Source organism: Neisseria sp. P0019.S002, from assembly GCF_051957155.1.
Taxonomy (GTDB): domain Bacteria; phylum Pseudomonadota; class Gammaproteobacteria; order Burkholderiales; family Neisseriaceae; genus Neisseria; species Neisseria perflava.
Genome location: NZ_JBQCWS010000001.1, coordinates 287609 through 345279, shown reverse-complemented (window position 1 = coordinate 345279; position 57671 = coordinate 287609). Strand labels below are relative to the sequence as shown.

Genomic DNA, 57671 nt, shown 5'->3' with positions numbered 1-57671 from the left:
TCTTATCTTTTTCAAAATATTTTTTCCCTGAGCCGAAGAGAAAAAACGGTTGGTTACATCGACTTCTTCTTGTGTAAATACTTTCTGTACGGCACGCTTTTCTTCATCCAACCATTGTTTTTTCAACTCAGGGCGGCTCAAATCGTCTTGCATGTTTTTCATATAACGGCTGATGACCGCCTTCATCTGCGGTTTTTGAGCTTTGGGCGTCATCGTTAACAAGCGTTCATTGTCCTCTTTATTCACCATCTCCAAAGAACGTTGCACTTTCTCGCTATAATTACTGCCTATCCCTTGAATCTCCAACCATTTCATTGCAGATTCATCACTTGGTTTAGCAGCCAGGCTTTGAGTGGATACAAATAAAGCTGCGCAAGTGACCAACAAATATTTTAACTTCATGATTTACTCCTATCGCGTAGTTTGAAGATCATCTTTAAAACATCTGTGAAACATCTATAAGCATTTAGATTGAAACATTCGCGGATACAAACGCCGCCAAGTCCGGCTCAATTATCGCATAAACAGGCAAGACCCACACATGATTCAGGCCGTGGCCGTCTGAAAACTTGACCGCATCTTTCTCCGTAATAATGACCGTGTCCGCATTGGGCAAGTCTGCTACTGCGATGTCGGCATGGTCAGGCAGTGCGACGGTTTGGTTCAAAGTAATGCCCATATTCCGCAGCGAATCGAAAAAACGCTCCGGCTTGGCGATACCGGCAACGGCGGCGACAGTTTGATTTCCCAAACCCGCCAAATCCAATTTTTCAGACGGCCTGTTCAAACAGTAAATCTGCCCTGTTTCAATATGGCTGGCAAACATATTTTCAGACGGCCTGAATACCATATCTGCTTGCCCGCCGCTGACAACAACTGCATCAACGGAAGCCAACCGAGACAAAGGTTCGCGCAAGCTGCCGTTGGGCAGTAAATCCAAATCCGTGCGCCCCGTATCTGCCACCGGGAATACGGCAATTTCCATATCGCGTTGCAAAGCATAATGTTGCAAGCCGTCGTCAGCCACAATCAATTCAAGCTCCGGATGCGCTGCAAGCAATGCCCTGCCTGCTTCTACACGACTGCTGCCTACCGCCGTCGGCGCACCGGTTTGGCGAAACAGCAATAAAGGCTCATCGCCTGCATCTGCCGCGCTACTGACTGTATTCAATACATGAACCGCCTTACTCTTGCGCCCGTAACCTCGGCTGATGATGCCGACCTTAACGCCCTTTTCCTGCAAACCCGACACCAGCGCGGCAACAATCGGCGTTTTCCCTGTTCCTCCTGCATGAATATTGCCGACCACCACCACAGGCACTGGCAATTTTTCGCTTTTCAGACGGCCTGAAACAAAATCATCGCGCCGTTTCGCCGCAATTTTGGCAAACAGCTTGGACAATGGTTTTAACAGCAAAGACAAAAACGGATTGGGGGATTGCCAATGGCGTTCAATGATTTGGTGGAGTTTGGGCATACGCACGGCTTTTGAAGCGAAAATCAAACGATAATATAACACAAGCCTGCCCAGACAAGGCCGTCTGAACATGCGGCTTTGATAATATTAAAACAAAGGGCGCAAGTTTCATGAAAACGAATACAACGAATCGCTCTAAAACCCTTATAATTCAGCTTTCCCAAATTTTTCCTGTTTCGCAATGTCCGAACTTTTCGCGCCCTCCTCCATTTCCGTATCCGAACTCAACGCCATTGCCAAAGCCTTGCTGGAAGACCATCTTGCTGGTTTGTGGATTGCGGGTGAAGTATCCAACCTGACCCGTGCCGCCAGCGGACATTATTATTTCTCGCTCAAAGACAGCCGCGCGCAGGTGCGTTGCGCGATGTTTAAGGGTGCGGCCATGCGCTTGGCGAAGCCTTTGAAAGAAGGCGACCATATCGAAGTATCGGGAAAAATCAGTATTTATGAAGCGCGGGGCGAATTTCAGATTACTGTGAATGAGGTGCGACTCAAAGGCTTGGGGCAGCTTTACGAAGCCTACGAACGGCTGAAGGCGCAGTTGCAGGCGGAAGGCGCGTTTGCGGCGGAACGCAAGAAACCTTTGCCCGCCCGGGCGCAATGTATCGGCATCGTAACCAGTCTGGCGGCGGCGGCTTTACGCGATGTCGTGACCACCTTGAAACGCCGCGCGCCCGAAATTCCCGTCATCGTTTATCCGACTGCCGTTCAGGGCGCGGGCAGCGAGTTTCAGATTGCCCAAGCGATCAAAACCGCCTCGCAACGCGCCGAATGCGATGTGTTGATTGTCTGTCGCGGCGGCGGCAGCATTGAAGACTTGTGGGCGTTTAACGAAGAACCGGTCGTGCGCGCCATCGAAGCCTGCGCGATTCCCGTCGTCAGCGGTGTGGGACACGAAACCGATTTCACGCTTGCCGATTTCGTCGCCGACGTACGCGCGCCCACACCGACCGGCGCGGCGGAACTGGTCAGCCCCAACCGCCAAGAATCGTTACACCGCCTCGCCCAAGCCAAAGGTCGTCTGAAAACCGTTTTGGAACAACGCTATTTTGATGCTAGCCAAAAGCTCGACTGGCTCGCGCGGCAAATCCGCCACCCGCGCCAAAAACTCGACGAACAGCGCACTTACATCCACAAACTGGCGCAAACCCTGTCCTACTCGATGACGCAAAACGTCCGCGCCCACACCGCCCGTTTCGAACGCCAAACCCAAGCCCTGCAACATTTCCGCCCCGATATTTCCGTTTACCGGCAAGACATCGACCGCTTTCAGACGACCTTGTCGCACGCCTTCCGCCAACTGCTCGCCCAGCGCCGCCAAAGCCTGACCGCCCAAACCGCCCTGCTCGAAGCCGTATCGCCGCAGCAGATTCTGGAGCGCGGCTTCTCCGTCGTCAAAAACACACACGGACAAGTCATCCGCAACGCCGACGCGCTGAAACAAGGGCAGAAACTGCACATCACTTTTGCCGACGGCGAAACCGACGTGCGCGTGACCAAAGAGCAGGCGCAGGGCGAGTTGTTTGACTGACGCAATAAAGGCCGTCTGAAACTTTATGCGATTGAAGTGAAACTATGTTTGCCTGTTAAAAATCCTTAACCTGCCAATGCGGTATAATGCCTCATCTGCACACGCAGCATATACGGAAACATTATGGACAACTCACAAAATACAGAAAATCCGATTCCTCCGCGTAACTCCATCCGCAAAAACAGCATTTACCTGCTGCCTAATTCCTTTACCATCGCCGCACTGTTTTGCGCCTTCTTCGCCATTACCCAGTCCATGCACGGACGTTATGAAACGGCGGCGATTGCAGTTTTCCTTTCCATGCTGCTCGACGGCATGGACGGACGCGTTGCGCGGCTGACCAACAGCCAAAGCGCGTTCGGCGAACAGCTCGACAGCCTTGCCGATATGGTCAGTTTCGGCGTGGCGCCTGCCCTGATTGCCTACAAATGGCAACTTTGGCAGTTTGGCAAAATCGGCTATTCCGTCGCCTTTATCTACTGCGCCTGCGCCGCCCTGCGTTTGGCACTGTTCAACACGCTTATCGGCAAAGTCGATAAACGCTGGTTTATCGGCGTGCCCAGCCCGACCGCCGCTGCGTTGATTGTCGGCCTGATTTGGGTCAACCACAGCGTTGAACGCTTCCCCAACGTGCATTGGTGGGCATTGGGTATCACCCTGTTTGCCGGCATTTCCATGATTGTGCAGATTCCGTTTTGGAGCTTCAAAGAAATCAATATCCGCCGCCAAGTGCCGTTTATGGGCATGGTATTGGCCGTATTGATTTTGCTTTTGATTAATTGGGAACCTTCGCTCGTCCTCTTCTTGTTTTTCTTCGGTTACAGCCTGTCCGGTTATGTGATGGCAGTCATCCGTTGGTTTAAAAAACGCCATAAAACACACAAACACGACAAGGCCGTCTGAAATGTGGTCTTGGGACATCATCCTTGCCCTGCTCGCCGTCGGCAGCGCGGCGGGCTTTATTGCCGGACTATTCGGCGTAGGCGGCGGTACGTTGATTGTTCCCGTTGTCTTATGGGCATTGCAACTGCAAGGCATAGGCAGCCACCCCTATGCCCAGCATCTTGCCATCGGCACTTCCTTTGCCGTCATGGTATTTACCACCTTCTCCAGTATGTACGCCCAACATAAAAAGCACGCCATCGATTGGGCGACCGTCCGCCGAATGACGCCGGGCATGATACTCGGCGTACTCCTCGGCGCGGCAACGGCAAAATATATGCCGACGCTGGCTTTGCAGGTTTTCTTTATTGCATTTCTTGCCTTTATCGCACTCAAAACCCTACTCGATTCCAGACCCACACCTTCACGCACCCTGCCCTCCCTCCCCGGCCTGACAGCCGTGGGCACGCTTTTTGGTGCGGCTTCAAGCTGGGTCGGTATCGGTGGCGGTTCTTTATCCGTTCCATTTCTGCTGTATTGCAACTTTCCGGCACACCGCGCCATCGGCACATCTTCAGGTCTGGCATGGCCGATTGCAGTTGCCGGCACCATCGGCTATTTTGCCAACGGTTTGCATATTGCCAACCTGCCTGAAGGCGCGGCAGGCTTTATCTATCTTCCGGCCGTTGCCATATTGAGCGTTGCCACCATCCTCTTTGCTCCACTTGGCGTAAAGACGGCGCACAAGCTGCCCGCCCGAAAACTCAAAATCGCCTTCGGTATTATGTTGCTGCTGATTGCCGCCAAGATGGCTTGGAATTTGATACATTAAATCTTTCTTGTGAAAAGGCCGTCTGAAAATCTTTCAGACGGCCTTTTTAATTGCAAAACAACAAATTTTTACCTTACCCGATTTGCCCCATTGCAAATACAGCTAAGCGCCATATCGCCCATCCTGCCACCAACAATCCGGCGCACAAACGAACCATGCGTTTTTGCAGAAAGGTTTTCAACTGCGCTGCAAATATGCCCATCGCGAGCAGGTTCGGCAATGTCCCCAATGCAAACGCCAGCATATACAGCCCACCATGCAAAGCATTGCCGCTGCCCAAAGCATACAAAGACGCGCTGTACACCAAACCGCAAGGCAGCCAGCCCCAAAGCACGCCCACGCCGAAACAGGCAGGCACTGATTTAATCGGCAGCAATTTGTTCAGCAAAGGATTCAGGCGTTTCCAGATCGGTTTGCCGATGCCTTCGATTTTGGTTGCAGCAGTTGAAATACCGGCAAGATACAGACCAAGCAAAAGCAGCAAGATATTGGCGGCAATATACAAACCGTTTTGAACCGCGCGCGTATCGTCCAAGGAAATGCCGACCTGCCCGACCAAGCCGACCAATAGACCAATGACGACATAGCTGCTGATGCGCCCCAAGTTCAACAATACAATCAGCCCGATTCGGTTTAAATGTGGCGGCAGCTGCAAAGCAAATGCGCTGCTCAATCCGCCGCACATACCGACACAATGCGTTCCGCCAAAAAAGCCGAGCAGAAAAAGAGTAAGAAATGTGATTTCTTGATTCATGGTTTTTAATGATTCAAACGAATGGATGAGGCCGTCTGAAACTTTTCAGACGGCCCTAAGAATGCAGGACAGGCTTTTCCGCCCACCCTCTTCACGCTTTAGAAAAGCAATTAACTGCGCGCGCGTACGTCAAATGCCTGACGCAAACCTTCGCCGATCATGACCAGCAAAAGCAGCATTACCGTCAGCGTAGCAACGGCAGACAGACCGATCCACCACGCGTCCAAGTTGTCTTTGCCTTGCGCCAACAACTCGCCCAAACTTGCCTGTGAGGCAGGTACGCCCAAGCCCAAGAAGTCCAAACTGGTCAGGGCGAGTACCGCACCGGAAATACGGAAAGGCAGGAAGGCCAATACCGGCGTCAAGCTGTTGGGCAGGATATGGCGCCACATGATTTCACGGTTGCCCACGCCCATCGCGCGCGCCGCCAAAACGTAATCGGTCTGACGGTTTTTCAAAAACTCGGCGCGGACATAGTCGGACAAGCCCATCCAGCCGAAAAGCGACAGCAACACCAGCAAAATCAACAGCCCCGGATTAAAGAACGAAGACAGGATAATCAAGAGGTACAGCTCCGGCATACCGCCCCAAACCTCGATAAAACGCTGCATCAGAAGGTCGGTTTTACCGCCGAAATAACCCTGCACCGCGCCTGCAACCACGCCGATTACGGTAGTCACCACAGTCAACACCAAGGCAAACAACAGCGAATCACGGAAACCGTAAACCAAGCGCGCCAACAGGTCGCGGCCGCGGTCGTCCGTTCCCAAGATATGCCGTTCGGACGGTTTGGCCGGATCGGGGGCCGTATCGAAATCGTTCAAGGTATCGGCATCGTAAGGATTGGGCAGATACAGTGCGAAATTGCCGTCTGAAGTAATGTTGTGGCGGATAAGCGGATCCAAATAATCCGCCGGCGTATCGAAATCGCCGCCAAATGTGGTTTCGTTATATTCGTTTACTAAGGGGAAGAAATACTCGCCCTGATAGCGTATCCACAAAGGTTTGTCGTTGCTCCACAAAGGCGCAAGCAAAGTGACGACAAACAAAACGGCCAAAATCCGCAAAGCCAACCAACCGCGCTTATGCTGCTTAAAGGCTTGCCAAGTAGGGTTTGAAGTAGATTTTTTCTTTTTCATGGTTCGAAACATTCTTTAATAATGGATTGAAGATATTTTCAGACGGCCTTATTTCTGTCCGCCAAAGTGAATGCGCGGATCGACCCACGAATAAGAAATATCCGACACCAATTTAGCCAACAACCCCATCAGCGTGAACACATACAGCGTACCCATTACGACAGGATAATCACGTTTCATCACTGCCTCGTAAGACAACAAACCCAATCCATCCAGCGAGAACAGCGTTTCAATCAACAGGCTTCCGGTAAAGAATGCGCCGATAAATGCGGCCGGGAAACCGGTAATCAAAGGAATCATGGCGTTGCGGAAAATATGTTTCCACAAAATCTGTTTCTCAGGCAAGCCCTTGGCTCGCGCGGTATAAACATATTGACGGCGGATTTCTTCAAGGAACACGTTTTTTGTCAATACGGTCATCACCGCCAAATTGCCTGCCACAGAAGCGGTAATCGGCAAGGCCATATGCCACAGATAATCTTTGACTTTACCGGCCCAAGAGAGCGTATCGAAATCATCGCCGACCAAACCGCCCTGCGGAAACCAGGCAAAAAAGCTGCCGCCGCCAAACAACACCAGCAACACCAAACCCAATACAAACGGCGGTACGGTATAGCCGACCAAAATGATCATGCCCGTAATCGTATCGAAACGGCTGCCATCCCTAACCGCCTTGGCAATACCCAACGGAATACATATCAAATAAGTCAGGAAAAACGTCCACAAACCCAAACTCATCGATACCGGCATTTTTTCTTTCACCAATTCAAACACAGTTTGGTGATGGAAAAAGCTCTCGCCCAAATCGAAACGGGCGAATTTCCATACCATATCGGCAAAACGCGTCAAAGGCGGCTTGTCGAAACCGTATAAAGCATTCAGCGCGGCCAAATCCTCCGCACTGATACGGTTGCCGTTTTTGGCCAAAGTTCCGGGCATACTGTGTCCCGCCGTCTCGCCGCCAACCGCGCCCTGCGTCAGCTGCTGAACCATCTGCTCCACCGGGCCGCCGGGAACAAACTGAATCACGGCGAAGGTAATCGCCAAAATCCCCAACAACGTGGGAATCAAAAGGAGCAAACGATGAAAGATATAACGCCACATGGTTAAGTGTTCCTCTATTTTTTGATTTGAAGGCCGTCTGAAACCGCTGACTTCAGACGGCATATAGTAACGGATTAATAAGCGTTTGGCCGATGATTTACTTCTCCAACGCCTCCTGCAGTTTCTTCTCAATCAAATCCGCGTCAAACGATTTGGCAATCAGCTCAAAGCGGGAATCGCGGCGCCATGAAACTTGGTTTGCACCCCATTGACCGTCCACCCAGTTCAGCCATACCCATGTACCGAGCACTTGAAACACGCCTTTGGCACGCACGAGGCCGTCTGTAAATTTAGGCAGGTCGTTAAAGAAATCAGTCAGTTTTTCGCCGTCGAAATCACGCCCGGCAGGGAAAGTGAAACCTTGAGACTGGAAGCCCATGGTGTTGTCAGGCAGGGCTTTGAGGCGGTAGCGTGATTTTTCGACCACGGGAATATCAAGCCACTGGATGTCGAGTTGCGCATTTTGGACTTCAACCACTTTGGATTTGGGCGGGAACAGCTTGGCCGCTTTATCATGAAATTCGGCCAGTTGCTCCGGCGTGCACAAGTCGGTTTTGCTGGCAACCAATACGTCGCAAATGCCGATTTGGTCTTTATACAAAGCTTGTTGCGCGTAATCGGGATTAATGAATTGGCGCGGATCGACAACGGTAAAGACCGCGCCGATTTCCAACATACTGTCGAGCGGTTTGGCTTTCAGTTCGTCGATAACGCTGGCAGCGTGCGCCAGGCCGCTGGCTTCAATCATCAAGCGGTCGGGTTGGGCATCGCGCAGCATCTTTTGTACGGTCGTACCCATTTGCGCGCCGGCAGTACAGCACAAACAGCCGCCGGCGATTTCAGCTACGGGAATACCGTTGTCGCTCAAGACGGCGCCGTCAATGCCGATTTCGCCAAATTCGTTGACGATGATGACCCATTTTTCATTCGGGTCTTTTTGCGCCATCAGACTTTTGAGTGCAGTGGTTTTGCCTGTTCCGAGGAAGCCTGAAATCAGGTGGACTTTAGTCTTTTTTACTTCTGACATTTTTTACAAATTCCTGTTAAAACAACATGTTCTTCTTTTAATGAGAAACCGGTTTCGGCCACGCCTGCACGCAATGCCGACCATTCTTGGCTCAAGGTCTGCTCATCCGCCGTACCGCATTCGGTGCAGACCAAAATAAACGCGCTGTGGTGCGCCTCTGTTTCTTCGTGGTCGTGGCAATGGTCGTTGCACTCGTGCTGCGCGTGGCTGCACAAAATATAGCCGTTGACCGCCGCCACTTTGTGCAAAACGCCCTGCTCCGCCCAAAAATCAAGGGCGCGGTAGGCCGTCGGCGGCGCAACCACGCCCTCGCTTTGCTGCTGCATCTGCGACAGAACGTTGTAGGCTTTAATCACACCGCTTTGTTTCAAAACAATATCAAGCACTTGCTCGCGCAAAGCGGTTACCTGCACACCATCGCGCTGCGCTTGTTCTAAGATTTTTTGTTTGATTGCGTTCATAACTGAAACAGCCTTTCAGACGGCCTTGTTAATAAAAAATTACATTATAACGTGTTTGTTCAATTTCAGATAACAAAGAGGCCGTCTGAAATGTTCAGACGGCCTGATGCCGATTACTTAAATCAAGATTTAATTTTTCCAAACAAAGACATACTTTGTTTTTCAAACGTTTCTGCCTTCACTGGAGCAGGCGCGTCACGGTAAACTTTCATGCCTGCAAAGGTCTGGGCAACCGGCATGATTTCGATGGAATTGACGTTCATCCGCGCAGGACGTTGATAGAGCCATAAAGCGGTATCGGCAATATCTTGCGGCTGGATAAACTCGACATTCTCATAAACCTCGGCCGCACGCTGATCGTCACCTTTGAAACGGACGTTGGAAAACTCGGTATCGCCGCACAAGCCCGGTTCGATATTGGTAATGCGGATGTTTTTGTCTGCCAATTCGGCGCGCAGGTTCATACTGAATTGGCGCACAAAAGCCTTGGTCGCGCCATAGACATTACTGCCTGAATAAGCATAACTGCCGGCAATCGAACCCAAATTGATGATGTAGCCCTGTTTGCGCGCTACCATTTGCGGCAAAATCTGGCGGGTCAGAAAAGTCAGGCCGATGATATTGGTTTGAATCATGGTTTCCCAATCGCCAAAATCGGCTTTATCAGCGGAATCCAGACCTAAAGCCAAACCGGCATTGTTGATCAGGCAATCAATTTCAGCTAAATGCTCGGGCAGACTGTTCAAAGCGTTTTGAATCGACTCCGTACGAGAAACATCCATTTCCAAAGGGTAAAACTGCTCGCCCAATTCCTCTGCCAACTGCTGCAATTTGTCTTCGCGCCGTGCCGCGCCAATGACATGATAGCCTGCCGCAACAAAAGTGCGGCACATTGCCGCGCCGAATCCTGCCGATGCCCCGGTAATCAAAATTGCCATATCGTTTCCTTTCTGTACTCGTTTCAGACTTGGGTTTAAGGTATGATAACGCCTTATCAGACGGCCTAAGCGTTTGGCCGGCTGATTTTAAATTTAACGATAATCATATCATCACAATAGGACACACTCCATATGAAAACCCGTTTTCTCCCTGTTGCTTTGGCAGCAGTGGCGCTTACCCTTTCCGCCTGCGGCGGCAGCGGTGCGCCTTCCCAGCCTAAAGGTCCGATTTCCGAAGACCGTACGGCCGCGTTCAAATCCATGATGCCCGAGTTTACCCGCATGGGCAAAATGGTCAAAGACGAAGAGCCTTACGACGTAGAAAAATTCAAACAAGCCGCCGCAACCTTCGCCGAAAACAGCAAAAAACCGTTCACCTTGTTTGAATCCGACCCTCAAGGCAACGGCCGCGCCCTGCCTGCCATCTGGACAGACACGGCAACCTTCAAAGCCGAAGAAGAAAAATTTGCCGCTGCGGTTGAAAAACTCAACGCCGCCGCCCAAACCGGCAAGCTGGAAGAAATCAAAGCCGCTTACGGCGAAACCGGTGCAACCTGTAAATCCTGCCACGACACATTCCGCGGTCCGGAATAGGCTTAAAACAATAAAGGCCGTCTGAAATATCATTTTCAGACGGCCTTTTCTTCAACTGACTTCGAATCTTTCTATATCAACTTTATATTTTGCATTTCATGTTTTTTTACCGGTTTCATTTGAAACCGACGGCTCAATTCACATAGCGCAATCAAATTTTCTTCTTCCGGCTGTTTAAATTCAATTAAATCTCCCTTCTTCTCAACCACCCAAATTCAAATTCAGACCTGCTTTATCTTTTCAGCCAGATTAATCATATGCGGGTGGATTATCTTCTAAAACAAAATTTTACTTTATTTTTTAATAAATAAAAACCATTATTAAAATATTTGTAAAGTTTAATAATATGTTATAAAGTAGCGGCTTCGTTTCTGAGGTAACTATCATGAATCCGAATTTCAAATTAAATCTACTAACATTATCTTTACTGGCTATAACCAGTATCGCACACGCAGAAGACGAGGTTTCAACTCAAGAGCTTGATGAAATTCAAGTCAAAGGCAAACACATTGCCAAAGAGAAAAAAGTTTTTACCGAAGGCCAAGCCAAAAGTTCGCGTGAACGCATTTATCAATCCAGCGAAAACATTGATACCATCGTTCGGAGCATGCCCGGCGTTTTTACCCAACAAGACAAGGGATCGGGGGTATTGGCGGTCAATATCCGTGGCGATAGCGGTTTGGGACGTGTCAATACGATGGTTGACGGCGTAACCCAAACCTTCTATTCCACTTCTGCCGATGCCGGACGCAGCGGCAGCTCCTCGCAATTCGGTACGGCACTGGATCCCAATTTTATTGCCGGCGTCGATGTAACCAAAGGCAGTTTCTCGGGTGCCAACGGCATCAATACCTTATCCGGTACAGCCAATTTCCGTACTTTACGAGTAGACGATGTGGTACACGGAAACAATACCTTCGGCCTCTTAACCAAAGGATTGACCGGCACAAACAGCACCAAAAGCAACTTTATGGCAACCGGAGCGGTACAAAAATGGTTTGACAGCGGTGCACGCCTTGGCGCGTTATATGGTTACAGCCACCGTAATGTCGAGCAAAACTATAAAGTGGGCGGCGGCGGTCAGCGTATCGGCAATTTTGGCGAAGAATATTTGGACCGTAAAAAACAAGAATATTTTGAAAGCAACTTATTAAAATTCGACCAGGAACAAAATCTCTGGGTTCGTGACTTTTCCAAGCGCAATGCGGTCGGTAAAAGCTATTGGGACTACCCTTTCTCCAAAAAATATAACGATCCTGAAGTTTTGCAAAGAGATTATGTCGATGACTTGGAAAGAAGCTGGAAAGAGAATTTGGCACCGCAATGGGACCTGACTCCAATCGACCCAACCAGCCTGCAACAACGCTCAAACAGCCATTTGGTCAAAGTAGAATACGAAAACGACAACAACAAGCTGGACCTTCAGCTTCGTACCATGAACAACCGTATCGGCAGCCGCAAAGTAGAAAACCGCAACTACCAAGCCAATTACAATTTAAACATTGGCGATTATGTCGATTTAAACGTATTGGCCGCCCATAATCTGGGAAAACAAAAATATCCGAAAAACTCACGTTTTTCAGGATGGGGACTGCTTGATTATTTGGAAACCAAAAACACAGCCAATCTTTTGGATATCAACAACAGCTTTTCTTTCAAACTTCCCCAAAAAACAGATTTAAAAGCTACTGTGGGTTTCAATTTCTTTAAAAACCAATACAGTAAAAACCGCTTTCCGGAAGAGCTGAGCCTGTTTTACGACGGCCCGGATCAAGATGCCGGCCTGTACAGCTTTTTAGGCCGCTTCAAAGGAGACAAAGGAATATTTCCCCAAAAATCAACGATATTGCAACCTTCAGGCCAGCAAAAATTCAATACGTTCTATTTTGATACTTCCTTGAAAAAAGGCATTTATCAATTGAATTACAGCGCCAATATGGTTAACTACCGCTACAAGGGCGAATATACCGACTACTTCAATACCCAAGAAGACTTTAAAAAAGCATTTGGAGAAGATTCCGAAATTTATAAACAGCATTGCACGCCAAGCTGCGACCTTTACGAACCGGTTTATACCAAATCCGGTAAAAAGCATGCGGTAAACCATTCGGTAGCATTAAACATCAATGTCAACGACTACTTTATGCCGTTTATCAGCTATTCGCGCACGCATAGAATGCCGAATATTCAAGAAATGTATTTTTCACAAATCGGCGACTCGGGCGTCAATACAGCCCTCAAGCCGGAACAGGCCAATACTTACCAAATAGGCTTCAATACCTTCAAAAAAGGGATTTTCAAGCCGGACGATGTATTGGGTTTCAAACTGGTCGCCTATCGCAGCAGGATCAACAACTATATCCACAATGTTTATGGCAAATGGTGGGATTTGGATAAAGCACCCAGCTGGGTAACCAGTACCGGCTTGCAATACTCCATCCAACATCGAAACTATGCCAAACCTGTCCATAAAAATGGTTTGGAAGTGGAAATGAACTATGATTTCGGCCGCTTTTTTACAACCCTGTCTTACGCCTATCAAAAAACCAACCAGCCGACCAATTATAGCGATGCCAGCGAATCGCCCCGCAACTCTTCTAAAGAAGACCAAATCAAACAAGGCTACGGCTTAAGCAAAATTTCCCGCCTGCCCCGAGATTACGGTCGGTTTGAATTAGGGTCCCGATGGTTGGGCAACAAATTGACCATCGGCGGCATTATGCGCTATTACGGCAAAAGTACACGGGCGACGACTGAGGAGGAATTTGTTGATGGTACAACCGGCGCCAATACCTACTCTTCACACCAAATGGGCAGAAGGGTGATCAAAAAAACAGAAAGCATCAACAGACAGCCGATGATTTTTGATTTCTATGCCAATTATGAACCGAAGAAAAACCTTATCCTTCGTTTCGACATTCAAAATGCGTTCAATAAACGCTATATCGACCCTTTGGATGCTGCAAACGATGCCGCAACCCAGCGCTATTTCAGCGTATTTGAAAGAAAAGGCGGTTTAGATGATGAGGAAGTCGAATGTGATGCCAACGGTTTATGCAATGGCAAATATGGCGGCACGACACGCTCCGTCTTGAACAACTACGCGCGCGGCAGGACTTTGCTGTTTACCATCAGTTATAAGTTCTAAACCTATCTATCAGTATTCTTAATATTTCACTGATTAAAAAGCCGACAAACACAATGTTTGCCGGCTTTTTTCAATATATTCTCAAAATTTTCTTCATCTATACACAACAAAAAACCTGCCCTTTCGGGCAGGTTTTCAATAATGACGGATTACAGGCCGCTCAGACGGGCAGTATCGTGTGCAATCATCAATTCTTCGTTGGTAGGAATCACAACGGCAACAGCTTTGCTGTCGGCAGTGGTGATCACACCAGCATTACCGAAGCGGGCTTTCAGGTTGGCTTCTTGGTCAATGTGCAGACCGAGGAAACCCAAGTAGCCCAATACACGTTCGCGGATGATGTCGGAGTTTTCGCCGATACCGCCGGTAAAGACCAATGCGTCCAAACCGCCTGCCGCTACTGTCATGCTGCCGATGTATTTAGCCAAGCGGTAGATGAACATTTCCAGGGCCAGTTTGGCACCCGGATGACCTTTGGCAGCTTCTTCTTCGATGGTACGGCAGTCGTTGGACAAACCGGAGATACCGAGCAGGCCGGATTTTTTGTTCAGCATTTCGGTAATTTGGGAAATGGTCATGTTGGCGTTTTCAGCCAAGAAACTGAAAACTGAAGGGTCGATATCGCCGCTGCGGGTACCCATTACCAAACCTTCCAGCGGAGTCAGGCCCATGCTGGTATCTTTACATTCGCCGTTGGCAACTGCCGCAATAGATGCACCGTTACCCAAGTGGGCAATAACCATGCGCAAATCTTTTTTGTCTTTACCGAGGAAACGGGCGGTTTCATCAGAAACGTAGCGGTAGCTGGTACCGTGCGCGCCGTAGCGACGCAAGCCGTATTTTTCATACAATTCATGTGGAACAGCGTAGGTGTAGGCATGTTCCGGCATGGTTTGGTGGAAGGCGGTGTCGAATACGACAACGTTAGGCAAACCTTTGAAAATGCTTTGTGCGGCACGCAGACCCAAGAGGTGCGCAGGGTTGTGCAGCGGAGCGAGCGGAATACATTTTTCGATGCCAGCGATAACTTCGTCGTCAACGAGGATGGATTCGCTGTACAACTCGCCGCCGCTGACGACGCGGTGACCGATGGCGCCGATGCGGCTGTCGAGACCGTGGGCTTTGAGTTCTTCCATCAGGGCTTCAACTGCGCCGGTGTGGTCGGGCTTGGCAGACAGGTCGACTTTGTGTTTTTCGCCGTTGAATTTGAAGGTGATGTAGGCATCAGGCAAATTGAGCTTTTCTGCCAGGCAGCTCAGCAATACTTCGCCGCTGTCGTTATCCAATACGGCACCTTTGAGGGAAGAGCTACCGCAGTTCAAAACCAAGATTAATTTTTGTGACATTTTTATGCTCCTTGAGGTTTCAGACGGCATTTTTTGTCGGGGCCTTACTGCTGCTCCGGCTATGTTGCACCCCTTGTGGGACGTAGTGGGTAGCGGTCTGAACAGATTAACAAAGTAAACGGCCCATTCTATCAAAAAATGTAATCGGCTGCTTGACTTAATATTTGATGTAAAATGGACGGAATTTTATTTTAGGCCGTCTGAAAAAATGACGGCGGTTTTGAAGATTTACCGATATGCATTATTTCAGTATCCACACTCAAGACGGCGAACACGCCGGATTTTTTATTATGTTGGCAGATGATGAGTCGCAAAATCCGCCGCAAAGCGGACGCTTCGCAATCAAGCTGCAAAGCGAAGATGCAGCCGAAGCGGCGGTATTGTCGCCTTTTGAGCAAACCGATATCCCGCAATACTGGCGCGTGGTTAAAGACCGTATCGAATTGTTTTTTGACGATAAAAATATCGGTGCGTTGCGCAACGAATACCTGACCATCAGCGGCAAAACCTTTATCCTGACCGATTTGACCGGAGCGATGTAATGGAAAGTATGTTTATCCTTGTCCCCATCAGCATTATTTTGGCCTTTATCATCGGCTGGTTTTTCTGGTGGTCGGGTAAAAACGGACAGTTTGACGACCTTGAAGGACCTGCGCACCGCATTTTGATGGACGACGATTCCACTGAAAAACTGATCGAAAAAGACGAAGACAAAGAATCCAAACAATGAGCCTTAAAAAAGACAATCTGAATTTCCACACGACCCGCCGTTTTGCGCCGCTCTTTGGGACGCAGTTTTTGGGCGCGTTGAACGATAATATGTTCAAAACCGCATTATTCGTGATGATCAGTTTTTACGGTTTGGGTAAAAACGACTTTCTGCCGCCCAGCCAAATGCTGAATTTGGGCGCAATGCTGTTTATTCTGCCCTACTTCCTGTTTTCCGCGCTGTCAGGACAGCTGAGCAACAAATTTGATAAAGCAGTTTTGGCGCGCTGGATCAAGCTGTTGGAAATCATCATCATGGCAGTGGCGGCGTATGGCTTCTACATCCAATCCGCGCCTTTGCTTTTAATCTGCCTGTTTTGCATGGGCACACAATCGACCTTGTTCGGCCCGCTGAAATACGCGATTTTGCCCGATTACCTCAACGACAAAGAGCTAATTATGGGCAACAGCCTGATTGAATCGGGTACGTTTATCGCCATTTTGCTCGGCCAGATTTTGGGCACGGCAGTCGCAGGCGTTCCGCCGTATATTGTCGGCGGTTTGGTGTTATTGGTCGCTATCGGCGGCACGATGACCAGCCTGTTTATGCCGTCTGTACCCGCTAAAATGCCGGACACAAAAATCGAATGGAACATCATCAAAGGCACGAATTCACTGATTCGTGAAGCGGCAGCCAATCGTCCCGTATTCACGTCCATCATCGGTATTTCATGGTTTTGGTTTATCGGCTCGGTTTATACCACCCAACTGCCGACGTTCACGCAAATCCATTTGGGCGGCAACGATAATGTGTTCAACCTGATGTTGGCGCTGTTCTCCATCGGTATCGCCATCGGCTCGGTATTATGCGCCAAACTCAGCCATGAACGCCTGATTTTGGGCTTAGTTACCATCGGCACTCTGGGGCTGACGGTCTGTGGATTATTGCTGGTGTGGCTGACCCAAGGCCAACGCTTTACCGAATTAAACGGCATTATTTGGTTTTTATCGCAAGCCCAAACGTATCCGATTATGCTCGTCATGTCGGCCATCGGCTTTTTCGGCGGCTTCTTCTCCGTACCGCTCTACACTTGGCTGCAAACTGCCAGCAGCGAAACCTTCCGCGCCCATGCCGTCGCTGCCAACAACATCATCAACGGCGTGTTTATGGTGTCGGCCGCCATTTTGAGCGCGGTTTTGCTGATGTTGTTTGACAGCATCACGCTGCTGTATTTGATTGTTGCCGTGGGTAATCTTCCGTTGATTGTTTACCTCATCAAACGGGAACCAAAATTTATCGGGGATTTGACCGCTTTATTGAAAATCAGCAAATAAGGCCGTCTGAAATATATCCCCACCATGCACATTTTCACTGTTCAATCGCGTGGACAGCTTGTGCATAAATCAGATTACTGTCTGATTTAAAATTAAAAAACACATCTGCCTAAATTTTAAGCACAACTTTACTCCCAAACAAAATGCACATTTTCCCCAAACAAGCGTGTGCAAAGGCTGTTAATAAGTAAGCTTAATAATTGATATTTCAAAATAAATTAATATTTGATTAATTTTTAGGCAGTTTATTAAAGGCCGTCTGAAACCTTTTTCAGACAGCCTGAGAGTATAATAACTACCTACCTAATAGTTCCCAAACGATATGATTTATCCATGGCATGAAACACAATGGCAACAGCTCGCCGCCCATTGGCAAAACCGTCCCAACACCTGGCTGTTTACCGGCAAAGAAAATACCGGCAAAACCAAGTTTGCCCGCTTTGTCGCGCAGGCATTGCTGTGCGAATCGCCCAAGTCCGGCCATGAACCCTGCGGCGAGTGCGCTTCGTGTCATTTGTTCAGCCAAAACACGCATCCCGACTTTTACGAACTCACGCCGGAAATGCCCGAAGGCGAGGCAACGGGGCGCAAACTCCTACAAATCAAAATCGATGCCGTGCGCGATATTGTGGAAAACATTTACCTGACTGCTGTCCGAGGCGGCCTGCGCGTGGTATTGGTACATCCAGCGGAAAGCATGAATACACAGGCGGCAAACGGTTTGTTAAAAGCTTTGGAAGAGCCGCCGCAACACGTTGTTTTCCTGCTCGTTACCCATGCACGAGACAAACTCCTGCCTACCATCAAAAGCCGTTGCCGCCAGATGGTGCTGCCCTCGCCTACCCATGAACAGGCTGCGGCATACTTGCGCCAACAGGGCGTGGAAAATGCCGAAGCCTTGTTGGCGTTTCACAGCGGCGCGCCTTTATTCACGCCGACTCCCGAATTGGACGCATTACGCGAAGAGTTGCTGACGCTGCTGGCTGCCCCGCGCCTGTTGGCCATACTCGACTACGCCGCCGCGTTCGACAAACAAAAACAACCGCTGGCCGTTTTCATCAACTGGTTGCAAAAGTGGCTGATGGATGTCGGCTTGGCACAACAAAGCATGGCGCCGCTTTATTATCCGCACCATACCCAAGCCCTGCTTCAGACGGCCTCTAAAACCGATTCACGCAAGCTGTTTGCCCTATTGGGCCGTCTGAACGCGCTCAACCCTTACGGATACCATACCTTGAGTGTTAAAATGCAGCTTGAGTATCTGCTTATCGAATATTTAGATTTTTGGCAAAACAAACTCTAACAGGTAATAAATGATGAATAAAAAAGACATTCCGGCGAAGATGTTGGCTTTGCAACTCAAAGACCCCAATCTGTTGTACAACTGCTATATGCCGTTTTTAGAACACGGGGGTCTGTTCGTACCGACCGATGACGTTTTCTCCCTAGGCGAAGACATCCTCTTGGCCGTAGAAATCGCCGACTACCCCAAACGCTTCCTGCCAACCAAAGTCGTTTGGATCAATCCGGCGCGCACTTCAGCCCACCGCCCCAAAGGCGTGGGTCTTGCATTCTCCGAACACGAAAGCTGCCTGCAGGCAAAAAACCTGATCGAAGCCGAGCTTGGTCCACGCCTGCGCAGCGACCGCACTACTTTTACCCTGTAATACCATGTATTTAATCGATTCACATTGCCATCTCAACTTTGACGGCTTAAAAGACCGCCTACCCGAAGTCTTTGCCAATATGGAAGCGCAAAGCATCAAACAGGCGCTTGCCATCAGCGTCAGCAAACAAAGTTTTGCCGAAGTCTTCGACATTGCTCAGGCAAACGACCACATTTACTGCACCATCGGCATACATCCCGACAGCCAAGAAGCAGAAGAATTTACCATTGCCGAAATGGTAGAAGCGGCCAAACATCCCAAAATCGTCGGTATCGGCGAAACCGGTTTGGACTATTACTGGTGCAAAGGCGATTTGTCATGGCAGCATCAACGCTTTGCCGACCATATCCAAGCCGCCAACGAAAGCGGCCTACCCGTTATCGTCCACACGCGCGATGCGGCCGAAGACACATTGCGGATTTTGAAAGAGTGCCACACTAATTCCGGCGTGATTCACTGCTTCTCTGAAGACGTCGCTTTTGCCAAAGCCGCTTTGGATTTGGGGTTATACATTTCCTTCTCCGGCATTGTGACGTTTAAAAACGCACCGCTGATACAGGAAGCCGCCAAATACGTCCCTGCCGATAGAATCTTGGTAGAAACCGATGCGCCTTTCCTCGCTCCGGTTCCCAAACGCGGCAAACAAAACGAACCTTCCTACGTCCGCTATACGGCCGAGTTCTTAGCCAATCTGCGTGGCGAGAGCTTGGAAACATTGGCACAAAACACCAGCGACAATTTCTATCGCCTGTTTAAGAAAGTACCCGATGGCCGTCTGAACAACGGTTAAGTCTAGAGCTTCTACCAGCGACTCTGCCAATCTGTCATCCGGGTTCTACGTCAAACATAGCAGTAAACTCGAAATGACCCGAGACAGAAACGCAATCGGCTTGCGCTATCTTCCGAACGGCAGACTTTTAAAGAATGGGAATATTCCCATCAACACAATAAATAAGTTTAAATTCAAAATATTGCTTTCCTAAGCCCAGCAAAGCTCAAGGCCGTCTGAAAGTATTTTCAGACGGCCTCTTGCTTATTTTACCGATAGGATGTAAAACCTATCCTTCGAAATAAACGGTTCATCAAAACCGTACATCAATCGACACAATATGGACACAAACTCCGAAATGCACACCCACCCTAATTTTTACGCTATGCTGACTGCAGCCTGCCAAAAAAACGGTAAAGGCACGGTCATTTTCAACGACAAAGAAAAAATCAGCTATTCCTCCCTCAAACGCGAAGTAGAAACCGTCGCCGCCTATCTACAACACCAAGGCATACAATATGGCGACAAGGTTGCCCTTGTCGTTTCCAACTCTCCCGAATTTATTGCCGCCTATTTCGCCATTACTTCCATCGGCGCGGTAGCCGTCCCACTCAACGTCTTTTTGAAAAGCGAAGAATTTTCCTACATCCTCAATGACTGCGGCGCACGCTTCATGTTCGCATCCGCGCCGTTGGCCAAAGAACTCAAAAACATCAAAGCCAAAACCAAAGTCAATAAAATCATCTGGATTGGCGAAACCAACGCCGCCAGTGGCGATGACAGCTATTTCGATGCCGCGCGTACATTCCCCGGCAAGCCGAATCTGAGCCTCCAGCCGTCCGTCAACGATTTGGCGCACATTATCTACACCTCCGGCACAACCGGCCATCCCAAAGGCGCATTAATCAGTTACAGCAACCTGTTTTCCAACCTTTCAGGCATCGAACAAATTTTCCAAATCTCGCAAAAAGACCGCTTCGTCGTCTTCTTGCCCATGTTCCACAGCTTTACGCTGACTGCCATGGTTTTGCTGCCGATATCTCAAGCCTGCTCGATTATTTTGGTCAAATCCGTCTTCCCATTCTCCAACGTGTTGAAACAGGTTTTGCTCAAACGCGCTACCATTTTCCTCGGCGTACCGGCTATTTACACTGCCATGAGCAAAGCCAAAATCCCTTGGTATTTCAGATGGTTCAATCGCGTCCGTCTGTTTATCAGCGGCGGCGCGCCTCTGGCCGGACAAACCATTGACGACTTCAAAGCCAAATTCCCACGTGCCAAATTGCTGGAAGGCTACGGCTTGAGCGAATGCTCGCCCGTTGTGGCCGTCAATACGCCCGAACGTCAAAAAACCGCCAGCGTCGGCGTCGCCCTGCCCGGCTTGACCGTGAAAGCCGTCGATGACGAATTGATCGAAGTGCCGCGCGGTGAAGTGGGCGAACTCATCATCAAAGGCGGCTCGGTTATGCAGGGCTACCTCAATATGCCTGACGCCACAGATGAAACCATCGTCAACGGTTGGCTGAAAACCGGCGACTTCGTCACCATAGACGAAGACGGCTTCATCTTCATCGTCGACCGCAAAAAAGACCTGATTATCTCCAAAGGCCAAAACGTCTATCCGCGCGAAATCGAAGAAGCCATCTACAAACTCGAAGCCGTGGAAGCCGCCGCCGTAATCGGCGTAAAAGACCAATACGCCGATGAAGAAATCATTGCCTTTATCCAACTCAAAGAAGGCATGAAACTGGAAGAAGCCGAAGTCCGCAGCCACCTGCGCGGCCTGTTGGCAAACTTTAAAATCCCCAAACAAATCATCTTCCAAGACGAGCTGCCGCGCAATGCGACCGGCAAAGTGTTAAAACGCAAACTCAAAGAACAGTTTCAAGACTAAACTGCTGTTTCAGACGGCCTCTTGATTCATGCAGGCCGTCTGAAAACCTGTCATCAACAAACTTTTCAGACGGCCACGACCATGACGACACCTATACTCGAAATCGAAAACCTAAACGGCTCCTTTCCGAGCAAGCAAGTCCTGCACGATATCAACTTGACCTTGCAACCCGGCCGCAAGCTGGCATTGGTCGGCGAGAGCGGCAGCGGCAAAACCGTATTGTCGCAAGGCATTATGCGCCTGAATCCGATGGTTACCTTTGAAGGCAGTCTGAAATATTGCGGAACCGATCTACTGACCCAGCCCGAACGTGCCCTGCAAAAACTGCGCGGCCGCGAAATCGGCATGGTGTTTCAAGAACCCATGACCGCCCTCAACCCCGTCATGCGCGTCGGCGAACAAATCGCCGAAGTCCTGTCCCTGCATTTGGGTTTGGATAAAAAACAGGCATGGGCGCGCGCTATCGAACTCCTGGACGAAACCGGCATCCACCAGCCCGAGCAAAAAGCCCAGGCTTATCCGTTCCAGCTTTCCGGCGGCCAACGCCAGCGTGCCATGATTGCCATGGCCGTATCCGCCCAGCCCAAGCTCCTGATTGCCGACGAACCGACCACCGCTTTGGACGTTGCCGTCCAAGCCCAAATCCTCGATCTTCTCTCACGCCTGCAGGAAGAACACGGCATGACTATGCTCTACATTACGCACGACTTAAACCTTGTGCGCCGTTTTGCCGATGATGTCGCCGTTATGCGTAATGGCCGCATTCTCGAAACCGGCAAAGCAGCCGAAGTCTTCGCCAATCCGCAGCACGAATACACCAAAATGCTGCTCAACGCCGGCACAACGCGCCGAGTGGCTCCATTGCCTGAAAACCCTGCCACCGTCCTTAAGGCCGAACAAATCGCCTTCTCCGTCAAAGAATCAGACGGCTGGTTTAAAAAACGCGACAAAACCATTCTTAACCCCGTTTCTTTCGATCTCAAATCGGGGGAAACATTGGGCATCATCGGCGAAAGTGGCTGCGGCAAAACCACGCTGGCCAAAGCCGTTATGCACCTTATCGATTCCGAAGGCAGCCTGAACATCAACGGCGAGCCATGGCGACATGAATTGCGCCGCGAAATCCAAATGGTGTTCCAAGACCCGTTCGGCGCATTCAATCCGCGCATGAACGTCTTTGATACCGTTTCCGAAGCCTTGCGCGTTCACGAGCCTAGTATGCCGCGCGAAGAAATGCGCCGCCGCGTTCAAGAAGTCCTCAAACAAGTCGGTCTGCCCGAAGACGCACTCGAACGCTATCCGCACGCATTCTCCGGCGGCCAGCGCCAACGCCTCGCCATCGCCCGCGCCATCATTGTCCGCCCGAAAATCCTCGTATTGGACGAACCAACCAGCGCGCTTGATGTCCAATGGCAACAACAAATCCTTGAATTGCTCAGCGGCCTGCAAAAAGAATACGGCCTCGCCTTCATCATCATCAGCCACGACCTCGCCGTCATCCGCGCCATTTCCCACCGTGTGATGGTGTTGAAAGACGGCAAAATCGTTGAAGAAGGCGAATGTGAAAACGTGTTTGCCAATCCAAGCAGCGACTACACGCGCCATTTGATTGCACACTCCGGCCACATGGTTCAAGAGGCCGTCTGAATCTTTAAAGATTACGATAGACGCATTTCAAAAAAACTATTACCGGGTGGCGGCACTTGAAATTTTCCCTGTCTGCCACTATTCTGAACAACATATTTATTAATCCCGATTTAGAAGGAAACAAACATGAGTAGCGAATTGATTATCCACGCCAGCGATGCCAGCTTCGAACAAGACGTTTTGAAATCCGACGTACCTGTACTGCTGGACTTTTGGGCACCATGGTGCGGCCCTTGCAAAATGATTGCCCCAATCTTGGACGACATCGCCTCCGAATTCCAAGGCCGTCTGAAAGTCGTTAAAATCAATATCGACGACAATGAAGTCACTCCTGCCAAATTCGGCGTTCGCGGCATCCCTACCCTGATGGTGTTCAAAAACGGCAAAAACGTTGCAACTAAAGTCGGCGCATTGGCTAAAGGCCAACTGACTGCATTCGTTGAAGCTTCTATCGCTTAAGGCTTTAAGCATATAAAAAGGCCGTCTGAAAACAATTTTCAGACGGCCTTTTTTGTATTCATTAAGCAGCCAATGGTTTCAAAATCAGGCTGGCATTTTCAGCCTTCACTTTAAACAGCAAATCAATATTCGGATGTTTGCCCGGATTGGCTTCGGCATCAGCAACATGCTCGGCAAACCATGCCAGGCCGCGTTCTGCCGCCGCTGCGTCAAGTTTACCATCAAACTCTTGCGCCAAAGCATGGTAAAGTTTGAGCGAGCCTTGTTTGCCGGGCGCATTGGGAATGTGATGAACCACATTGCCCTCTTTATCAAGAATATCCAAGCCGCTCAAATGGTCGATGGCAGGCATGGTGGCCAGATTATCTTGGAAGCTCATGATTGTCCTTTCTGATGTGGGTTTTAAAGCAAACCATATAACAAGGCCGTCTGAAAGTTTAGGTTTGACACTTTTCAGACGGCCTTAAACATTTCAATTAACGTGTACCGAAAATCTTATCGCCGGCATCGCCCAAGCCTGGGATGATGTAGCCGTGTTCGTTCAAGTGGCTGTCAAGCGCGGCAGTGTAGATGGTTACATCAGGATGCGCCTCGTTGACGGCTTTCACGCCTTCCGGCGCGGCAACCAATACCAATGCTTTGATGTTACGGCAACCTTTAGCTTTCAAAAGGTCGATGGTGGCAACCATAGAGCCGCCGGTCGCCAACATTGGGTCGATAATCAGCGCGGGACGTTCGTCCATGCTGTCGACAAATTTTTCAAAATAAGAAACCGGTTTCAAAGTTTCTTCATCGCGCTGCAAGCCGACAACGCTGATTTTGGCAGTCGGAATCAGGTCGAGTACGCCGTCGAGCATACCCAAACCGGCACGCAAAATCGGGACGACGGTCAGCGTTTTGCCTTTGATGCGGTCGCCTTCAATAGAGCCGCACCAGCCGTCAATAATATATTTTTCAATTTCAAAATCACGGCTGGCCTCATATGCCATCAGACGTGCCAACTCGGTGGTAAGCGTGCGGAATTTGTAAGTGCTGCAATCCGCTTCACGCATCAGCGTGAGTTTGTGGCGGACTAAAGGGTGGTTGATAACGGTAACGTTCATGTTGATTTTCCGAATTGCGTTGATGGAGGGGGATTATACTTTTTTTCGCATGGCGCGCAAAGTGCGTATTCATGCGAAAGGCCGTCTGAATCAGGGTTTCAGACGGCCTTTGTCAACAATTTTACATTACGGAATATTGTGGATAATTAAGCTTTCAGCAATTCTTGCAGTTCGCCGGCTTCGTACATTTCCATCAAAATGTCAGAGCCGCCGACAAATTCGCCGTTAACGTACAGTTGAGGAATGGTCGGCCAGTCGCTGTATTCTTTAATGCCTTGGCGTACAGCATCGTTTTCCAATACGTTGACGGTTACATAGTCGGTGCAACCTGCCGCATTCAGGATTTGTACGGCACGGGAAGAGAAGCCGCATTGCGGGAATTGCTTCGTGCCTTTCATGAACAATACGACGCGGTGGGTGGTTACGACTTCTTTGATTTGATCGTGGATAGAGGACATGGTGTGTTCCTTTTACTAAATCGGTTGTTCGGGGAAAATCAAATTTCCCGCCATTATACGCAAATTGATGAAGTTGAGGGGCGTTTATCAACGTCGGATCTGACCGTTGCCGTTGATGTAGAACTTGGTCGAAGTCAGCGCTTCCAAACCCATCGGGCCGCGGGCGTGCATTTTTTGGGTGGAAATCCCGATTTCCGCGCCCAATCCGAAAACAAAGCCGTCGGTAAACCGAGTGGATGCATTGACATAAACCGCCGCCGCATCAATGCTTTCTTGGAAAAACTCGGCATGGGCAATGCTTTGGGTCACAATCGCTTCCGAGTGATGCGTCGTATGGCCGTTAATCCAATCGACGGCTTCTTCCACTGTTTTCACTATTTTGACCGACATAATATAGTCAAGAAACTCGGTACTGTAATCTTCCTCGGTTGCCAAAACAGCATTTTTAAACATACGCAGTGCTTCCTGATCGGCTCTAAATTCGACCGGATGCACTTTGGCAACGGCTTCTTCCAGTTTGGGCAAAAACGCCTCCGCTATCTTTTCATGAACAACCAAAGATTCAGCGGCATTACACACGCTTGGGCGCTGCATTTTGGCATTCACGACGATATCGACCGCCATCTCCAAATCGGCACTGTCATCTACATAAATATGGCAATTACCGACTCCGGTTTCAATGACGGGAACTTTCGATTTCTCTTTCACCGTCTGAATCAAGCGCGCGCCGCCTCGCGGAATCAGCACATCAATATAATCGACTGCCTGCATCAATTCCTCGGCAGCAGCATGACTGGTATCTTCGACCAGCTGCACCACATCGGCATCCATTCCCGCTTTTACCAAAGTCTGCCTGATGACGGCAATCAATGCGGTATTTGAATAGATCGCGTCGCGACCTCCACGCAAAATAATGGCATTGCCGGTTTTAAAGGCCAGAGAGAACGCATCGACCGAAACATTCGGGCGGCTTTCAAAAATCATGGCAATCACGCCCAAAGGCACGCGTTTTTGAACAATCTTCAAGCCGTCCAGATTGGTATAACCGCGGACAACCTGCCCAATCGGGTCCTGCAAATCGGCAACCTGCTCAACACCTTCCGCAATGCCTTTGATGCGTTCATGATTCAAGCGCAGCCTGTCGAGCATAATGTCCGAAATGCCGTTTTCTTTTGCAGCGACCAAATCGCGGGCATTTTCCGCCAAAATCATCTCAGCCTGTTCAACCAAAGCCGCCGCAACCTGACGCAGCAGATTGTTTTTTTCCACGCTTCCCAAGCTGATTAACGTTTTACTGGCTTTTTGGGCATTCTTGCCCATCTGTTCGATATAGCTCATCAAACCTCCCTATTTCTCTTGTGCAAACCACGTTCCGATAGGCGCGCCATCTAAAACCTGAAGGATATCGCGCGGATTGGCGCTGTTCATCAACACCATCTGGCTGTGATGTTCAAACATCATCTGCGCGCTCTTAATCTTACTGAGCATGCCGCCCGTACCAAATTTACTGCCCGATCCGCCGGCAGAAGCAATAATTTCCTCGGTAATATCGGCAACATGGCTGCGCAGCTTGGCATCGGCGTGAACAGCCGGATTTTTATCAAACAAACCGTCAATGTCGGACAACATAATCAGCAAATCGGCTTTAACGATTTTCGCCACGACTGCCGACAACCGGTCGTTATCGCCAAATTTGGTCGCATGGTCCATCTCATCCACGCTGACCGCGTCGTTCTCATTGACAATAGGGATGACGCCGATGGAAAGCAGGGATTCAAAAGCATTGGTAACGTTTGCCAAACTTTCTGGATATTCGACCACATCACGCGTCAGCAGGATTTGCGATACCGTCATCCGATAATGGGAAAAAATCTGCGAATAAAGGCTCATCATGGCCACTTGGCCGACGCTGGAAACAGCCTGCTGCTGAGCCATTTCCGCCGGACGTTTTTCCATATTGAGGACATTCAGCCCAAAGCCCATCGCGCCGGAAGACACCAGCACAATTTCTTTGCCCTTACTGACCAAGCTGGAAATGACAAAAGCCAGTTGGTCGATTTTTGCCAAATTGATTTTGCCGTTTGGCAACACCAAAGAACTGGTTCCAATCTTAATGACAATGCGTTTTACTGCTTCAAAATCTCGTTTCATTATTCTCCTCTGCTTTCTATTTTTATGATTGCATGCGGCATTATTTCAGCCAAACGTATCTACATCATAACTGCGAAGCAATAGAAAATACAGACAAAATTAAAAAATGCCTCCTTTTAAAACCGTATTTTCAGCTTTTATTCGAATCCGTTAACAACAAAATAAAAGGCCGTCTGAAACCCTATTTCAGGTTTCAGACGGCCTTTTACCGATTATTGAAACTCTAGCCTGTCACGATAAATACAGACCGTTCCCTACAAAAGCTTATTGGTGTTCAGAAATAATTTTCAGCATTTGCGCCAATACTTTAGGATTGGCCGCAACGATGTCGCCGCTTTCCAACCAGCCTTCATTACCGGACATATCGGTAACGATACCGCCTGCTTCTTGGACAATCAATGCACCGGCGGCAATATCCCAAGGTTTGAGGTTGAACTCGAAGAAACCGTCCAAACGGCCGGCCGCAACGGCACACAAATCCAAAGAAGCCGCGCCTTCACGACGGCCGCCGGCGGTTTTTGACAAGAAATCTTTTAAAATTGCCAGATACTTGTCCATCATGCTTTGATCGACAACAGGGAAGCCGGTACCGATCAGGCAGCGGTTCAATTCGATGCGGTTGGAAACGCGGATGCGGCGGTCATTGAGCAACGCACCTTTGCCGCGGGAAGCCATGTATACATCGTTGCGCTCAGGTGCGTACACCAAAGCTTCTTGCAACACGCCTTTATGCAGGAGTGCCATAGAGATGGCGTATTGAGGATGGCCGTGGAGGAAGTTGGTTGTGCCGTCGAGCGGATCAATAATCCATTCGTACTCGGCGGTGGCTTTACCGTGGGAGCCGCCTTCTTCGCAAGTGATTTTGTGGTGAGGATAGGCTTCTTTGAGCGCTTCCACCAAAATCATCTCGGAACTGCGGTCAACATCGGAAACGAAGTCGTTGAATGCTTTGCTGTCTACTTTGACGGCATCCAGATTGCCGGCGGCGCGAATCATCATTTGCCCTGCTTTACGGGCGGCTTTGAAAGCGGTATTTAAAAACGGATTCATGGTTTTCTTCCTAATTCAGGTAAAATACGCCCTAATGCGCCGAACATGGCACATAAGAGGCTGTTAATCGTTTCCGATGCTGTTAAAGAACATTTCAGACGGCATGGAAAAAGGCCGTCTGAAAACAAAAAGATGGCGCATTATACCTGATTCCCGAACAAACAGAAAACAAAACATGACTTCCGAAAAACCCGCACTGCCCGCTTATCTGGACAACATCCGCATCATCCTCACGCGTACCAGCCATCCTGCCAATATCGGCTCCGCCGCGCGCGCCATGAAAACAATGGGCCTGCACAAATTGACCATCGTCGCCCCCAATCTGATGGCAACGCCGATGACGGAGAATCCGCCCGTGTTCGATCCGGAGCATCCGCAATCGTTTACATTACCGGAAGAAAGTTTCATCCTCGCTTCCGGCGCGGCAGACGTTTTGGAAAATGCTACCATTGTCGCTTCTTTGGACGAAGCCCTTGCCGACACCACCATCGCCTGCGCCCTGACCAGCCGCCGCCGAGAAATCACCGCGCCGCTGCAAACCCCGCGCGATTTGGTGCCCGAATTACTGCAGGCCGCCAACCGCGGCGAGAAAGTGGCACTGGTTTTCGGCAACGAAACTTTCGGCTTGAGCATCGAAGAAGTCCAAGCCTGCAACCGACTGATGACCATCAACGGCAATCCCGACTATTTCTCGCTCAACCTTGCCCAAGCCGTGCAGGTTGTGTGCTACGAAATCTTCAGCCAAACCGATTCGCCCATGACCCACCTGCAACAGGAAGACCACGCCGCAACCCACGAGCAAATCAAAGGCATGGTCGCTCACATGGAAAGCGTGATGAACGACATCGGCTTTTTCAACCGCCGCAACGGCGAGCGCCTGATGCGCCGTATGCAGAGCCTGTTCGGCCGCGCCAACACGCAAACCGAAGACATCGACATCCTGCGCGGTTTTTTCAATACCGTCAGCCACCGTATCCATAAAAAAGACTGATTGAGGCCGTCTGAAAACATTACAAGCTTTTTCAGACGGCATGACTGATATTCGGATAAGCATGAATTACGCCCTAGACGCATTATGGTGGAAACTCACCAGCCAACCTGTCCGCGACCTCGCCTCACTGCTGACTGCGCCGCCTTTGTGGCAAAGCGGTTGCGAATTGAGCGTGCGCGAACTATTGGGGAAACACGGTTTCCGTTACCTTTTGGCATTGGATGCCGATCCCGCGCCGCTGACGGATTACCTTGCCCAACGCGCCCCATTCGGACACCGTCTCGGCATTTATGCCGAAGAGTTGCTGGCTTTTTGGTTTGCCAACGCGCCGCACGCCAAACTGCATGCCTACAACCTGCCCGTTTTTTCAGACGGCCAAACTTTGGGGGCTGCGGATTTTGTCGTTTCCCTCAACCAACAGCCCTACCATATCGAGCTGGCGTGCAAATACTACGGCGGAGACCAAGTGCAAAACCTGCGCGGCCTCAATCCTAAAGACACGCTGACGGACAAAGCCGCCAAATTGGTACAGCAATCCCAGCTGCTGCATACGCCGCAAGGCAAAGCAACCTTAACCGCACAAGGTCTGCCGGAAAATCCACTTCCTGCTTCCATCGTGCGCGGCATCGGATTTTTTCCACAAGGTTTCAATGCTTTTGAGCCGCCACTTAACCCATACGGCTGGCGCGGCATCTATATACAAGACTGGGCGGAATATACGTTTGAACGCCAAGAAGCCCGCTACCATCTGCTCGACCGCATGGCCTACCTCGCCCCTGCGCGAGTTGCCGAAACTGAAACATTGAGCGAAACCGAAATCCGCCGTATCGACCAAGGCTTGATTGCCGTTTTGGAATTACGGCCGGACGGCTTTTGGCACGAAATCGAACGCATCATGAAGGCCGTCTGAAACCCTTTACTAACTTTAAGAGAAACCCATTACATTATGAACGCCGCACAACTCGACCATACTGCCAAAGTTTTGGCTGAAATGCTGACTTTCAAACAGCCTTCCGATGCTGTCCTCTCCGCCTATTTCCGCGAACACAAAAAGCTCGGCCGCCAAGACCGCCACGAAATCGCCGAAACCGCCTTTGCCGCGTTGCGACACTATCAAAAAATCAGTACCGCCCTGCGCCGTCCGCACGCGCAGCCGCGCAAAGCCGCTCTCGCCGCAATGGTTCTCGGCAGAAGTACCAACATCAGCCAAATCAAAGACCTGCTTGATGAAGAAGAAACAGAGTTCCTCGGCAATTTGAAAGCCCGTAAAACCGAGTTTTCAGACGGCCTGAATACCGCCGCAGAATTGCCGCAATGGCTGGTGGAACAACTGCAACGGCATTGGAGCGAAGAAGAAATCCTCGCCTTCGGCCGCAGCATCAACCAACCTGCCCCGCTCGACATCCGCGTTAATACTTTGAAAAGCAAACGAGATAAAGTATTGCCATTGTTGCAGGCTGAAAGTTCCGATGCAGAGGCAACGCCTTATTCGCCCTGGGGCATCCGCCTGAAAAACAAAATCGCGCTTAACAAACACGAACTGTTTTTGGACGGCACGCTGGAAGTCCAAGACGAAGGCAGCCAGCTGCTTGCCTTATTGGTGGGTGCAAAACGCGGCGAAATCATTGTCGATTTCTGTGCCGGCGCCGGCGGTAAAACCTTGGCTGTCGGCGCGCAAATGGCCAACAAAGGCAGAATCTACGCCTTCGACATCGCCGAAAAACGCCTTGCCAACCTCAAACCGCGCATGACCCGCGCCGGACTGACCAACATCCACCCCGAACGCATCAGCAGCGAACACGATACCCGTATTGCCCGACTGGCAGGCAAAGCCGACCGCGTGTTGGTGGACGCGCCCTGCTCCGGCTTAGGCACGCTGCGCCGCAATCCCGACCTCAAATACCGCCAATCCGCCGAGACCGTGGCCAACCTTTTGGAACAGCAACACAGCATCCTCGATGCCGCATCCAAACTGGTGAAACCGCAAGGCCGCTTGGTGTACGCCACTTGCAGCGTGTTACCGGAAGAAAACGAGCTGCAAGTCGAACGTTTTCTGTCCGAACATCCCGAATTTGAACTCGTCAACTGCGCCGAACTGCTGCAAAGCCTGAAGGTCGATTTGGATACCGGAAAATACCTGCGCCTCAACTCAGGAGAACACCAAACCGACGGCTTCTTTGCCGCTGTATTGCAACGCAAGGATTAAGGTTGAAAAAGGCCGTCTGAAATCCTTTCAGACGGCCTTTTTGATAGATTTTTTACATTAAAATCATTAGATACGATAGTCGCGCTTTGCAATAATATACTTTAAGGCATGTATCTCGACCTTTCATCAGAATATTGTGAAAAGCTGGAAAAAATGCTTTATGCTTTGTAAATGTATGTGTTCTCGTTCAAAATTCGCCCGGTCATGCCTCAGGCGATATCCGATACAGACAACGATAATATATAAATCATTTGGTTAAAAATCATGTCGCATATTTATTCTTCACCCACAAAGCCCCGTTTATTGTCATCAGCCGTTGCCCTCGCCTGTTGTCTGTTGCCGTTTCAGACGGCCTCTGCATACAGCCTGCAAGACATCCTCAGGGACGCTTTAATCAGCGACCCGATTGTGCGTGAAGCCAAAGCCACTCAAGAAGCTGCGCAAAGCACGACCAAAGCCACGCGTGCGCGCCATTATCCTGTCGTTACCCTGACCGGCACGAAAGTGCTGGCGCAACACAATAAATACAACAGCAACGACATGGATGACGGTATCGGCGTGCGCGGCAGCGTGAACATCTACTCATGGGGTGCGATTGAAGCCGCCGTCCGCCGCGACCGCAGCCGCGAAGAATACTATCAACACAAATACACCGAAAGCCAAGAGCAGCTGGGCAGCGATATCGGCCGCCTCTACCTGAGCGCATTGCGTGCAAAAGAAACCCTGATCCTCAACGAACAGACTTTGGCGCGCCACAACAACCTCTTAAAAGACTTGGACACCATCGTCAAATATGATGCCGGCCGCCGTTCTGAGCTGATTGAAGCGCGCGCGCGCCAACTACAAGTGGCAAACATCATTGCCCAACAACGCCGCACCATGGATTTGGCACTGAGCCGCCTGTCCCGCTATACCTCGCGCCAGCTGACTGCCAACGACTTGGAAGATCCGTTTAAAAACGACACGGCGAAATCCATCACTGAACGCTTCAACAATCCCAACCGCAACAATAATCCGTCCTATCAGGCGCAATTGGCCGAGCGCGACAGCGTCCGTGCCGATTTGGACGCCTCCAAAGCCGAACGCCTGCCTGCCCTCAATTTGGAAGGCAGTGCAACGCGCAACACCAGACAGCTTTATTTAAACGTTGCATGGAATGTGTTGGATATTGCCGCACGACACAATGTAGAGCGCAATGCCAAATCATTGATTGCCGCAGAAGCCAAGTCCGAACAAATCCTGCGCGACATGAACGAACGCGTTCAAACTTCCGCCATCGATATGCAGGAAAGCGAACAGCGTACCGCGCTGACGGCGCAACACATCGCCGCCCAAAAAGAAGTCATCAAAGTGTACGAATTGCAGTTTAAAATCGCCCGACGTACGCTGACCGACGTTTTGAGCGCATACAGCGAGTTATCCTCCATCGAACAGGATTACGTTGCCGCCCGCAACGATTTCCGTGATGCGGCGCTCGACTATTTAAATACCCAGGCCAAAATCTCCGCCTGGGTCGGTTTGGCACAAAAATAAAGCCATATCCGCCGGTTAAACCAAAAACATTACGCGAAAAAATATGAAAGCCATCATTGAACATATCGTTTTAGTGACCCGCCTTTTGGGTGCGCCCGTATCCGAAGCCGCTTTGTCCGCCGAAGTCGTGCGCGACAAAAAGCTCAAGGTCAACTATCACTCACTGGTCGAAGTCCTGCGCAGCCACGGCTTTGAAAACACCTTATCCAAACGCAATTTGGAAGACATCCCCTCGCTCGCCGTGCCGGTCATGATTATCCTGCACAACGAAGAGGCCGCGGTCATTACCAAAATCGAAGGCTCCGGCCAAGAGCGCAAATACCATATCCGCCAGGTTGACGGTTTGGAACAGGAACTCAGCCACGAGCAGCTTTCCGGCCTGTATTTAGGCTACTGCTGGTTTATCAAACCCAAAATGGCTACCGATATGCGCTCGGAGCTGCCTGAATACCATTTGCCCAAAGCATGGTTTTGGAAAGTCATTTGGCGTTTCCGCAGCTACTACTACCAAGTCATCTTGGCCACCATCATCATCAACTTCCTTGCACTCGTCAGCTCTCTGTATGTGATGAATGTGTACGACCGCGTGATTCCCAACCAAGCCTATGAAACCTTATGGGTATTGAGTATCGGCGTGGTATTGGCGATTTTGTTTGAGTTTGCCGCCAAGATGATCCGCGGCCACTTAACCGATATTGCCGGTAAGAAAGCCGACCTGATCATCAGCTCCGCTTTATTCCGCCGCGTGATGGCATTGCGTCTGGCAGACCGTCCCGCTTCTTCCGGTTCATACGCCAGCAACCTGCGCGAATTTGAAGCCGTGCGCGAGTTCATGACCAGTGCCAGCTTGTTGACTATTGTCGACTTGCCTTTCCTGTTGCTGTTTATCTTCGTGATTTCCATGGTCGGCGGCAAACTGGCACTCGTTCCCTTGACCATCATTCCGATTGTCGTGATTGTCGGTTTTGTCGTACAACGCCCACTCTCTCGCCACATCAACGAATCAATGAAAGAAGGTTCGCAACGCTCCGGCCTTGCCGTTGAAGCCATCGAAGGCATCGAAACCCTGAAAACCAACAACGCCACATCTTGGGCGCAACAACGTTGGGATGAATACACCGCCAAAACTTCTGCTTCTTCCATCAAAGTCAAGGACACCAGCAACTTCATGGTCAACTTCGCCGTTGCCATGCAGCAGCTCAATACTGTCTTTTTGGTCGTTGTCGGTACCTATCTAATTCATGCCGACAACCATGCGGAACGAATTACCATGGGTGCTTTGATTGCCTCCGTGATTCTGTCCGGCCGCGCCTTGGCGCCGTTGGCACAAATCGCTGGTTTGGCCACCCGCTTCCAACAGGCCAAACTTGCCCTCAAAGGCGTAAACGACATCGTTACCCGCCCTATCGAGCGCAATCCGGAACGCAAATACATTACTTTGGACAACGTTCAAGGCAGCATTACCTTTGAAAACGTATCGTTCAAATATCAAGCCGACAACAACAGCGCCGTCGAAGATTTGCGCCTGACCATCAAACCGGGTGAAAAAGTCGGTATTTTGGGTCGTATCGGCAGCGGTAAAAGCACCATGCTCAAACTGGCCAGCGGTCTGTACGACACTGAAAAAGGCAACGTTACCCTTGACGGCGTCGATATGCGCCAGCTTGACCCCAACTTCCTGCGCGATCAAGTCCTGCTGTTGAGCCAATCGCCACGCCTGTTCCTCGGCACATTGCGTGAAAACATGGACTTGGCGCGTACCGGCAGCTACTCTACCGACCAAGACTTACTGACTGCGCTCAACCGCTTCGGCCTCGACAAAATCATCCGCAACCATCCGCGCGGTTTGGATATGCCTCTGGGTGAAGACGGCTTAGGCTTGTCCGGCGGTCAAAAACAAATCATCGCTCTGGCGCGTATGACCTTGCGCAACCCGAAAGTCGTCTTGCTGGACGAGCCGACCACCAGCCTGGACCAAGCCACTGAGCGTATGGCACTCAATGCCATCGCCCAATGGGGTCGCAACCGCACCATGCTTTTGGTAACCCACCGTCCGCAAGTGCTGCAAATCGTCAACCGCATCATTGTGATGGACAATGGTAAAGTCGTAATGGACGGTCCGCGCGACCTGGTATTGCAAAAACTCATGCAAAACGAACAGGCCAAAGCAGCCAACGTCAAACAACAACAGCAACAAGCTGCCGCCGCCAAACAGCAACAACAAGCTGCCACAGCCCCTCAATCGGCAGCACAATAAAGCAAAAGGCCGTCTGAAACCTACTTACTCTTTCAGACGGCCTGCACTAATGGTTAAAATCCACCAAACACAATAAAGATACACGATTATGAGCCGCGAAAACAACGTCAAATCCAAAGACCTACACCTCATCAACGACCTCAATGCCGCCCTTCAAAAAGAAAAACACAGCGGCCAATTTTGGGTCATCATCCTATTCTTCCTTTTCCTGGTTGTCTTCGTCGTCTGGGCATACAACAGTCCTGTCGAAGAAGTGACCCGCGGCAACGGCAATATCATTCCCAGCAGCCGTGAGCAAGTCATCCAAAGCCTCGACCCCGGCATCGTAACCGAAATCATGGTTAAAGAAGGCGACATGGTCGAGAAAGATCAGATTCTGATGAAACTCGACGACACGCGCAGCTCCGCCGTTTTACGAGAAAGCGAAGCCAAAGTCGAAAACCTCGAAGCCACCGTTGCCCGACTTAAAGCCGAGGCCTACGGCACCAAGCTCTCCTTCCCTGACAGCGTGGGCCCTGAGCTTCGCCGTCGCGAAATCGCCGCCTACAAAGCACGCCGTCAAGCCATGACCGACGCCGTCAGCGGCCTCTCCCAAAGCAAGGCCGCGCTTGACCGCGAAATCGCCATTACCGCACCTATGGTTGCCGAAGGCGTGGTTTCCGAAGTCGAACTTTTAAGAATGCGCCGTGATTCTGCAGATTTGGCCACCCAAATCTCCGAACGCCGCAACCGCTACAAAGCCGATGCCAACAACGAACTCTTGCAAGCCGAATCCGAGCTGGCGCAATCCAAAGAAAACGTTGCCATGCGTGCCGACCCGGTTGAACGCTCGCAAATCCGCGCGCCTATGCGCGGCATCGTCAAAGGCATAAAAGTCACCACCATCGGCGGCGTTGTGAACGCAGGCGAAGACATCATGCAAATCGTCCCGGTTGACGACAAACTGCTGGTCGAAGCCTATATCCGTCCGCAAGACATCGCCTTTATCCGCGCAGGCCAACCTGCATTGGTTAAAGTCAGCGCCTACGACTACTCCATCTACGGCGGTTTGGAAGGCAAAGTTACCCTCGTTGGTGCCGATACCGTCAGCAACTCCATGCAAAACCGTGCCAACGACCTGAAACTCGACCCGAACCAAGTCTATTACCGTGTTCTCGTCCAAACCGAAAACAACTCCCTGAAAGACAAAAACGGCAAACCTATGCCGATTATTCCGGGCATGGTTGCAACGGTGGACATCAAAACCGGTGAAAAAACCATCTTCCAATACCTGATCAAACCGATTACGCGTATGAAACAAGCGTTGAGCGAACGCTAGATAAAACGATAAAAGGCCGTCTGAACGTTTTCAGACGGCCTTTGGTTTATGTTTTAAATGCCTGTTTATCCGGCAGATAAATTACTTCTCCTTAAAAATAGCTCCGACAAACGTCCTTTTCGGATTGCCGCGCTCAACTTGATAGAGTTGCGCGTGCTGCTCCTGCGCAAAATTTCCTACCTGTCCGGCATGATGCTCCGCCAACTTTTGCGCCAATAACATGACCGCCAATTTTTTATTGGCATGCTGGCTGCGTTCGCTCTCGACCCGCACGGAAATGCCGCTTTCTTTATGGGTAGCACGGACGGCGCTTTCGGTTTTATTGACGTGTTGCCCACCCTTACCGCCCGAACGGCAGGTTTGAAACTCGATTCCGTTTTCAGACGGCATTTCATACATCTGCGGCATATCGGGCAAGCGGAAAACGCCTATATACCAATTTTTGCGTGGATGTTTCGGGCGGACAGGGCTGGGGCATATCCATTGGAGCGTCCCCTGCCAAGTTTGTGCCAAACTTTCGGCTTGCTGCCCTTCCAATTTGAGCGTTGCCGACAAAATGCCGTGCTTATCGGCGGTTTCGGTAACAAGTTCGACATCAATGCCTTTGGCTTGGGCTTCGGCAAGCAGCTTGCCCAAGACGAAACGGGCAAATATACGGCACTCTGCCGGCCCTTGCGCGGTGGAAATTTGCAGATAAACCGCTGGTGTATTCTGTTTCATCTTTACGCTCCACACTCGCCACGGGTTTTATAAGTCAAAACAGGCTTAAACCGCGCGACCAATTCAATCAAACCTGCATTTTTCATGGCGGCAATAACGCTGTCGATGCTTTTATAAGCCTGCGGCGCTTCTTCAAAAATCAAGGCCTTATCCTGACAAACGACTACGCTGCCAAACTCGGTCTGACGCAGGCTGTCGGTAGTATATTTGTGCGACAGCCTGCCTTTGCATTCGCCGCGCTGCCACTTCCGACCTGCGCCGTGAGCCAAGGTATTCAACGAAATTTGGCAATCTTCGGCAGGTCGGACCAGATAGCTGTAATCGCCGCGCGAGCCGGGTATCATGACCAAGCCTTTATCGGTGGGCGTTGCGCCTTTTCGGTGCAGCCAACCGGTTGTGCCGTCAATCTCGGTTTGTTCCAAAAAATTATGATGGACATCGAGCAGGCATATTCCTTCTGCGCGCCAACGGTCGAGCATTCTGGCCGCAATCAGACGACGGTTAAGGCTGGCAAATTCAAGGGCTGTTTGGTGTTCGGCAAGGTAGGCTGCTGCCGCTTCGCCCCCTTCTGCCAAACCTTGATGCCCAAAGGCGGCAATATGGCGTTGCAAAATCTGCTGGCCCAATCCGCGCGAACCGCTATGCACCAACAGTTGCAGATGGTTTTCATCAAAATCGGGGGGAAGTAGATCGGCGCGATAAACGGTATCAACGGTTTGCAACTCGGCAAAATGGTTGCCGCCGCCAATCGTACCTACGGCAAGGCCGTCTGAAAATTGGCGCATATCAACAGCGTCGCCTAATAAATCGACCTGTTCGTCTTTGTCCAACGGCATATCGATATTGCCCAGCTGTTTGGCGAGTTTGGCCGGTTTGAGTTTGGCTGCGCGCAAATTGGTCTGCCAAAACGCCATGCCGCAACCGATGTCATTCCCAATCAGGGCAGGATAAAAATGACGTTCGCTGAAAAATGCCGCGCCAATCGGATAACCGCGCCCTGCGTGTAAATCCGGCATTCCAGCAACGCGTAACATATGCGGTAATCGGGCGGTGGTTTCGAGCTGTGCGACAGCGTTGCCTTCAATCCATGTATTTGAATCGGCAATAATTTGAATATGATGGGGATAGTTGCCCATGTGTTTATGCTTTCTTTAAAACGGATAGAAACCGACAACTGATGACAATAGGTATCCACCGTCTGCGAAATGTTCAGACGGCCTGGTTTCTAGCCGATAATCGTAGGGAAAGCAGCCCGAAGCGGGCGACATGGAATGCGAAAAGCGTTATCCGAAAATCAGACCGACGCTTGGGCTGCAAAGAATGTGATTGAGCGGATTGAAGTATTACGTGTCATGGCTTGCTCCTTTCTTTGCATGAAAATATTAAAAACGTTCGGATTATAGAGTGTTCATTTCCAATCATGCAAACTTACTGACATCAATCTGCCAATAATGTTGCATAAATGGCAACTATTGAGAACATAATTTAGGCCGTCTGAAAACTTTTCAGACGGCCTTTGATACCCAATAATCCTTACAAAACAACGGTCGGATAAGAGCCGACAACTTTCACGAAGGAAGCGCGTTCGCCCAGTAGCTGCAAGGCTTTTTGAACATTTTCATCGCTTTGGTGGCCTTCGATATCGATGAAGAACAGGTATTCCCACAAAACCGATTTGCTTGGGCGGCTTTCAAATTTGGTCATGGAAATGCCCAACTCGGTGAAGGGTTGCAACAAAGAAGTAACGGCACCGGCACGGTTGGGTGCGGAGACGACCAAAGAAGTTTTGTCGTTGCCGCTGCGGCCGGTTTCTTGATGGCCCATCACCAAGAAGCGCGTGGTGTTGTTCGGTTCGTCTTCGATACACTCGGCGGCAAAGCTCAACTGATAAATTTCCGCGGCGATACGTCCGGCAATGGCGGCCACATTCGGGCTATCTGATTCGGCAACCAAACGCGCTGCTTCTGCATTGCTGGCTACGGCGATACGTTCGGCATTGGGCAGGTTGCGGCCGAGCCAGTCGTTGCATTGCGCCAAGGCTTGGGCATGGGCGAAAACTTTGGTAATGCCGCCGATTTCGTGGCTGTCTTTACGCAGCAGATTGTGATGAATACGGACAACCACTTCGCCACAGGCTTTCAACGCAGTTACGGCCAGCAAGTCCAAAGTGCGCCCCACCGAGCCTTCTGTCGAATTTTCTACCGGCGCCACCAAATAATCGGCTTGGCGCGTTTCGACTTGTTTGAAGCAGTTGTCGATGGTGGTACACGCCATGGTATGTGCGGCGTGGCCGAAATGTTTGATGGCGGCTTGCTGGGTAAATGTTCCCTTCGGGCCTAAATAGGCAATCGTCAACGGACGCTCCACTGCCAAACATTCGCTCATAATCTCGCGAAACAGCCGGGTGACCGATTCATCCGGCAAAGGGCCTCGGTTCAAATCCTGAATCCGGCGCAAAACGGCCACTTCCCGCTCAGGACGGTACACCGCGCCTGTCCCTTTCAATTCGCCGATAGCATGCGCATGACTGGCGCGCTCGTTGAGCAAACGGAGGATTTCCGCATCGATGCTGTCAATGGCATTGCGGTGCGGCAATAATTGTTCGTCTATGGATAAAGGCATAAGCTGTCTCGCAATTTTGTGAGGGATATTTTCATTTTAACATTAAAGGCCGTCTGAATTCCGTTTTCAGACGGCCTCAACACTATCTTTATCTAACTTTATCGTCTATCAGGTTTGCAAACGCCGCCAATTCCATCATAATTAAGCCTTTTGAACGACAAGGCCTATTCCATGCACTCAAACGGACTGTACACCCGTTTTCTGCCCGATGAAGAAGCAACCCTGAAACTGGGTGAAGAATGGAGCAAGCAGCTTTCCGCTCCGCTGACCATCTATCTTGAAGGCGGGCTGGGTGCAGGCAAAACCACGCTGACACGCGGGATTTTGCGCGGACTGGGACATACGGGCGCAGTCAAAAGCCCGACTTACACCATTGTCGAATCTTATCCGCTGGATACATTCACCCTCCACCATTTCGACCTCTACCGCTTTACCATGCCCGAGGAATGGGAAGATGCCGGTTTGGACGAATTGTTTGCGCCCGATAGCATCTGCTTCATCGAATGGCCGCAGCAAGGCGGGGAATTCACGCCTCCGGCAGACATTACCATTACATTGACGTACACCGATAAGGGCAGAACCTGCACCTTTTCCGCCCACACAAACCAAGGCCGAAAAAGTTTAGAATCATGGTCAAATTAACTAGAAGACACATTCTCCGTCAAGGCACAGGACTGTTTCTCACCCTCACGCCCGTTGGTGCCGCATTGGCCAAACCGGCCTCTCCTGCGCAATTCCTTGCCGTCCGCATTTGGCCGGCGAACGCCTACACACGCGTTACCCTTGAGAGCAACCACTCGATGAAATACCAACATTTTATGTTGGACAACCCCAGCCGGTTGGTCGTGGATATTCAAGGAGCGGAAATCAACAGCGTCCTGCAAGGCATTTCCAGCAAAGTGCTGTCTAACGATCCCTTTATCCGCAGCATTCGTGCCGGTCAAAATACGCCCAATACCGTGCGTATCGTCATCGACCTCAAACAAAGCACCCATCCGCAAGTCTTTGCGCTCGCCCCCGTCGGCAACTTCAGAAACCGCTTGGTTATCGACCTCTATCCGCACGGCGCAGATGCCAACGACCCGATGATGGCCTTGCTCAACGGCAATATTCCCAAACAACGTCAAAATACCAATATCGCATACGACACCCCTGCCCCTAAAAACAATCGCGGCAGCGGCGGAAACCGCCGTCCCGTGATTATGATCGACCCCGGTCACGGTGGCGAAGACCCCGGCGCAATCGGCCCGAGCGGTCTCAAAGAAAAAAACGTCGTACTCTCCATCGCACGCGAAACCAAAAAACACCTCGAAGCCTTGGGTTACAACGTATTTATGACGCGCAACGAAGACATCTTTATCCCATTGGGCGTACGCGTTGCCAAAGGCCGTGCGCGCAATGCCGACGTATTCGTATCCATCCACGCCGATGCCTTTACCAGCCCGTCCGCTCGCGGTACCGGCGTATATATGCTCAATACCAAAGGCGCAACCAGCTCGGCGGCAAAATTCCTTGCCCAAACCCAAAACAACGCCGATGCCATCGGCGGCGTACAAACCAGCGGCAACCCCAATGTCGACAACGCCATTTTGGACATGACCCAAACCGCGACCCTGCGCGACAGCCGCAAGCTCGGCCATTCTGTCCTGACCGAATTGGGCAGACTCAACCAATTACACAAAGGCCGCGTTGACGAAGCTAACTTTGCCGTCCTCCGCGCGCCGGATGTTCCGTCCATTTTGGTGGAAACCGCCTTCCTCTCTAACCCTACCGAAGAGCGGCTGCTCGGCAGCGAATCCTTCCGCCAACAATGCGCCCAAGCCATTGCCACCGGTATTCAAAAATACATCAATACCGCCGTTTTACGACGCAGTTAATGGCTTAATAAAACAAAGGCCGTCTGAAAATTTTTCAGACGGCCTTATCTTTTCAAGCAATCTATTTAACCGCACTTCCCTACCGCTGTCGGATACACCGATACTTTTGTCTGCGTCAATGCAAACAGGTTTTCCAACTGCATTTGCGCCTGACGGTTGGCATGTTCCAAAATCTCAGCCTTGCACGCGCTTTGCAATACCTGCCGTTTCGCCTCTTCCTGCACCGTCTTAAATACCGACTTATCCATAGGCAGCAAATTAAACGAGCCGGTCTGAATATCGTACACTTCGATATTTTCCAAATCCACGCTCAAGATTTCCACCGCCGGCAGGCTGATTAAGACCTTGTCGTCCACAATATTGACATTGTCCGCGCCTAATTTGTCCAAATCCAAACCGGCCAACACCTTACCGCGCACAATAAAAATACCGCTTTGCGAATCCTGCCACAGCCTGCGCCAATCCCCTTTTTTCTCCGTACGGATAATCGTATCGATATAAAATGCCGTACTTTCCAAGCGGTTCATCTGCTTAATCTGCATCAAAACCCCCTCACGGGACAAAACCTGATGTTCTTCGTTCTGACCATGCAGGGCATAAAACCAGCCGCCCACAGCCGTCAGCGCACACAACACCAGCACGACCAATCCGCGTCCAAGCATTTTCATTTCAAACATTCCCCATTAAAATAATCATCAAAACATTCCCCATATTCTCCCAAAACCGTCAATTTCAAGCCATACCCAGGCCGTCTGAAACAATAAATTTCATTACTAAAAAGTAATAAAAAAATCTCAACAAACAAAGTTTGCCTTTTGGTAAAGACAAGACTACAATCCATTACACACAATTCAATTTCATCTCATCATGAATACCACCGACCTGCGCCGCCACAACCTGCGGCAATGGATAACACAACACCACAACGGCCAGCAGACCAAGTTTGCCCAAGCCATCGCCATCAACCAAGGCGAGCTGTCCGCCCTGCTGAAAAACAAATCTTTCGGCGAGAAAAAAGCCCGAAAAATCGAGCAGGCAGCCAATATGCCCGATATGTGGCTGGATCAAGACCATCAAGACCGCCACGCCCCCACCATCAGCCAAGAAAGAAATACCATGTCCCATATCTCCACCATCCCCGAAATCCTAGCAGACATCAAAGCCGGCAAAATGGTCATCATCACCGATGCCGAAGACCGCGAAAACGAAGGCGACTTGCTGATGGCCGCCCAATTCGTTACCCCCGAAGCCATCAACTTCATGATCAAAAACGCACGCGGCCTGGTCTGCCTGCCGATGGACGGCGAAATGGTCGAAAAACTCGGCCTGCCCATGATGACCCAGAAAAACGGCGCGCAATACGGCACCAACTTTACCGTCTCCATCGAAGCCGCCCACGGCATTACCACTGGCATTTCCGCCGCCGACCGCGCCCTGACCATTCAAACCGCCGTTTCCCCATCCGCCAAACCCGAAGACATCGTCCAACCCGGCCACATCTTCCCACTGCGCGCCCAAAAAGGCGGCGTACTCGTCCGCGCCGGACACACAGAAGCCGGCGTCGACCTGGCACAAATGAACGGCCTGATTCCCGCCGCTGTCATCTGCGAAATCATCAACGACGACGGTACCATGGCGCGCATGCCCGAACTGATGAAGTTCGCCGAAGAACACAATCTCAAAATCGGCACCATTACCGACCTCATCGAATACCGCAGCCGTACCGAAAGCCTGCTCGAAGACATGGGCAACGCCCCCGTACAAACCCCTTGGGGCGAGTTCCAACAACACGTTTACGTCGATAAACTCTCCGGCGAAACCCACCTCGCCCTTGTCAAAGGCACACCTTCCGCCGACGAAGAAACCCTCGTCCGCGTCCACGAGCCCTTCAGCGTCATGGACTTCATCCAAGCCAACCCGCGCCACTCATGGTCGCTGCCCAAAGCCCTTGAGCGCATCCAACAAGCCGAAAGCGGCGTAGTCATCCTCCTGCACCGTACCGAAGACGGCGCCACCCTGCTCGACCGCACCCTGCCCAAAGGCGCAAACCAAGCCTACAAATGGGACAGCAAAAGCTACGGCATAGGCGCACAAATCCTCGCCGGCCTCAATGTCAAAAAACTGCGCGTCCTCGGCCAGCCTTCATCCTTCACCGGCCTCACCGGCTTCGGCCTCGAAGTCGTCGGCTTTGAAGAAGCTGAAAAATAATCTTGCTTGATTAACTCTCAAAGCAAATGAAACAAAAGGCCGTCTGAAAGTTTTCAGACGGCCTTTTCATATTTCTATTTATCTGAATATGATCCAAATAAAATCACAATAAAAAAGACTATTTATTAAATTATTTCAATAATGATAAGAATAATCAATTATTAGATAAATATTAATAATATTTAAAAATTTTATATTTTTTATATAAAAGAGTATTTTAACCTCTTATATTAAGTTCTTAACAAAGAGAAACTATGTCTGCTTTTACTCCCAAACCCAAAATAATCATTCTCAGCCTTGCCAGCGCATTCAGTACATTAACCGTTGCCAATACCATCGAAACCTCAGCTCGACCAGAACAATACCAAGAATTGGATACCGTTGTTGTCAGTGGCAAACGTACCAGCGACCAAAAAGGCGCGGACGACGTGTATTACAAAAACGTCTCCAACGCCTATGTCGGCAAAGAATACCTCGAACGCTACCGTGTCCAATCCGCCGGCGACGTACTCAAAGGCTTAAACGGCGTGTACAACATGAATACCCGCACCGCCGGCGGCGCGATTACGCCCAACATACGCGGCATCACCGGCAAAGGCCGTATCCCCGTAACGCTAGACGGCACGGAGCAGACGGTCGATGTCTGGCTCAACAACTACGGCGTGGGCGACCGCAACTACCTCGATCCCGCCCTGTTCCGCAGCATCGCGGTGGAAAAAAGCCCCGCCCTCACGCGCGGCGTGAAATCGGGTGTCGGCGGCGCGATGTCCATCCGCACCATCGAACCTTCCGACATCATTCCCGAAGGAAGAAATTGGGGAATCGAAGTCAAAACCGAGTTTTCCGGCAACACCGTGGCGCAGAAAAACGACTTGCGCCAATTCTTAGGCCGCGACTACCGCACCCTCTCTCCCATAGGCGCGACGGCGGACGGCACATCGGGTATGGCGGACGTGCTGACCGGCTATACCGGCAAACCTTCCCCCACCGCCCTGTTGTTGGACGAAGGCATAGCCGACACGAAATTCTCGGGCGGTAAAAGCCACACCAACTTCAAAGACGACAGGCAGCTGATGCTGTCCGCCGCCTTCAAAACCGACATTACAGACGGCCTTGCCGCATACAGCCACCGTCAAAAAGGTAACTACTACGCGGGCAAACGCGGCTATCGAAGCTACCTCAACAACCCCATTTACGGTGCGGATGCCTGTTACGACCAGTATCCTGACAAATCATGGCGGGAAAAAGACATGCTCTGCAAATCTTCCGCCAGCCTGGTGCCGAATATGGCCGTCCTGTTCCGGCCGGGCGAAGAAATTATGAACAGCCACACCGACACCAAAACCCTGCTGCTGAAAAACAACTGGTATCTGCCGGATAACCAAAAAATCAGCCTGCAATATATGGACAACAAAATCGGCTTCGGCGAAATCAACCCCCTGATAACGGCATGGATACTCGGTTTCAGCGAACAATCCCTAAATGCCCCCGCGCAGCAGGCACCGGGCATAGGCACGAAAATCGACAGCAAAACCTACAAAATCGGCTACGAATGGAAGCCGCAGGACAACAAATGGATAGATTTTCAGGCCGATATGTGGCGGGTGAAGACCGACAGCAACCGCCATCAGAGCGGCGGCCCCGTCGTCGGCGTTACCGTCCCCGATTTTGACTACGACATCTGGTACTGGTGCAACATACGCAAACGGCCGGCTCCCGGTCTTGGAACGGAAAGCTGCGAAGACGCGATGACGTGGAACGCCTACGGTTCGGCACGAACCCATGAAGAAGTGCTGCGCATGATAGAAGACACGCCCGACAAAATCGCCCGCAGGCTGGCCCAGTACGATGAAAAAAACCGTGCGATTACCGACCGCTGGATGGGGCATACGGGCGGCTACTACGCCATCACGCCCGCCGATAAAAATGTGATGACCGACCAGACCAACCAAATCGGCAGGCTGATGAACCTGGCCGAACTGAAGCAAAAGCTGAATCAGGAACGCTACTACATCGAACATCCCGACCGCATCATCGTTCCCGGCGCGCGGCAGCGTACCGACGTCGTCCGCAACGGCTTCAACCTCAGCAACCGCTTCCGCCTTTCCGACAAACTCAGCCTCACCCTCGCCGCCGACTACCAGCGCGAAACGCTGGAAGAACGCACCGATACCGCCGACAGCAATGATTTGATGAATACTTTCGGCGTACTGACCCGCATGGCGGCCTTGGGCGGCCCGCAGTCGGCGAAAAAGCGCGAATGGGGCGCGAACCTGGTCTTCGATTGGAAACCGACTTCCCGCCTGAACATACAGGCGGGCGTGCGCTATCAGAACTTTAAAGGACGCAATATCGAACTGGCGCGGCAGCGTGCCGCACGCAACCCCTGGTATCAGTACGGCCTGGGGTCGGACAGCTATGTTACCGGCCTGATGATGCCGTATTTTGAATTGGCGGATGAAGAAGATATTGCCAGCCAGCGGCGGATGGAGCAGCTTTATGACCCTGATAGAATCGGGGGGCAGGTTGAAGAATATCAAAAGCTCAACCGCCGCTTTAAGGAAAAAAACGGCTACGACTACCATCCGGGCGATACATTCGTCTCGGGAACACGGCTTTACAGCAAAGCCGACGGCAGCCTGTTTCAAAGTTACCAAGCGGATAAAAACAACGGTGTACTCTACGTCCTGCGCCGCAAGCAAATTATCCCAATGGTTGCAGGCAAATTTGATCACGGTAAAGTGCAGATTACGCCGGAAATGTACCGCGAAAGGGTAAACAACCCACAGGGCAAGGGCGGCAGCTACCGCCGCTATATCCCAGGATCGCATATCTACATGACCGACCCGGTAGGCGAAGAAATGGAACGTATGGCCAATGAAAACCAAATTCCGTCAGAGACCAGCAATGATCAGGTACTGGAATACGGCAACCGCTACAATCGTACCGCTTGGATCCGGCATCCATTCGGCGAAGCCGAACGCTGGCGCATGCCGCAGGAACAGCGCGCGCATTCTTGGGCGCCCATGCTGGCGGTCAGCTACGATCTTGCCGACAACCACCGCCTCTTCGCCCGTTATGCCCGCATGAGCCGCTTCCCCAGCCTTTACGAACTGACCGCCGCCACCGGCGGCGGCGGGCTGTACGGCAGCGAGACCGTGGCCGAATACAGCCTGAAGCCGGAAAAAAGCACCAACTGGGAAATCGGCTACAACTTCAATTTCGCCCCACATTTCGCCAAACTGCGCCAAGGCGACCTACGCCTCACCTACTACAGCAACAAAATCAAAAACCAAATCGACACCTCGAATATGGACGGCGGCATGATCCAATACGACAAGGCAATCAGCAAGGGGGTGGAGCTGCAAAGCCGCCTCGACAGCGGCCGCTTCTTCGCCTCCTTCGGCGGCACTTACCGCTTGAAACATATGGTGTGCGACAAGAGTATCGCCTTCAAATTTGACTATTACCTCCAACGCGTACCCGAATGCCTCGAAGGCGGCTTCGGCCTCAGCCGCTTCTTCCAGTCCTTGCAGCCGAAATATTCGCTTACCCTTGATGTCGGCACGCGCTTCTTTAATGAAAAATTGGAACTGGGCATGCGCGCCATCCATCACAGCAAGGCGGAGCGGAAAAACTACGACAAGCTGATTGCCGACGGCGCGGGGCAGGTGTATGAGCGCAACGGCAAACCCTACGGCTGGCATGCCTCCACCCTGCTCGATGCCTATGCCCGCTACCGCATAGGGAAGCACATAGACTTGAACTTCGGCGTAACCAACCTTGCCAACCGCTATTACCTAGACCCGATGTCCAGCACCCCGGTTCCCAGCCCGGGCAGGACAATTACCTTCGGCATCAAGGGTAGGTTTTAAGGCTTAAATACATCGTACTCAGCAATACAGCTCATTACCGCTACCGTCAGAATGAATGGTTACTAAATTTTAAATATCGATTTTAAATTGAGTCATTTAGAAATACGCTAAAGCAACAATATAACCATACTGTTTTACTCGTTTCTATTTCATGCCGTCTGAAAAAAGCCGATACACCTTTCCGATGTATTGGCTTTCGTTATCTGCTTAACGCTTAATTTCTGCCGGGCAATTCTTTTTCGCTCAATGGTTTGATGTACCAAATATCGCGGCAGTAGTCGGCGATGGAGCGGTCGGATGAGAAGAAGCCCATGTTGGCGATGTTGATCAAGGCTGATTTGCGCCATGCGGATACGTTGCGGTAGTGTTCGTCCGCTTTGTATTGCGTGTCAATGTAGCTGCGGAAATCGGCCATCAGCTGATAGAAGTCGCCGTATGGTTGCAACACGTCGTTGTAGCGGTTTGGCTCTTCCGGAGAGAAAGTGCCTTGGCTGATTTGGTTGACGACGCGGCGCAGGTCGCTGTCTCGCTCGATATAGCTTAACGGGTCGTAACCGTTGCGGCGGATTTCTTCGACTTGTTCTACGGTGTTACCAAAGATATAGCAGTTGTCCGCGCCGACTTTTTCCAAAATCTCAACATTCGCGCCGTCCAGTGTACCCATACAGATTGCGCCGTTAAGGGCGAATTTCATGTTGCTGGTACCGGATGCTTCTGTACCCGCCAGTGAGATTTGTTCGTGCAAATCGGCGGCTGGGATGATGATTTGGGCGAGGCTGACGCTGTAGTTCGGAATGAACACAACTTTAATTAGGTCGCGGATACGGGTGTCGTTGTTGATGACTTTAGCAACGTCGTTAATCAGTCGGATGATTTTCTTCGCCATGTAATAAGCGGATGCGGCTTTACCGGCAAAGATGAACACACGTGGCTGCCAATCGAAATCTGGGTTTTCCAAGATTTTGTTGTAACGGTCGACGATGTGCATCACGTTCAATGCTTGACGTTTGTACTCGTGGATACGTTTGATTTGGATGTCGAAAAGTGCATCGGTATTAACCTTGATGCCCAGCTCGGTTTCGATGTATTTGGCAAGGCGCTCTTTAGCGGCTTTTTTCACTTCGCCGAATTCTGCCTGTACGGAGGCATCGTCCACTTTGTCGTTGAGCTTGGTCAGGTTATCCAAATGCAGACGCCAGTCTTCGTCGCCCAGATGTTTGTCCAAGAATTTGGTCAGGCCCGGGTTGGCGATGTTGATCCAGCGGCGCGGGGTTACACCGTTGGTTACGTTGGTAAAGCGTTCCGGGAACACTTTGGCAAAGTCGGCGAAGATGGATGTGGTCATCAAATCGGAGTGAATTTTTGCCACGCCGTTGACTTTGTGCGAACCGATCACGGCAAGCCATGCCATGCGAACGCGACGGCCGTGGGTTTCGTCAATGATGGATACGCGGCGGACAAAGTCGTCGTCGAAGTTGCCGATGGCGCGTAAGGCATTGAGGAAGTAGGCGTTGATTTCAAAGATGATGTCCAAGTGGCGCGGCAGCAGGCGACCCATCAGGTCAACCTGCCAAGTTTCCAAGGCTTCGCTCATCAATGTGTGGTTGGTGTAAGAGAAAATCTTACAACACATATTCCATGCTTCAGTCCATGCGATGCCCTCTTCGTCAATCAGGATACGCATCAATTCTGGAATAGCGAGCACCGGATGGGTATCGTTCAAGTGGATGGCAACTTCGTCCGCCAGCGTGCGGATGCTTGGGAAACGGCATTTGTGGCGGGCGACAATATCTTGAACGGAAGCGGAAACCAAGAAGTATTCTTGCTTCAGGCGCAATTCGCGGCCGGAATCGGTAGAGTCATTCGGATACAGGACGCGCGAGATGTTTTCGTCGCTGTTTTGTGCGCGAACGGCAGAGGCATAGTCGCCTCGGTTGAAGTCGGCAAGGTCAAACAGGTTGCCTGCGTGTGCAGTCCACAAGCGCAATGGGTTGGCACATTCGCCGCCATAGCCCGGAATGATTTCGTCGTATGCCCAAGCGGAAATTTCTTCGCTCGGCTGCCATTCTTTTTTGTCGCCCAAGTTCAACACTTGACCACCGAAACGGACGGAATATTGTTTGTTCGGACGGGCAAACTGCCATGCCAAATCTTGGTCTAGCCACAAATCGGGTTTTTCAACTTGTTGGCCATCCACGATTTCTTGTTTGAACATACCGTATTGGTAACGGATGCCGTAGCCCATGGCCGGAATGCGCAGGGTTGCCAAAGAGTCGAGGAAGCAGGCAGCCAGACGGCCCAAACCGCCGTTACCCAAACCCGGATCTTCTTCTTGTTCGCAGACATCGGCAAATTCTTTGCCCAGTTGCTTAAAGGCTTCTTCGAATTCGGCATAAACGCCTTCGTTAATCAGCGCGTTGACAAACGAACGGCCGAGCAGAAATTCCATAGACAGGTAATAAACCATGCGTTTGCTGTTGTCAATGTGGGCGCGGCGTGTTTTGAGGAAATCTTCCGCAATCAGGTCACGCGCGGCAAGCATGGCGGCATTGAGCCATTGGTGTGAAGTTGCCTCCTTCGGATCTACGCCCAAGATGAAAATCAGCTTGTAAACGATGGATTTACGGATGGTTTCGGCGTCCGGTTTAGGCATTACATAATCGTAACCGGAGATGGGGAGTTTTTTCTTAGCCATGGAAGCCTTTCTCTAGCGTGAGGCACTGGACAACGCGCCTGATGGTTTTATTAAAAACAACGAAACTCGGTTTTCAGACGGCCTGACAACGGCAACAGGCCGTCTGAAAGGAATGGTGCGTAGATTTGTTACAAACTAAGGAGATTATAGCGGAAAGATTTAAAAAAAGGATATATTTTTCTTTATAAAACATTCAATTAACAATTAAACCATTCATCATCTTATCGGCATTTTCAATTTATACTACTAAGCTGCAAATCAGAAAATACTGACAAAATATCAAAGAGTTAACAATATAACGGCTTAGTTTTCATTTAATTCGTTTTATGTAAAATCCAAATCCCCATATGCTCAACAACACATTTTCCTGATTCTTCGTAATTTAATTTCTCTGATGGTACGCAAGAAATTTCCCAATTGCCTTGAGGCAGGTTAAATAACTGACGACTACGTTTGGCATTGACCAACAGCAGCCACTCATCGTCCAAAACAACCTGAATCGCCTTGCTACCCCTATTGTGCCAACAATATTCCGTCATCGGGCTGCTATCGGCATTGAGCCATTGCACACGCTCTTTTTCCCACCAGCAATCATCTGTCAGCAGCTTGATTTGGCTGCGGACGCGTATCAGCTCTTGAGTGTAATTCTGCAACATATGGGACTCATTTTGCCAATCCAACCATGTAATCGGATTATCTTGGCAGTAGCTGTTGTTGTTGCCGTGCTGACTGTTGCCAAACTCATCGCCCGCCAAAAGCATGGGCGTACCGTTGGATAAAAACAAGGAGGCAAGCATCGCTTTGGAAGTGTATTCGCGGTTGAGCAAAACCTCTTCATCATCGGTTTCACCTTCTACGCCGTGGTTGTAGCTGATGTTTTCATTATGCCCGTCACGGTTGTTTTCGCCGTTGGCTTCGTTGTGTTTTTCATTGTAGCTGACCAAATCGCGCAGAGTGAAGCCGTCGTGTGCAGTGATGAAGTTGATGCTGGCAGAAGGGTGGCGGCCGCTGTGGTTGAAAATATCGGACGACCCGGCCAAGCGTTCGGCAAATGCGCCCAAATTGCCGCTTTCCCATGACCAAAACGCGCGCATGTCATCGCGGAAACGGCCGTTCCATTCGGCAAAAGGTTGCGGGAAATTGCCCAAGTGATATCCACCCTCGCCGATGTCCCATGCTTCGACAATCAGCTTCAAACCGGCCAAAACCGGGTCTTGATACAGGACTTGGAAAAAACGGCCGTACGATTGGAAATCAGGCTCGCGTCCCAATACGGTTCCCAAATCGAAACGGAAGCCGTCGATATGAAACTCTTCCGCCCAATAGCGCAGGCTGTCCGCCGCCCAACGGGTAACATCGCGACGGACAATATTGAGCGTATTGCCGCAACCCGACCAGTTTTCATAATTGCCGTAAGGGGTGTGCCAATACCATAAGGTGTTGTCAATACCGCGCTGACACAGCATCGGGCCTTTGTCGTCCTGCTCGGCCGTGTGGTTGTACACGACATCCAAAATCACTTCCAAACCTGCCTGATGCAGGGCTTTGACCGCCTGTTTAAACTCCGCCGCCGCACGCTCGGGATTGTCGGCATAAGACGGCTCAACGGCAAAATGGGAGTAAGTGTTGTAGCCCCAATAATTGCTCAAGCCCATCTGCTGAAGATGGTATTCGTCCAAATGATAATGAATCGGCAGCAGCTCGACCGTCGTTACCCCCAACTCTTGCAGATAGGCCAAAACCCGTTTATCACTCAAGGCTTTATAAGTACCTGCATATTTCAAATCGGGGAACTGCTTGGTAAACCCTTTGACATGGGCTTCATAAATAACGGTTTTGCCCCACGGTATTTCCGGACGGCAATCTTTGGCCCAATTGAATCGGCTGCGTCCGATCACGACGCTTTTCGGTGCAACGGCGGCATTGTCGCGTTCATCTTCCGGCCTGAACCATGCCATTTCTTCGGCGGTACGGTAGCTTGGTTTGCCGTCAATTTTTTTGGAATACGGGTCAATCAACAATTTGTTGGGATTGAAACATGAGCCGTACTCTGCGTTTTCACGTCCATACACACGAAAACCGTATCGCTGCCCTGCCTTAACGTCCGGCACAAATCCGTAAAATACCGAACCGCGCCGCGAAGGCATTTCCAAACGGGTTTCTTTATCTTTATCAAACAGACACAATTCGACCTTTTCGGCATTGATGGAAAACAAGGTAAAATTCACGCCCTTGCTTGTCAGGGTCGCGCCCATGGGATAAGGCTTGCCTTCCTCGATATGCCATGATTTGGCAGTCATAGAATGATTCCTTGGTATGTATTTGGTTTCGTGTCCAATATAAGGCCGTCTGAAAATCTTTCAGACGGCCTTGAGTCATATTGATATCACTATCTTTTAATTTTCAGCTGATTGGGCAGGTATAATGCCCACCCTCAAAGTTGATTTACGCTTCGTCTTTGACTGCCGCCTGATACAGGTAAACGGTTGCCAACGGCGGTACGGTAACAGACAAGGAATTTGGTTTGCCATGCGACCAAACTTCTTCTGTCTCCACCGTTGCGCCGGCAGAAACGCCGCTGCCTTTGTAATGCAGGTCGTCTGAATTGAGGATTTCGCGGTATTCGCCGGCAGAATTCACACCGAAGCGGTAGCCTTCGCGCACCACAGGCGTGAAGTTGCTGATCACGATAACGCGGTTGCCTTCGCGGTCACGGCGCTCGAAGACGAATACGGAATTGTCGCCATCATCGGCAACCAGCCACTCAAAGCCTTCAGGCCATTGGTCAAGCTGATAAAGCGGCGCGGTGTCTTTATAAACATGGTTTAACTCGCGCACGAAGTCTTGTACGCCTTTGTGCCAGCCGCCCTCTTCCTCCAACAGGAACCAATCCAGTCCTTCGTTGTAGTTCCACTCGCGGCCTTGTGCAAACTCGTTGCCCATAAACAAGAGTTTTTTGCCGGGGAAGCCGTACATAAAGCCGTAGTAGGCGCGCAGGTTGGCAAATTGTTGCCAGCAGTCGCCGGGCATACGTCCGAGCAGCGAACGTTTGCCGTGCACGACTTCATCGTGTGAAAGCGGCAGGACAAAGTTTTCGCTGTACTGGTACATCATGCCGAAGGTCATTTTGTTGTGATGGTATTTGCGGTTGATGGGGTCTTCCATCATGTAACGCAACGTATCGTTCATCCAGCCCATATTCCATTTGAAGCTGAAGTTCAAACCTTCTTGGCGGGTCACATTGGCGAACGAAGTAGATTCTTCGGCGATTTCAGTCGCAGCCGGAACTTCCTCTTTCAACATGGTGTTGGTATCACGCAGGAAAGCGATGGCTTCGAGGTTTTCATGGCCGCCGTATTGGTTCGGAATCCACTCGCCGTCTTTGCGCGAATAGTTGCGGTAAATCATCGAAGCAACCGCGTCAACGCGGATACCGTCAAAGCCGAAACGCTCTATCCAATACAGGGCGTTGCCTTGCAGAAAGTTTTTCACTTCGTTTCTGCCGAAGTTATAAATCAGGGTGTTCCAGTCTTGGTGGTAGCCTTCGCGCGGATCAGCGTGTTCGTACAGCGCAGTGCCGTCAAACTTGGCCAGACCGTGATCGTCGGTCGGGAAATGGCCGACTACCCAGTCGAGGATGACGCCGATACCCTCGTCGTGCGCAGCTTTAATCAATGCGCGCAATTCTTCCGGCGAACCGAAACGGCTGGTCGGTGCATACAAACCGGTTGCCTGATAGCCCCATGAGCCGTCAAACGGATATTCGGAAACAGGCAGGAACTCAATATGGGTAAAGCCCATGTCTTTGACGTATGCGACCAATTCTTTGGCCAACTCTTCATAAGTCAGCCAAAAATTGTTTTCCGGATTACGCTTCCACGAACCCAAATGCACTTCATAAATGCTGATGGGCGCATCAATGGCGTTGGCACGGGCGCGGAAGGCCGGTTCCTCCACTTCGTCAGGCAAACCGCGCACGATAGATGCCGTGGTTGGACGCAGTTCCGCACCGAAAGCATACGGGTCGGCTTTTTCACGTACATTACCGTTGGCATCGCGGATTTCAAATTTGTATAGGGCATTGAGTTTGACAGCAGGGATGAAGATGTCCCAAATGCCGTTGTCGCGGTGGAAACGCATCACATGGCGGCGGCCGTCCCAGTTGTTGAACTCACCGATGACGGAAACGCGTTGCGCATTGGGCGCCCAGACGGCAAAGCGTACGCCCTTCACACCGTCCAACTCAGCAAAATGCGCGCCTAAAGTCTCATAAGGACGCAGGTGTTTGCCTTCGGCCAACAGCCAGGAATCCATGTCTTGCAACGCAGAGCTGAAATGATAAGGGTCTTCTTCAATCACTGGCTCGGTGTCTTCGGTGTAACGGATACGCAAAGCGTAATCGGGCACATCATCGGGCAAAACGGCCACAAAGAAACCGCGTTCATCAATTTTTTCAGACGGCACGATGAGTTCGCCGCTGCGGCGGTTCACGATATCCACGCTTACTGCGCCGGGAATCAAAACGCGTACCACTTCATCACCCTCTGCAAGGCGGTGTCGTCCCAAATAAGCGAACACATCGCTATGGGTGGCAAGAAACAGGCTTTCGACCGTATCGCGCTCGATTTGGTCAAGTTCATGATAAGTCTTGATTTGGCTGTTTGTTTTCATGCGTACCTCGTCAATAATGGCAAGTTGGCCGCCCATGAGGCGGTGTTGTAGGAAATCTTCCAAAGAAACCGGCATTTTTTGCGCCCAGTTCGGATAGCCTTCGGTTACACCCGGGACATTCAGATTGTCGATGACGCCCAGCAGGTTTTCCAACTGTACGGCGTAAAGTTTGCTGCGACTCAATGCGCCGTATTTATGCAAAGCCGCCAGCAAGGTTTCATCGGCTTTTGCCGGCATTTGTACGTCCGCACCCAGACAGCCGGTTTCTTTCAATTTGTCCAGTAAATCGGCTTTATCGTGTTCGCGCTCGTCCAAGGCCGTCTGAAAAGCGGCTGCATCTGGCAAAGTACCGAGTTTGAACATCGTATCCAAATCTTTGCCTATCCAATAACCTGCCAAGGGCGCAACATCGTGGGTACTGATGACCGTAATCGCCTGCTCGGGGTATTCTTCCGGCAATTGGAAACCGTTCCAGCCCTTGCTGAAATACATTACTTTGTAAGAGAAAACCTGATAGCGGTTGAGCAGATGGCGGGCTTCGTCCGGTACCGTACCCAAATCCTCGCCGATGATGACGCAACTGTTGCGCCGGCTTTCCAACGCCAAAATAGCAAACATCACTTCGGCATCGTAATGCACATACGCGCCGAAATCCGCCGTTTTACCGTTTAAAACCCACCACAAACGACACAATGCCATTACATGGTCAATCCGCAATACGCCATACAGACGCATGTTTTCGCGCAACAAATGGGCAAACTTTTCATAGCCCGTATGCTTCAACATCAATGGATTAAGCGGCGGCAAATCCCAATTCTGCCCTGTCGGTCCCAAAGGATCGGGCGGCGCGCCGACTGACAAGTCCATACAATAATCTTGGCGGTTTAACCAAGTATCCGCGCTGCCTCGCGCCACGCCGACTGCCAAATCGCCGTAAATGCCGAGTTTGACACTGTATTCGGCAGCGGCTTGGTTGACTTCGCGCAACTGCTCCGCACAAAGCCATTGCAGCCACATATAAAAACGGATTTCACGTTCATGGCTGCGCGCGAATTTTTCTACCGCTTCGCCATCAGGTTGATGAAATTCAGACAGCCATGACTGCCAACCCACTTGTCCGGGACGGCTGTAATACTGGTCCAAAGCCTCAAACAAACCGAAGCCCTGCAAAGCTTTGCCTTTTTCTAATACAAACACTTCAAATGCAGCGCGTTCATTTTCCGCAGCCTCGCAAGTATCCTGTTCAAACGCGTTAAACGCCATGTGCAACGCATCACGCTTGCATGCCCAAACCGCCGTATAAGTCACCGTTTCCGTAACACGCAAAGCGGCAATGCGCTGACGGATTTTCGGTTGTGCCAGCCAGTTTTTCAGTTGTTCGTTATAAGTAAACGCACCGACCTTCTCAACATCCAAATAAATCGGATTGAGCCATTCACGCGAAGAAGGGCTATAAGGGCTGGCAAAGGCAGGCTTACTGATAAACAAGGCGTGCAAAGGGTTGATACCGACAAAATCCAGCTTTTTCTCAGCCGCATATTTCATAAGGTTCAGCAAATCGGTAAAGTCGCCTATGCCCCAGTTGCGCTCGGAACGCAGGCTGTACAAATGCATGGTCAAACCATTCATCCGACCGCCATTGGCAAGCAGTTTGGGTTGGTAAACCGATTCAGGCGCAACAATCAGGCGCACAAGGCAACTTTTGCCGCCGGTCTCTGCCGACAAAGTGTAATAACCGCAAGCCAGTTGGGGCAGCTTAATCCAAAGCGTATCGTTGTCACCCGGATATAAAGTCAAGGTCTGGTACTCATCCGCCTCATCAATCAATACGACCGCTTCAGCGCCATGAAATTCAGACGGCATCTGTAAAGATTCTTCGCCGTTTTCATGCGCAACCATCGTATTCAGATAAAGGCCGTCTGAATCCGGTTTGCTTTTATCCAAAACAGCAACGATAGATTCCAAAACTTCAGGTTTGGTCGCATGATATGTCCCGTTGATGTCGTGGTAGCCTAAATCAATACCGGCCTCTACAGCCTGCTGCTCCAATGTTTCACTCATTGCATTCTGCCTGTTTTACCAATATCTGAATCTTAATACAGATTTTGTCGCACCGTGGTATGTAATTCATTGTAGTATCAAACAAACCCCATATTTCCCCGCTTGATTTGACCTGAGCCAAAATTTCCTATTTATCTGTCTTGTAAAAACTTAAAGGCCGTCT

At 50.6% G+C, this 57671-nt stretch carries 46 protein-coding genes (1 of these 46 cut by a window edge); 24 read left to right on the top strand and 22 right to left on the bottom strand.

From position 1 onward, the window contains the following. A protein-coding gene (locus tag ACTHTY_RS01610; protein ID WP_440366253.1) for a hypothetical protein crosses the window boundary here: on the bottom strand, nt 1-402 show its 5' portion. 264 nt of this gene lie to the left of the window's left edge; the window shows 402 of its 666 coding nt (coding positions 1-402); its start codon is at nt 400-402; the stop codon falls past the left edge of the window. A gap of 64 nt (nt 403-466) precedes the next feature. Beyond that, nucleotides 467-1477, bottom strand: coding sequence for a tetraacyldisaccharide 4'-kinase (gene lpxK, locus ACTHTY_RS01605; RefSeq protein ID WP_440366471.1), 1011 nt, complete (start codon nt 1475-1477; stop codon nt 467-469). A gap of 181 nt (nt 1478-1658) precedes the next feature. On the opposite strand from lpxK, the gene xseA reads away from it, so the two are divergent. The 3 genes from xseA to ACTHTY_RS01590 all read left to right on the top strand — a co-directional run bounded on the left by xseA (nt 1659) and on the right by ACTHTY_RS01590 (nt 4722). Next, nucleotides 1659-3008 carry an exodeoxyribonuclease VII large subunit gene (xseA, locus tag ACTHTY_RS01600; RefSeq protein ID WP_440366252.1) on the top strand — a complete coding sequence of 450 codons (1350 nt, stop codon included), beginning with the start codon at nt 1659-1661 and terminating at the stop codon, nt 3006-3008. Between the two features lie 123 nt (nt 3009-3131). Next, nucleotides 3132-3911 carry a CDP-diacylglycerol--serine O-phosphatidyltransferase gene (pssA, locus tag ACTHTY_RS01595; protein ID WP_371509217.1) on the top strand — a complete coding sequence of 260 codons (780 nt, stop codon included), beginning with the start codon at nt 3132-3134 and terminating at the stop codon, nt 3909-3911. A 1-nt stretch (nt 3912) separates the two neighbouring features. Beyond that, on the top strand, nt 3913-4722 hold the full coding sequence (locus ACTHTY_RS01590) for a sulfite exporter TauE/SafE family protein (RefSeq protein ID WP_440366251.1): 810 nt from the start codon (nt 3913-3915) through the stop codon (nt 4720-4722). 73 nt (nt 4723-4795) lie between these two features. Here ACTHTY_RS01590 and ACTHTY_RS01585 read toward each other — a convergent pair whose 3' ends face one another. The 6 genes from ACTHTY_RS01585 to ACTHTY_RS01560 all read right to left on the bottom strand — a co-directional run bounded on the left by ACTHTY_RS01585 (nt 4796) and on the right by ACTHTY_RS01560 (nt 10145). Continuing rightward, complete coding sequence (locus ACTHTY_RS01585; protein ID WP_440366250.1) at nt 4796-5476, bottom strand: sulfite exporter TauE/SafE family protein; 681 nt, start codon at nt 5474-5476, stop codon at nt 4796-4798. A gap of 110 nt (nt 5477-5586) precedes the next feature. Further along, a complete protein-coding gene (locus ACTHTY_RS01580; protein ID WP_004520828.1) occupies nt 5587-6627 on the bottom strand; it encodes an ABC transporter permease in 1041 nt (346 codons plus the stop codon). 36 nt (nt 6628-6663) lie between these two features. Next, entirely contained in the window at nt 6664-7719 is a 1056-nt protein-coding gene (locus tag ACTHTY_RS01575) for an ABC transporter permease subunit (protein WP_003746080.1), read from the bottom strand. A gap of 97 nt (nt 7720-7816) precedes the next feature. Continuing rightward, on the bottom strand, nt 7817-8746 hold the full coding sequence (locus ACTHTY_RS01570; RefSeq protein WP_440366249.1) for a CobW family GTP-binding protein: 930 nt from the start codon (nt 8744-8746) through the stop codon (nt 7817-7819). Then, a complete protein-coding gene (locus tag ACTHTY_RS01565) occupies nt 8734-9207 on the bottom strand; it encodes a Fur family transcriptional regulator (RefSeq protein WP_440366248.1) in 474 nt (157 codons plus the stop codon). The genes ACTHTY_RS01570 and ACTHTY_RS01565 overlap by 13 nt, the downstream gene beginning before the upstream one ends. Before the next feature lie 122 nt (nt 9208-9329). Next, on the bottom strand, nt 9330-10145 hold the full coding sequence (locus ACTHTY_RS01560; protein WP_440366247.1) for an SDR family oxidoreductase: 816 nt from the start codon (nt 10143-10145) through the stop codon (nt 9330-9332). 132 nt (nt 10146-10277) lie between these two features. On the opposite strand from ACTHTY_RS01560, the gene ACTHTY_RS01555 reads away from it, so the two are divergent. After that, nucleotides 10278-10739: a c-type cytochrome gene (locus ACTHTY_RS01555; RefSeq protein WP_070625813.1), complete on the top strand. Its 462-nt coding sequence runs from the start codon at nt 10278-10280 to the stop codon at nt 10737-10739. A gap of 385 nt (nt 10740-11124) precedes the next feature. Further along, the gene (locus tag ACTHTY_RS01550) at nt 11125-13887 is read left to right on the top strand and encodes a TonB-dependent receptor domain-containing protein (protein WP_440366246.1); all 2763 of its coding nucleotides are present in this window, start codon (nt 11125-11127) and stop codon (nt 13885-13887) included. Nucleotides 13888-14036: 149 nt separating this feature from the next. Here ACTHTY_RS01550 and ACTHTY_RS01545 read toward each other — a convergent pair whose 3' ends face one another. Next, nucleotides 14037-15233, bottom strand: coding sequence for an acetate kinase (locus tag ACTHTY_RS01545; RefSeq protein ID WP_440366245.1), 1197 nt, complete (start codon nt 15231-15233; stop codon nt 14037-14039). A gap of 236 nt (nt 15234-15469) precedes the next feature. Here ACTHTY_RS01545 and ACTHTY_RS01540 point away from each other — a divergent pair, with 236 nt between their 5' ends. The 9 genes from ACTHTY_RS01540 to trxA all read left to right on the top strand — a co-directional run bounded on the left by ACTHTY_RS01540 (nt 15470) and on the right by trxA (nt 23712). Next, complete coding sequence (locus ACTHTY_RS01540) at nt 15470-15775, top strand: HLGFF motif protein (protein WP_003681461.1); 306 nt, start codon at nt 15470-15472, stop codon at nt 15773-15775. After that, the gene (gene ccoS / locus ACTHTY_RS01535) at nt 15775-15963 is read left to right on the top strand and encodes a cbb3-type cytochrome oxidase assembly protein CcoS (RefSeq protein ID WP_003681462.1); all 189 of its coding nucleotides are present in this window, start codon (nt 15775-15777) and stop codon (nt 15961-15963) included. The genes ACTHTY_RS01540 and ccoS overlap by 1 nt, the downstream gene beginning before the upstream one ends. Further along, a complete protein-coding gene (locus ACTHTY_RS01530; protein ID WP_128582957.1) occupies nt 15960-17276 on the top strand; it encodes an MFS transporter in 1317 nt (438 codons plus the stop codon). Before ccoS ends, ACTHTY_RS01530 begins: the two co-directional genes overlap by 4 nt. A 322-nt stretch (nt 17277-17598) precedes the next feature. Next, complete coding sequence (locus ACTHTY_RS01525) at nt 17599-18579, top strand: DNA polymerase III subunit delta' (protein WP_440366244.1); 981 nt, start codon at nt 17599-17601, stop codon at nt 18577-18579. A gap of 10 nt (nt 18580-18589) precedes the next feature. After that, nucleotides 18590-18943 carry a PilZ domain-containing protein gene (locus ACTHTY_RS01520; protein ID WP_003682949.1) on the top strand — a complete coding sequence of 118 codons (354 nt, stop codon included), beginning with the start codon at nt 18590-18592 and terminating at the stop codon, nt 18941-18943. A 4-nt stretch (nt 18944-18947) separates the two neighbouring features. Continuing rightward, nucleotides 18948-19733, top strand: a complete 786-nt coding sequence (locus ACTHTY_RS01515) for a TatD family hydrolase (RefSeq protein WP_440366243.1) — start codon at nt 18948-18950, stop codon at nt 19731-19733. A 319-nt stretch (nt 19734-20052) separates the two neighbouring features. Next, on the top strand, nt 20053-21606 hold the full coding sequence (locus ACTHTY_RS01510) for a fatty acid--CoA ligase (protein WP_440366242.1): 1554 nt from the start codon (nt 20053-20055) through the stop codon (nt 21604-21606). A gap of 81 nt (nt 21607-21687) precedes the next feature. Next, complete coding sequence (locus ACTHTY_RS01505) at nt 21688-23253, top strand: ABC transporter ATP-binding protein (protein ID WP_440366241.1); 1566 nt, start codon at nt 21688-21690, stop codon at nt 23251-23253. 126 nt (nt 23254-23379) lie between these two features. After that, nucleotides 23380-23712, top strand: coding sequence for a thioredoxin TrxA (gene trxA, locus ACTHTY_RS01500; RefSeq protein WP_440366240.1), 333 nt, complete (start codon nt 23380-23382; stop codon nt 23710-23712). Nucleotides 23713-23773: 61 nt separating this feature from the next. Here the strand turns inward: trxA and ACTHTY_RS01495 are convergent, their stop codons facing one another. The 6 genes from ACTHTY_RS01495 to ACTHTY_RS01470 all read right to left on the bottom strand — a co-directional run bounded on the left by ACTHTY_RS01495 (nt 23774) and on the right by ACTHTY_RS01470 (nt 28474). Continuing rightward, on the bottom strand, nt 23774-24091 hold the full coding sequence (locus tag ACTHTY_RS01495) for a DUF2322 family protein (RefSeq protein ID WP_188213688.1): 318 nt from the start codon (nt 24089-24091) through the stop codon (nt 23774-23776). Nucleotides 24092-24188: 97 nt separating this feature from the next. Further along, entirely contained in the window at nt 24189-24815 is a 627-nt protein-coding gene (upp, locus tag ACTHTY_RS01490; protein ID WP_003746048.1) for a uracil phosphoribosyltransferase, read from the bottom strand. A 146-nt stretch (nt 24816-24961) separates the two neighbouring features. After that, nucleotides 24962-25273, bottom strand: a complete 312-nt coding sequence (gene grxD / locus ACTHTY_RS01485; RefSeq protein ID WP_003681608.1) for a Grx4 family monothiol glutaredoxin — start codon at nt 25271-25273, stop codon at nt 24962-24964. Nucleotides 25274-25360: 87 nt separating this feature from the next. Beyond that, nucleotides 25361-26611 (bottom strand): glutamate-5-semialdehyde dehydrogenase, encoded by a 1251-nt coding sequence (locus tag ACTHTY_RS01480; RefSeq protein ID WP_440366239.1) that lies wholly within the window; start codon nt 26609-26611, stop codon nt 25361-25363. 9 nt (nt 26612-26620) lie between these two features. Continuing rightward, complete coding sequence (gene proB / locus ACTHTY_RS01475; RefSeq protein ID WP_440366238.1) at nt 26621-27424, bottom strand: glutamate 5-kinase; 804 nt, start codon at nt 27422-27424, stop codon at nt 26621-26623. Nucleotides 27425-27688: 264 nt separating this feature from the next. Then, nucleotides 27689-28474 carry an inositol monophosphatase family protein gene (locus ACTHTY_RS01470; RefSeq protein ID WP_440366237.1) on the bottom strand — a complete coding sequence of 262 codons (786 nt, stop codon included), beginning with the start codon at nt 28472-28474 and terminating at the stop codon, nt 27689-27691. Nucleotides 28475-28649: 175 nt separating this feature from the next. On the opposite strand from ACTHTY_RS01470, the gene ACTHTY_RS01465 reads away from it, so the two are divergent. The 6 genes from ACTHTY_RS01465 (at nt 28650) to ACTHTY_RS01440 (ending at nt 36779) form a co-directional block, all read left to right on the top strand. Further along, nucleotides 28650-29465, top strand: coding sequence for an RNA methyltransferase (locus tag ACTHTY_RS01465; protein ID WP_128582951.1), 816 nt, complete (start codon nt 28650-28652; stop codon nt 29463-29465). A 40-nt stretch (nt 29466-29505) separates the two neighbouring features. After that, entirely contained in the window at nt 29506-30375 is an 870-nt protein-coding gene (locus tag ACTHTY_RS01460) for a DUF1853 family protein (protein ID WP_440366236.1), read from the top strand. Between the two features lie 36 nt (nt 30376-30411). Next, entirely contained in the window at nt 30412-31671 is a 1260-nt protein-coding gene (locus ACTHTY_RS01455; protein ID WP_440366235.1) for an RsmB/NOP family class I SAM-dependent RNA methyltransferase, read from the top strand. Nucleotides 31672-31974: 303 nt separating this feature from the next. Beyond that, on the top strand, nt 31975-33204 hold the full coding sequence (locus ACTHTY_RS01450) for a TolC family protein (RefSeq protein ID WP_440366234.1): 1230 nt from the start codon (nt 31975-31977) through the stop codon (nt 33202-33204). A gap of 43 nt (nt 33205-33247) precedes the next feature. Further along, nucleotides 33248-35461, top strand: coding sequence for a type I secretion system permease/ATPase (locus tag ACTHTY_RS01445; protein ID WP_440366233.1), 2214 nt, complete (start codon nt 33248-33250; stop codon nt 35459-35461). Nucleotides 35462-35549: 88 nt separating this feature from the next. Then, nucleotides 35550-36779, top strand: a complete 1230-nt coding sequence (locus ACTHTY_RS01440; RefSeq protein WP_070607767.1) for an HlyD family type I secretion periplasmic adaptor subunit — start codon at nt 35550-35552, stop codon at nt 36777-36779. Nucleotides 36780-36860: 81 nt separating this feature from the next. Here the strand turns inward: ACTHTY_RS01440 and prfH are convergent, their stop codons facing one another. The 3 genes from prfH to pheA form a co-directional block, all read right to left on the bottom strand. Beyond that, nucleotides 36861-37499, bottom strand: a complete 639-nt coding sequence (gene prfH / locus ACTHTY_RS01435; protein WP_440366232.1) for a peptide chain release factor H — start codon at nt 37497-37499, stop codon at nt 36861-36863. Between the two features lie 2 nt (nt 37500-37501). Beyond that, a complete protein-coding gene (locus ACTHTY_RS01430; protein WP_440366231.1) occupies nt 37502-38635 on the bottom strand; it encodes an RNA ligase RtcB family protein in 1134 nt (377 codons plus the stop codon). 397 nt (nt 38636-39032) lie between these two features. Next, complete coding sequence (gene pheA, locus ACTHTY_RS01425; RefSeq protein ID WP_070712296.1) at nt 39033-40121, bottom strand: prephenate dehydratase; 1089 nt, start codon at nt 40119-40121, stop codon at nt 39033-39035. Between the two features lie 171 nt (nt 40122-40292). On the opposite strand from pheA, the gene tsaE reads away from it, so the two are divergent. Together tsaE and ACTHTY_RS01415 are read left to right on the top strand one after the other, a co-directional pair. Next, nucleotides 40293-40763, top strand: coding sequence for a tRNA (adenosine(37)-N6)-threonylcarbamoyltransferase complex ATPase subunit type 1 TsaE (gene tsaE / locus ACTHTY_RS01420; RefSeq protein ID WP_440366230.1), 471 nt, complete (start codon nt 40293-40295; stop codon nt 40761-40763). Next, entirely contained in the window at nt 40751-41998 is a 1248-nt protein-coding gene (locus ACTHTY_RS01415) for an N-acetylmuramoyl-L-alanine amidase (protein WP_440366229.1), read from the top strand. Before tsaE ends, ACTHTY_RS01415 begins: the two co-directional genes overlap by 13 nt. 65 nt (nt 41999-42063) lie before the next feature. Here the strand turns inward: ACTHTY_RS01415 and ACTHTY_RS01410 are convergent, their stop codons facing one another. Continuing rightward, nucleotides 42064-42675, bottom strand: a complete 612-nt coding sequence (locus ACTHTY_RS01410; protein WP_440366228.1) for a DUF4230 domain-containing protein — start codon at nt 42673-42675, stop codon at nt 42064-42066. Nucleotides 42676-42865: 190 nt separating this feature from the next. Between ACTHTY_RS01410 and ribBA the strand changes: the two genes are divergently transcribed. Next, nucleotides 42866-44206, top strand: coding sequence for a bifunctional 3,4-dihydroxy-2-butanone-4-phosphate synthase/GTP cyclohydrolase II (gene ribBA / locus ACTHTY_RS01405; RefSeq protein WP_070585768.1), 1341 nt, complete (start codon nt 42866-42868; stop codon nt 44204-44206). A gap of 254 nt (nt 44207-44460) precedes the next feature. Further along, nucleotides 44461-48081, top strand: coding sequence for a TonB-dependent receptor TdfG (gene tdfG / locus ACTHTY_RS01400; RefSeq protein ID WP_440366227.1), 3621 nt, complete (start codon nt 44461-44463; stop codon nt 48079-48081). Nucleotides 48082-48295: 214 nt separating this feature from the next. On the opposite strand, the gene ACTHTY_RS01395 is transcribed toward tdfG, so the two are convergent. The 3 genes from ACTHTY_RS01395 to glgB all read right to left on the bottom strand — a co-directional run bounded on the left by ACTHTY_RS01395 (nt 48296) and on the right by glgB (nt 57508). Beyond that, nucleotides 48296-50776 (bottom strand): glycogen/starch/alpha-glucan phosphorylase, encoded by a 2481-nt coding sequence (locus ACTHTY_RS01395; protein ID WP_440366226.1) that lies wholly within the window; start codon nt 50774-50776, stop codon nt 48296-48298. 314 nt (nt 50777-51090) lie between these two features. Further along, nucleotides 51091-53076 (bottom strand): glycogen debranching protein GlgX, encoded by a 1986-nt coding sequence (glgX, locus tag ACTHTY_RS01390; protein WP_440366225.1) that lies wholly within the window; start codon nt 53074-53076, stop codon nt 51091-51093. A gap of 145 nt (nt 53077-53221) precedes the next feature. Next, on the bottom strand, nt 53222-57508 hold the full coding sequence (glgB, locus tag ACTHTY_RS01385; protein WP_440366224.1) for a 1,4-alpha-glucan branching protein GlgB: 4287 nt from the start codon (nt 57506-57508) through the stop codon (nt 53222-53224). Between the last annotated feature and the right edge of the window lie 163 nt (nt 57509-57671).

What these genes read in the sequence shown, in the direction of transcription:
- ccoS (WP_003681462.1), top strand. Translation starts at nt 15,775, where the DNA reads ATGGAAAGTATGTTTATCCTTGTCCCCATCAGCATTATTTTGGCCTTT.
- ACTHTY_RS01470 (WP_440366237.1), bottom strand. Translation starts at nt 28,474, where the DNA reads ATGAATCCGTTTTTAAATACCGCTTTCAAAGCCGCCCGTAAAGCAGGG.
- ACTHTY_RS01550 (WP_440366246.1), top strand. Translation starts at nt 11,125, where the DNA reads ATGAATCCGAATTTCAAATTAAATCTACTAACATTATCTTTACTGGCT.
- ribBA (WP_070585768.1), top strand. Translation starts at nt 42,866, where the DNA reads ATGAATACCACCGACCTGCGCCGCCACAACCTGCGGCAATGGATAACA.
- tsaE (WP_440366230.1), top strand. Translation starts at nt 40,293, where the DNA reads ATGCACTCAAACGGACTGTACACCCGTTTTCTGCCCGATGAAGAAGCA.
- xseA (WP_440366252.1), top strand. Translation starts at nt 1,659, where the DNA reads ATGTCCGAACTTTTCGCGCCCTCCTCCATTTCCGTATCCGAACTCAAC.
- pssA (WP_371509217.1), top strand. Translation starts at nt 3,132, where the DNA reads ATGGACAACTCACAAAATACAGAAAATCCGATTCCTCCGCGTAACTCC.
- ACTHTY_RS01590 (WP_440366251.1), top strand. Translation starts at nt 3,913, where the DNA reads ATGTGGTCTTGGGACATCATCCTTGCCCTGCTCGCCGTCGGCAGCGCG.
- ACTHTY_RS01530 (WP_128582957.1), top strand. Translation starts at nt 15,960, where the DNA reads ATGAGCCTTAAAAAAGACAATCTGAATTTCCACACGACCCGCCGTTTT.
- glgB (WP_440366224.1), bottom strand. Translation starts at nt 57,508, where the DNA reads ATGAGTGAAACATTGGAGCAGCAGGCTGTAGAGGCCGGTATTGATTTA.
- ACTHTY_RS01575 (WP_003746080.1), bottom strand. Translation starts at nt 7,719, where the DNA reads ATGTGGCGTTATATCTTTCATCGTTTGCTCCTTTTGATTCCCACGTTG.
- ACTHTY_RS01440 (WP_070607767.1), top strand. Translation starts at nt 35,550, where the DNA reads ATGAGCCGCGAAAACAACGTCAAATCCAAAGACCTACACCTCATCAAC.
- ACTHTY_RS01585 (WP_440366250.1), bottom strand. Translation starts at nt 5,476, where the DNA reads ATGAATCAAGAAATCACATTTCTTACTCTTTTTCTGCTCGGCTTTTTT.
- lpxK (WP_440366471.1), bottom strand. Translation starts at nt 1,477, where the DNA reads ATGCCCAAACTCCACCAAATCATTGAACGCCATTGGCAATCCCCCAAT.
- ACTHTY_RS01540 (WP_003681461.1), top strand. Translation starts at nt 15,470, where the DNA reads ATGCATTATTTCAGTATCCACACTCAAGACGGCGAACACGCCGGATTT.
- ACTHTY_RS01525 (WP_440366244.1), top strand. Translation starts at nt 17,599, where the DNA reads ATGATTTATCCATGGCATGAAACACAATGGCAACAGCTCGCCGCCCAT.
- upp (WP_003746048.1), bottom strand. Translation starts at nt 24,815, where the DNA reads ATGAACGTTACCGTTATCAACCACCCTTTAGTCCGCCACAAACTCACG.
- ACTHTY_RS01480 (WP_440366239.1), bottom strand. Translation starts at nt 26,611, where the DNA reads ATGAGCTATATCGAACAGATGGGCAAGAATGCCCAAAAAGCCAGTAAA.
- ACTHTY_RS01505 (WP_440366241.1), top strand. Translation starts at nt 21,688, where the DNA reads ATGACGACACCTATACTCGAAATCGAAAACCTAAACGGCTCCTTTCCG.
- grxD (WP_003681608.1), bottom strand. Translation starts at nt 25,273, where the DNA reads ATGTCCTCTATCCACGATCAAATCAAAGAAGTCGTAACCACCCACCGC.
- ACTHTY_RS01555 (WP_070625813.1), top strand. Translation starts at nt 10,278, where the DNA reads ATGAAAACCCGTTTTCTCCCTGTTGCTTTGGCAGCAGTGGCGCTTACC.
- ACTHTY_RS01395 (WP_440366226.1), bottom strand. Translation starts at nt 50,776, where the DNA reads ATGGCTAAGAAAAAACTCCCCATCTCCGGTTACGATTATGTAATGCCT.
- ACTHTY_RS01520 (WP_003682949.1), top strand. Translation starts at nt 18,590, where the DNA reads ATGATGAATAAAAAAGACATTCCGGCGAAGATGTTGGCTTTGCAACTC.
- ACTHTY_RS01415 (WP_440366229.1), top strand. Translation starts at nt 40,751, where the DNA reads ATGGTCAAATTAACTAGAAGACACATTCTCCGTCAAGGCACAGGACTG.
- ACTHTY_RS01495 (WP_188213688.1), bottom strand. Translation starts at nt 24,091, where the DNA reads ATGAGCTTCCAAGATAATCTGGCCACCATGCCTGCCATCGACCATTTG.
- ACTHTY_RS01515 (WP_440366243.1), top strand. Translation starts at nt 18,948, where the DNA reads ATGTATTTAATCGATTCACATTGCCATCTCAACTTTGACGGCTTAAAA.
- ACTHTY_RS01580 (WP_004520828.1), bottom strand. Translation starts at nt 6,627, where the DNA reads ATGTTTCGAACCATGAAAAAGAAAAAATCTACTTCAAACCCTACTTGG.
- ACTHTY_RS01410 (WP_440366228.1), bottom strand. Translation starts at nt 42,675, where the DNA reads ATGTTTGAAATGAAAATGCTTGGACGCGGATTGGTCGTGCTGGTGTTG.
- pheA (WP_070712296.1), bottom strand. Translation starts at nt 40,121, where the DNA reads ATGCCTTTATCCATAGACGAACAATTATTGCCGCACCGCAATGCCATT.
- prfH (WP_440366232.1), bottom strand. Translation starts at nt 37,499, where the DNA reads ATGAAACAGAATACACCAGCGGTTTATCTGCAAATTTCCACCGCGCAA.
- ACTHTY_RS01545 (WP_440366245.1), bottom strand. Translation starts at nt 15,233, where the DNA reads ATGTCACAAAAATTAATCTTGGTTTTGAACTGCGGTAGCTCTTCCCTC.
- ACTHTY_RS01455 (WP_440366235.1), top strand. Translation starts at nt 30,412, where the DNA reads ATGAACGCCGCACAACTCGACCATACTGCCAAAGTTTTGGCTGAAATG.
- ACTHTY_RS01570 (WP_440366249.1), bottom strand. Translation starts at nt 8,746, where the DNA reads ATGTCAGAAGTAAAAAAGACTAAAGTCCACCTGATTTCAGGCTTCCTC.
- trxA (WP_440366240.1), top strand. Translation starts at nt 23,380, where the DNA reads ATGAGTAGCGAATTGATTATCCACGCCAGCGATGCCAGCTTCGAACAA.
- tdfG (WP_440366227.1), top strand. Translation starts at nt 44,461, where the DNA reads ATGTCTGCTTTTACTCCCAAACCCAAAATAATCATTCTCAGCCTTGCC.
- ACTHTY_RS01465 (WP_128582951.1), top strand. Translation starts at nt 28,650, where the DNA reads ATGACTTCCGAAAAACCCGCACTGCCCGCTTATCTGGACAACATCCGC.
- ACTHTY_RS01445 (WP_440366233.1), top strand. Translation starts at nt 33,248, where the DNA reads ATGAAAGCCATCATTGAACATATCGTTTTAGTGACCCGCCTTTTGGGT.
- ACTHTY_RS01430 (WP_440366231.1), bottom strand. Translation starts at nt 38,635, where the DNA reads ATGGGCAACTATCCCCATCATATTCAAATTATTGCCGATTCAAATACA.
- glgX (WP_440366225.1), bottom strand. Translation starts at nt 53,076, where the DNA reads ATGACTGCCAAATCATGGCATATCGAGGAAGGCAAGCCTTATCCCATG.
- ACTHTY_RS01565 (WP_440366248.1), bottom strand. Translation starts at nt 9,207, where the DNA reads ATGAACGCAATCAAACAAAAAATCTTAGAACAAGCGCAGCGCGATGGT.
- ACTHTY_RS01460 (WP_440366236.1), top strand. Translation starts at nt 29,506, where the DNA reads ATGACTGATATTCGGATAAGCATGAATTACGCCCTAGACGCATTATGG.
- ACTHTY_RS01510 (WP_440366242.1), top strand. Translation starts at nt 20,053, where the DNA reads ATGGACACAAACTCCGAAATGCACACCCACCCTAATTTTTACGCTATG.
- ACTHTY_RS01560 (WP_440366247.1), bottom strand. Translation starts at nt 10,145, where the DNA reads ATGGCAATTTTGATTACCGGGGCATCGGCAGGATTCGGCGCGGCAATG.
- proB (WP_440366238.1), bottom strand. Translation starts at nt 27,424, where the DNA reads ATGAAACGAGATTTTGAAGCAGTAAAACGCATTGTCATTAAGATTGGA.